At 72.3% G+C, this 54,716-nt stretch carries 58 protein-coding genes and 1 riboswitch (2 of these 59 only partly in view); of the genes, 35 read left to right on the top strand and 23 right to left on the bottom strand.

Features of this window, described 5'->3' with window-relative positions; genetic code table 11:
* Positions 1-532 carry the 5' portion of a helix-turn-helix domain-containing protein gene (locus OG776_RS34520; protein ID WP_148008044.1) on the bottom strand. The gene continues 41 nt to the left of window position 1, outside the view, so 532 of the gene's 573 nt are visible here — the first part of the coding sequence; the start codon lies at positions 530-532; its stop codon lies off the left edge, out of view.
* A 77-nt stretch (positions 533-609) separates the two neighbouring features.
* On the opposite strand from OG776_RS34520, the gene OG776_RS34515 reads away from it, so the two are divergent.
* The 5 genes from OG776_RS34515 to OG776_RS34495 all read left to right on the top strand — a co-directional run bounded on the left by OG776_RS34515 (position 610) and on the right by OG776_RS34495 (position 5,355).
* A complete protein-coding gene (locus OG776_RS34515; RefSeq protein WP_148008043.1) occupies positions 610-1,536 on the top strand; it encodes an NAD(P)/FAD-dependent oxidoreductase in 927 nt (308 codons plus the stop codon).
* A gap of 85 nt (positions 1,537-1,621) precedes the next feature.
* Positions 1,622-3,160: an ATP-dependent DNA ligase gene (locus tag OG776_RS34510; protein ID WP_148008042.1), complete on the top strand. Its 1,539-nt coding sequence runs from the start codon at positions 1,622-1,624 to the stop codon at positions 3,158-3,160.
* Entirely contained in the window at positions 3,157-3,621 is a 465-nt protein-coding gene (locus OG776_RS34505; protein ID WP_148008041.1) for an NUDIX domain-containing protein, read from the top strand. The genes OG776_RS34510 and OG776_RS34505 overlap by 4 nt, the downstream gene beginning before the upstream one ends.
* Before the next feature lie 74 nt (positions 3,622-3,695).
* The gene (locus OG776_RS34500) at positions 3,696-5,090 is read left to right on the top strand and encodes an NADP-dependent succinic semialdehyde dehydrogenase (RefSeq protein ID WP_148008040.1); all 1,395 of its coding nucleotides are present in this window, start codon (positions 3,696-3,698) and stop codon (positions 5,088-5,090) included.
* Positions 5,091-5,115: 25 nt separating this feature from the next.
* Positions 5,116-5,355 carry a DUF6213 family protein gene (locus tag OG776_RS34495; protein WP_148008039.1) on the top strand — a complete coding sequence of 80 codons (240 nt, stop codon included), beginning with the start codon at positions 5,116-5,118 and terminating at the stop codon, positions 5,353-5,355.
* Between the two features lie 79 nt (positions 5,356-5,434).
* Here OG776_RS34495 and OG776_RS34490 read toward each other — a convergent pair whose 3' ends face one another.
* Positions 5,435-6,112: a transcriptional regulator gene (locus tag OG776_RS34490; protein WP_329323073.1), complete on the bottom strand. Its 678-nt coding sequence runs from the start codon at positions 6,110-6,112 to the stop codon at positions 5,435-5,437.
* Between the two features lie 202 nt (positions 6,113-6,314).
* Between OG776_RS34490 and OG776_RS34485 the strand changes: the two genes are divergently transcribed.
* Genes OG776_RS34485 through OG776_RS34475 form a run of 3 tightly spaced genes read left to right on the top strand, consistent with a single transcriptional unit; the run spans position 6,315 to position 9,128 of the window.
* Complete coding sequence (locus tag OG776_RS34485; protein WP_148008037.1) at positions 6,315-7,379, top strand: type III polyketide synthase; 1,065 nt, start codon at positions 6,315-6,317, stop codon at positions 7,377-7,379.
* Complete coding sequence (locus OG776_RS34480; RefSeq protein WP_329323072.1) at positions 7,376-8,599, top strand: cytochrome P450; 1,224 nt, start codon at positions 7,376-7,378, stop codon at positions 8,597-8,599. Before OG776_RS34485 ends, OG776_RS34480 begins: the two co-directional genes overlap by 4 nt.
* A gap of 7 nt (positions 8,600-8,606) precedes the next feature.
* Positions 8,607-9,128 carry a cupin domain-containing protein gene (locus OG776_RS34475; RefSeq protein WP_148008035.1) on the top strand — a complete coding sequence of 174 codons (522 nt, stop codon included), beginning with the start codon at positions 8,607-8,609 and terminating at the stop codon, positions 9,126-9,128.
* Between the two features lie 74 nt (positions 9,129-9,202).
* On the opposite strand, the gene OG776_RS34470 is transcribed toward OG776_RS34475, so the two are convergent.
* A complete protein-coding gene (locus tag OG776_RS34470; RefSeq protein ID WP_148008034.1) occupies positions 9,203-10,432 on the bottom strand; it encodes an acyl-CoA dehydrogenase family protein in 1,230 nt (409 codons plus the stop codon).
* 169 nt (positions 10,433-10,601) lie between these two features.
* Here OG776_RS34470 and OG776_RS34465 point away from each other — a divergent pair, with 169 nt between their 5' ends.
* Positions 10,602-11,246, top strand: coding sequence for a TetR family transcriptional regulator (locus OG776_RS34465; RefSeq protein ID WP_148008033.1), 645 nt, complete (start codon positions 10,602-10,604; stop codon positions 11,244-11,246).
* A gap of 44 nt (positions 11,247-11,290) precedes the next feature.
* Here OG776_RS34465 and def read toward each other — a convergent pair whose 3' ends face one another.
* A complete protein-coding gene (gene def / locus OG776_RS34460) occupies positions 11,291-11,830 on the bottom strand; it encodes a peptide deformylase (RefSeq protein ID WP_148008032.1) in 540 nt (179 codons plus the stop codon).
* 154 nt (positions 11,831-11,984) lie between these two features.
* Here def and OG776_RS34455 point away from each other — a divergent pair, with 154 nt between their 5' ends.
* The 5 genes from OG776_RS34455 to OG776_RS34435 all read left to right on the top strand — a co-directional run bounded on the left by OG776_RS34455 (position 11,985) and on the right by OG776_RS34435 (position 16,630).
* On the top strand, positions 11,985-13,223 hold the full coding sequence (locus OG776_RS34455) for a MurT ligase domain-containing protein (protein ID WP_148008031.1): 1,239 nt from the start codon (positions 11,985-11,987) through the stop codon (positions 13,221-13,223).
* 19 nt (positions 13,224-13,242) lie between these two features.
* Positions 13,243-13,971 carry a type 1 glutamine amidotransferase gene (locus tag OG776_RS34450; protein ID WP_329323070.1) on the top strand — a complete coding sequence of 243 codons (729 nt, stop codon included), beginning with the start codon at positions 13,243-13,245 and terminating at the stop codon, positions 13,969-13,971.
* A gap of 301 nt (positions 13,972-14,272) precedes the next feature.
* Positions 14,273-15,298 (top strand): 6-phosphofructokinase, encoded by a 1,026-nt coding sequence (locus OG776_RS34445; protein ID WP_148008029.1) that lies wholly within the window; start codon positions 14,273-14,275, stop codon positions 15,296-15,298.
* 110 nt (positions 15,299-15,408) lie between these two features.
* The gene (locus tag OG776_RS34440) at positions 15,409-16,362 is read left to right on the top strand and encodes a cytochrome c oxidase assembly protein (RefSeq protein ID WP_148008028.1); all 954 of its coding nucleotides are present in this window, start codon (positions 15,409-15,411) and stop codon (positions 16,360-16,362) included.
* Positions 16,363-16,471: 109 nt separating this feature from the next.
* The gene (locus OG776_RS34435) at positions 16,472-16,630 is read left to right on the top strand and encodes a hypothetical protein (RefSeq protein WP_187285514.1); all 159 of its coding nucleotides are present in this window, start codon (positions 16,472-16,474) and stop codon (positions 16,628-16,630) included.
* 67 nt (positions 16,631-16,697) lie between these two features.
* On the opposite strand, the gene OG776_RS34430 is transcribed toward OG776_RS34435, so the two are convergent.
* The 4 genes from OG776_RS34430 to OG776_RS34415 form a co-directional block, all read right to left on the bottom strand.
* A complete protein-coding gene (locus OG776_RS34430) occupies positions 16,698-17,912 on the bottom strand; it encodes a sensor histidine kinase (RefSeq protein WP_148008027.1) in 1,215 nt (404 codons plus the stop codon).
* On the bottom strand, positions 17,909-19,651 hold the full coding sequence (locus OG776_RS34425) for a sodium/solute symporter (RefSeq protein WP_148008026.1): 1,743 nt from the start codon (positions 19,649-19,651) through the stop codon (positions 17,909-17,911). The genes OG776_RS34430 and OG776_RS34425 overlap by 4 nt, the downstream gene beginning before the upstream one ends.
* Before the next feature lie 96 nt (positions 19,652-19,747).
* A complete protein-coding gene (locus tag OG776_RS34420; RefSeq protein WP_148008025.1) occupies positions 19,748-20,107 on the bottom strand; it encodes a hypothetical protein in 360 nt (119 codons plus the stop codon).
* Between the two features lie 12 nt (positions 20,108-20,119).
* Positions 20,120-20,875 (bottom strand): LytR/AlgR family response regulator transcription factor, encoded by a 756-nt coding sequence (locus OG776_RS34415; protein ID WP_148008024.1) that lies wholly within the window; start codon positions 20,873-20,875, stop codon positions 20,120-20,122.
* Between the two features lie 77 nt (positions 20,876-20,952).
* On the opposite strand from OG776_RS34415, the gene OG776_RS34410 reads away from it, so the two are divergent.
* From OG776_RS34410 to OG776_RS34395, 4 genes are all read left to right on the top strand, one after another.
* Positions 20,953-21,465 (top strand): Lrp/AsnC family transcriptional regulator, encoded by a 513-nt coding sequence (locus OG776_RS34410; protein ID WP_148008023.1) that lies wholly within the window; start codon positions 20,953-20,955, stop codon positions 21,463-21,465.
* A gap of 122 nt (positions 21,466-21,587) precedes the next feature.
* Complete coding sequence (gene ddaH / locus OG776_RS34405) at positions 21,588-22,409, top strand: dimethylargininase (RefSeq protein ID WP_329323069.1); 822 nt, start codon at positions 21,588-21,590, stop codon at positions 22,407-22,409.
* Complete coding sequence (rocD, locus tag OG776_RS34400) at positions 22,406-23,632, top strand: ornithine--oxo-acid transaminase (RefSeq protein ID WP_148008021.1); 1,227 nt, start codon at positions 22,406-22,408, stop codon at positions 23,630-23,632. Before ddaH ends, rocD begins: the two co-directional genes overlap by 4 nt.
* A gap of 112 nt (positions 23,633-23,744) precedes the next feature.
* Positions 23,745-24,461 carry a lysophospholipid acyltransferase family protein gene (locus tag OG776_RS34395; RefSeq protein ID WP_148008020.1) on the top strand — a complete coding sequence of 239 codons (717 nt, stop codon included), beginning with the start codon at positions 23,745-23,747 and terminating at the stop codon, positions 24,459-24,461.
* Positions 24,462-24,599: 138 nt separating this feature from the next.
* Here OG776_RS34395 and OG776_RS34390 read toward each other — a convergent pair whose 3' ends face one another.
* From OG776_RS34390 to OG776_RS34355, 8 genes are all read right to left on the bottom strand, one after another.
* Entirely contained in the window at positions 24,600-26,210 is a 1,611-nt protein-coding gene (locus OG776_RS34390; RefSeq protein ID WP_329323068.1) for an alpha/beta hydrolase, read from the bottom strand.
* A gap of 130 nt (positions 26,211-26,340) precedes the next feature.
* Positions 26,341-27,099: an urease accessory protein UreD gene (locus OG776_RS34385; protein WP_443077299.1), complete on the bottom strand. Its 759-nt coding sequence runs from the start codon at positions 27,097-27,099 to the stop codon at positions 26,341-26,343.
* A complete protein-coding gene (gene ureG / locus OG776_RS34380; protein WP_148008017.1) occupies positions 27,096-27,779 on the bottom strand; it encodes an urease accessory protein UreG in 684 nt (227 codons plus the stop codon). Before ureG ends, OG776_RS34385 begins: the two co-directional genes overlap by 4 nt.
* A 357-nt stretch (positions 27,780-28,136) precedes the next feature.
* Positions 28,137-28,811, bottom strand: coding sequence for an urease accessory protein UreF (locus OG776_RS34375; protein WP_148008016.1), 675 nt, complete (start codon positions 28,809-28,811; stop codon positions 28,137-28,139).
* Positions 28,811-30,532, bottom strand: coding sequence for an urease subunit alpha (locus OG776_RS34370; RefSeq protein WP_148008015.1), 1,722 nt, complete (start codon positions 30,530-30,532; stop codon positions 28,811-28,813). Before OG776_RS34370 ends, OG776_RS34375 begins: the two co-directional genes overlap by 1 nt.
* Entirely contained in the window at positions 30,525-30,836 is a 312-nt protein-coding gene (locus OG776_RS34365; RefSeq protein ID WP_148008014.1) for an urease subunit beta, read from the bottom strand. Before OG776_RS34365 ends, OG776_RS34370 begins: the two co-directional genes overlap by 8 nt.
* Before the next feature lie 16 nt (positions 30,837-30,852).
* The gene (locus OG776_RS34360; protein WP_101408483.1) at positions 30,853-31,155 is read right to left on the bottom strand and encodes an urease subunit gamma; all 303 of its coding nucleotides are present in this window, start codon (positions 31,153-31,155) and stop codon (positions 30,853-30,855) included.
* A gap of 550 nt (positions 31,156-31,705) precedes the next feature.
* Complete coding sequence (locus tag OG776_RS34355) at positions 31,706-31,984, bottom strand: type II toxin-antitoxin system Phd/YefM family antitoxin (RefSeq protein WP_148008013.1); 279 nt, start codon at positions 31,982-31,984, stop codon at positions 31,706-31,708.
* Positions 31,985-32,306: 322 nt separating this feature from the next.
* Between OG776_RS34355 and OG776_RS34350 the strand changes: the two genes are divergently transcribed.
* The 3 genes from OG776_RS34350 (at position 32,307) to OG776_RS34340 (ending at position 34,294) form a co-directional block, all read left to right on the top strand.
* Entirely contained in the window at positions 32,307-32,963 is a 657-nt protein-coding gene (locus tag OG776_RS34350) for an ATP-dependent Clp protease proteolytic subunit (RefSeq protein WP_148008012.1), read from the top strand.
* A gap of 7 nt (positions 32,964-32,970) precedes the next feature.
* Positions 32,971-33,276 (top strand): hypothetical protein, encoded by a 306-nt coding sequence (locus tag OG776_RS34345; RefSeq protein ID WP_329323067.1) that lies wholly within the window; start codon positions 32,971-32,973, stop codon positions 33,274-33,276.
* A gap of 377 nt (positions 33,277-33,653) precedes the next feature.
* Positions 33,654-33,817, top strand: a riboswitch (cyclic di-AMP (ydaO/yuaA leader).
* A 3-nt stretch (positions 33,818-33,820) separates the two neighbouring features.
* Positions 33,821-34,294, top strand: a complete 474-nt coding sequence (locus tag OG776_RS34340) for a C40 family peptidase (RefSeq protein WP_148008010.1) — start codon at positions 33,821-33,823, stop codon at positions 34,292-34,294.
* Positions 34,295-34,401: 107 nt separating this feature from the next.
* On the opposite strand, the gene OG776_RS34335 is transcribed toward OG776_RS34340, so the two are convergent.
* A complete protein-coding gene (locus tag OG776_RS34335) occupies positions 34,402-35,118 on the bottom strand; it encodes a LysE family translocator (protein ID WP_148008009.1) in 717 nt (238 codons plus the stop codon).
* Between the two features lie 115 nt (positions 35,119-35,233).
* Between OG776_RS34335 and OG776_RS34330 the strand changes: the two genes are divergently transcribed.
* A complete protein-coding gene (locus tag OG776_RS34330; RefSeq protein WP_148008008.1) occupies positions 35,234-36,145 on the top strand; it encodes a LysR family transcriptional regulator in 912 nt (303 codons plus the stop codon).
* 34 nt (positions 36,146-36,179) lie between these two features.
* Here the strand turns inward: OG776_RS34330 and OG776_RS34325 are convergent, their stop codons facing one another.
* The gene (locus OG776_RS34325; RefSeq protein WP_329323066.1) at positions 36,180-36,638 is read right to left on the bottom strand and encodes an ATP-binding protein; all 459 of its coding nucleotides are present in this window, start codon (positions 36,636-36,638) and stop codon (positions 36,180-36,182) included.
* A 212-nt stretch (positions 36,639-36,850) separates the two neighbouring features.
* Here OG776_RS34325 and OG776_RS34320 point away from each other — a divergent pair, with 212 nt between their 5' ends.
* Positions 36,851-37,708 carry a helix-turn-helix domain-containing protein gene (locus OG776_RS34320; protein ID WP_148008006.1) on the top strand — a complete coding sequence of 286 codons (858 nt, stop codon included), beginning with the start codon at positions 36,851-36,853 and terminating at the stop codon, positions 37,706-37,708.
* Positions 37,709-37,720: 12 nt separating this feature from the next.
* Positions 37,721-37,945: a DUF397 domain-containing protein gene (locus OG776_RS34315; protein ID WP_148008005.1), complete on the top strand. Its 225-nt coding sequence runs from the start codon at positions 37,721-37,723 to the stop codon at positions 37,943-37,945.
* An 8-nt stretch (positions 37,946-37,953) separates the two neighbouring features.
* Here the strand turns inward: OG776_RS34315 and OG776_RS34310 are convergent, their stop codons facing one another.
* Positions 37,954-39,087 carry an 8-amino-7-oxononanoate synthase gene (locus OG776_RS34310; protein WP_329323064.1) on the bottom strand — a complete coding sequence of 378 codons (1,134 nt, stop codon included), beginning with the start codon at positions 39,085-39,087 and terminating at the stop codon, positions 37,954-37,956.
* A gap of 163 nt (positions 39,088-39,250) precedes the next feature.
* On the opposite strand from OG776_RS34310, the gene bioB reads away from it, so the two are divergent.
* The 3 genes from bioB to bioD are packed head-to-tail and all read left to right on the top strand — an operon-like array spanning position 39,251 to position 42,483.
* Positions 39,251-40,477, top strand: a complete 1,227-nt coding sequence (gene bioB, locus OG776_RS34305; RefSeq protein ID WP_148008003.1) for a biotin synthase BioB — start codon at positions 39,251-39,253, stop codon at positions 40,475-40,477.
* Positions 40,470-41,750 carry an adenosylmethionine--8-amino-7-oxononanoate transaminase gene (locus OG776_RS34300; protein ID WP_329323063.1) on the top strand — a complete coding sequence of 427 codons (1,281 nt, stop codon included), beginning with the start codon at positions 40,470-40,472 and terminating at the stop codon, positions 41,748-41,750. The genes bioB and OG776_RS34300 overlap by 8 nt, the downstream gene beginning before the upstream one ends.
* A gap of 1 nt (position 41,751) precedes the next feature.
* On the top strand, positions 41,752-42,483 hold the full coding sequence (bioD, locus tag OG776_RS34295; RefSeq protein ID WP_148008001.1) for a dethiobiotin synthase: 732 nt from the start codon (positions 41,752-41,754) through the stop codon (positions 42,481-42,483).
* A gap of 282 nt (positions 42,484-42,765) precedes the next feature.
* Here bioD and OG776_RS34290 read toward each other — a convergent pair whose 3' ends face one another.
* Together OG776_RS34290 and OG776_RS34285 are read right to left on the bottom strand one after the other, a co-directional pair.
* On the bottom strand, positions 42,766-43,140 hold the full coding sequence (locus OG776_RS34290; RefSeq protein ID WP_148008000.1) for a fic family toxin-antitoxin system, toxin component: 375 nt from the start codon (positions 43,138-43,140) through the stop codon (positions 42,766-42,768).
* A gap of 4 nt (positions 43,141-43,144) precedes the next feature.
* Positions 43,145-43,396 carry a toxin-antitoxin system HicB family antitoxin gene (locus OG776_RS34285; RefSeq protein ID WP_148007999.1) on the bottom strand — a complete coding sequence of 84 codons (252 nt, stop codon included), beginning with the start codon at positions 43,394-43,396 and terminating at the stop codon, positions 43,145-43,147.
* Positions 43,397-43,538: 142 nt separating this feature from the next.
* On the opposite strand from OG776_RS34285, the gene OG776_RS34280 reads away from it, so the two are divergent.
* The 8 genes from OG776_RS34280 to mug all read left to right on the top strand — a co-directional run bounded on the left by OG776_RS34280 (position 43,539) and on the right by mug (position 53,419).
* On the top strand, positions 43,539-44,549 hold the full coding sequence (locus OG776_RS34280) for an ABC transporter ATP-binding protein (RefSeq protein ID WP_261994420.1): 1,011 nt from the start codon (positions 43,539-43,541) through the stop codon (positions 44,547-44,549).
* A 7-nt stretch (positions 44,550-44,556) separates the two neighbouring features.
* Positions 44,557-47,124, top strand: coding sequence for an ABC transporter permease (locus OG776_RS34275; RefSeq protein ID WP_329323061.1), 2,568 nt, complete (start codon positions 44,557-44,559; stop codon positions 47,122-47,124).
* A gap of 116 nt (positions 47,125-47,240) precedes the next feature.
* Entirely contained in the window at positions 47,241-47,666 is a 426-nt protein-coding gene (locus OG776_RS34270) for a GNAT family N-acetyltransferase (protein ID WP_148007997.1), read from the top strand.
* Positions 47,667-47,882: 216 nt separating this feature from the next.
* The gene (locus OG776_RS34265; protein WP_148007996.1) at positions 47,883-49,211 is read left to right on the top strand and encodes a hemolysin family protein; all 1,329 of its coding nucleotides are present in this window, start codon (positions 47,883-47,885) and stop codon (positions 49,209-49,211) included.
* A complete protein-coding gene (locus tag OG776_RS34260; RefSeq protein WP_148007995.1) occupies positions 49,208-50,221 on the top strand; it encodes a hemolysin family protein in 1,014 nt (337 codons plus the stop codon). Before OG776_RS34265 ends, OG776_RS34260 begins: the two co-directional genes overlap by 4 nt.
* Before the next feature lie 146 nt (positions 50,222-50,367).
* Positions 50,368-51,150 (top strand): SGNH/GDSL hydrolase family protein, encoded by a 783-nt coding sequence (locus tag OG776_RS34255; RefSeq protein ID WP_148007994.1) that lies wholly within the window; start codon positions 50,368-50,370, stop codon positions 51,148-51,150.
* 239 nt (positions 51,151-51,389) lie between these two features.
* Positions 51,390-52,832 (top strand): adenylosuccinate lyase, encoded by a 1,443-nt coding sequence (gene purB, locus OG776_RS34250; protein ID WP_148007993.1) that lies wholly within the window; start codon positions 51,390-51,392, stop codon positions 52,830-52,832.
* Positions 52,829-53,419 (top strand): G/U mismatch-specific DNA glycosylase, encoded by a 591-nt coding sequence (gene mug / locus OG776_RS34245; protein WP_329323801.1) that lies wholly within the window; start codon positions 52,829-52,831, stop codon positions 53,417-53,419. The genes purB and mug overlap by 4 nt, the downstream gene beginning before the upstream one ends.
* Positions 53,420-53,621: 202 nt before the next feature.
* Here the strand turns inward: mug and OG776_RS34240 are convergent, their stop codons facing one another.
* Both OG776_RS34240 and OG776_RS34235 read right to left on the bottom strand, forming a co-directional pair.
* Positions 53,622-54,347 (bottom strand): ABC transporter permease, encoded by a 726-nt coding sequence (locus tag OG776_RS34240; RefSeq protein WP_148008168.1) that lies wholly within the window; start codon positions 54,345-54,347, stop codon positions 53,622-53,624.
* A gap of 1 nt (position 54,348) precedes the next feature.
* Positions 54,349-54,716, bottom strand: partial view of an ATP-binding cassette domain-containing protein gene (locus OG776_RS34235; protein ID WP_148007992.1) — the 3' portion only. The gene runs 568 nt beyond the window's last position; 368 of the gene's 936 nt are visible here — the last part of the coding sequence; the start codon falls outside the window, past its right edge; the stop codon is at positions 54,349-54,351.

Raw genomic sequence — 54,716 nt, 5'->3', positions numbered from 1 at the left:
CCTGCGGCCCGAACAGGCTCAGGAACTCCACCGGCCCCTCCCCCGTCGACCCGAACCAGTGCGGCACCCGGGTGTCGAACTCGGCCGCCTCCCCGGGCCCCAGCACCACATCGTGTTCGGCCAGCACGAGCCGCAGGCGCCCGGAGAGCACGTAGAGCCACTCGTAGCCCTCGTGGGTGCGCGGGTCCGGCACCTGTCTGCGCCGGGGTTCGAGCACCTTGTAGGCCTGCAGTCCGCCCGGCTGACGCGTCAGGGGCCAGTGTGTGCGGCCGTTGCGGACGATCGGTTCGGCGCGGACGCGGGGGTCGCCGACCGGCGGCGCGCCGACCAGTTCGTCGAGCGGGACCTGATGGGCGCGGGCGATCGGCAGCAGCAGCTCCAGGCTGGGCCTGCGCAGCCCGGACTCCAGGCGGGAGAGCGTGCTGACGGAGATCCCGGTCACCTCCGACAGCCCGGCGAGGGTGGCACCGCGCTCCTTCCTGATGCGGCGCAGCCGGGGGCCTACGTCGGCGAGAACTTCGTCCGTGGTCATACCGGTATTGCAGTTTCGGCAAAGCCGTTTGTCAATCCACGCGGGCTCGGGCGACGGTCTCCCCGGAGGTGGTCACCATGACCGACACGTACGAGGCCGTAGTGGTCGGAGGGGGCGCGGCCGGACTGTCCGCGGCCCTGGTCCTGGGGCGGGCACGGCGCCGGACGCTGCTCGTCGACGCGGGCGAGCCGCGCAACGCGCCCGCCACGCATCTGCAGGGCTATCTGACCCGGGACGGCATGCCGCCCGCCGAGTTCCTCGCCCTCGGGCGCGAGGAGGTCGCGCGCTACGGGGTCGAACAGGTCCGGGACCGGGCCGTCGACGTGACGCGCCACGGCGCCGGGGAGTTCCACGTGACGCTCGCGTCCGGTCGGACGGCGCACGCGCGCCGGCTGGTCCTGGCCACCGGGCTGGCCGACGAACTGCCGGCGGTGCCGGGGGTCGCCGAGCGCTTCGGCCGGGACGTCCTGCACTGCCCGTACTGCCACGGCTGGGAGGTGCGCGACGAGGCGTTCGGGGTGCTGGCGGCCACGCCCGCGAGTGTGCACCAGGCCCTGATGGTCTCCCAGTGGTCGAAGGACGTCACCCTGTTCCTGCACGAGGTCGCCGAGGCGGAGCTGTCGCGCGACGACCGGCGCCGGCTCGCCGCCGCCGGGGTGGCCGTGGTGCCGGGCGAGGTGGCCGCGCTCGTCGTCGAGGAGGACCGTCTCACCGGGGTCCGGCTCGGGGACGGCTCGGTCCACCGACGCTCGGTGGTGTTCGTCGCGCCGCGCGCCGTCCCGCGCAACGACCTCTTCGCACGCCTGGGCGCCGAGCTGCGCGAGACCCCGTTCGGCACCTACCCGGTGGTCGACGAGACCGGGCTGACGACCGTGCCGGGCGTCTGGGCGGCGGGCAACGCGGTCGGCTTCGCCGAACAGGTCGTGAACGCGGCGGGCGCCGGCTACCGGGCGGCCGCCACGCTCAACGGAGAACTGCTCCTCGCCGACCTCGACGCCCGCTGACGCCGGGGGCGCCCCGCGCCCCGGTGTCCCGGTCGGCACCGGACGCCGGGGCGCGGACCGCCCCCCGGCGTTGCACCATGGCTGCATGCTGCTGAGCCGGCTCGCCCGTGTGTCCCAGGAGGTCGCCGCCACCTCGGCGCGGTCCCGGAAGATCGCCCTGCTCGCCGAGCTGTTCCGGGACGCCGACGCCGACGACGTACCCCTCGTGATCCCGTACCTGGCGGGACGCCTGCCTCAGGGGCGGCTCGGCATCGGCTGGAAGATGCTGAGCCACCCGGTCCCCCCGGCCGCCGAGGCCACGCTCACCGTGCGGGACGTGGACGCCCGGCTGACGGAGATCGGCGCGGTCACGGGCATCGGCTCGCAGGCCGCCCGCGGACGCCTGATGGACGCGCTGCGGGCGGCGGCCACCGAGAGCGAACAGCGCTTCCTGACCGGTCTGCTCACCGGCGAGGTGCGGCAGGGCGCGCTGGACGCGGTCGCGGTGGAGGGGCTCGCCGGGGCGACCGGCGCGCCCGCCGCCGACGTACGCCGGGCGGTGATGCTCGCCGGGTCGCTGCAGACGGTGGCGCGGGCGCTGCTCGCCGAGGGTCCCGGGGCGCTGGACGGGTTCCGGCTCACCGTCGGCCGTCCGGTGCTGCCGATGCTCGCGCACAGCGCCGCGTCCGTGTCCGAAGCCGTCGACAAGCTGGGGGTGTGCGCCGTCGAGGAGAAGCTCGACGGCATCCGCGTCCAGCTCCACCGCGACGGCGACGACGTACGGGTCTACACCCGCACACTCGACGACATCACCGACCGTCTGCCCGAAGTCATCGCCCTCGCCCTGGAGTTGAAGGACAGCCGGTTCATCCTCGACGGCGAGGTCATCGCACTGGACGAGGACGGGCGGCCGCGGTCCTTCCAGGAGACCGCCGGGCGGGTGGGCTCGCGTCTGGACGTGGCCACGGCGGCGCTCAGCGTGCCGGTGTCCCCCGTCTTCTTCGACGTCCTCTCCGCGGACGGACGGGACCTGCTCGACCTGCCCTTCTCGGGACGGCACGCGGAGCTGGCGCGGCTGGTGCCCGAGCCGATGCGGGTGCGGCGGGCGCTCGTCGAGGGGCCCGCGGACCTCGCCGCGGCGGAGGGGTTCCTCGCCGACACGCTGCGCCGCGGCCACGAAGGAGTCGTGGTCAAAGCCCTGGACGCCGCCTACAGCGCGGGCCGCCGCGGCGCCTCCTGGCTGAAGGTCAAACCCGTGCACACCCTCGACCTGGTGGTGCTGGCCGCGGAGTGGGGCCACGGACGGCGCACCGGGAAGCTCTCCAACCTGCACCTCGGCGCGCGGGCCGGGGACGGGTCGTTCGTGATGCTCGGCAAGACCTTCAAGGGCATGACGGACACGATGCTGGCCTGGCAGACCGGACGGCTCCAGGAGCTGGCCGTGGCGGACGACGGCCACGTCGTGACCGTACGCCCCGAACTCGTGGTCGAGATCGCGTACGACGGCCTGCAGCGGTCGACCCGCTACCCGGCCGGGGTGACCCTCCGTTTCGCCCGCGTCGTGCGTTATCGCGAGGACAAGACGCCCGCCGACGCGGATACCGTCGCGACCCTGCTCGCCGCACATCCGGAGGTGGCCCCGTGACGGGGAGGCGCAGCGCGGGACTGCTGCTGTACCGGCGCACCGCGGAGGGTCTGGAGGTGCTGCTCGGCCATATGGGCGGCCCGTTCTACGCGCGGCGCGACGCGGGGGCGTGGACCGTGCCGAAGGGCGAGTACGGACCAGACGAGAGCGCCTGGGACGCCGCGCGCCGTGAGTTCCGCGAGGAGCTGGGGCTGCCCCCGCCCGACGGTGAGGCGGTGCCGCTCGGCGAGGTCCGGCAGGCCGGCGGCAAGGTCGTCACGGCCTGGGCCGTCGAGGCGGACCTCGACCCCGCGACCGTGGTCCCGGGCACCTTCACGATGGAGTGGCCGCCGAGGTCGGGACGCCGTCAGGAGTTCCCCGAGCTCGACCGGGTGGAGTGGTTCGGCCTGGACCGGGCGCGGGCGGTCGTGGTTCCGGCACAGGCGGCGTTTGTGGACCGGCTGGCGGAGCACCAGGACTGAGCAGCCCCCTCCGCGTTGCGCCGGGTCCCGGTGCGCGGGAGGGTCGAGGAACAGCCCGCTTCAGGAGGTCGGCCATGCCCATCGCGACGGTGAACCCGGCGAACGGCGAGACGCTCAGGACGTTCGACGCCCTCGGCGCCGAGGAGATCGAGAGCAAGCTCGCGACGGCCGAGGCCACGTTCCGCACGTATCGCACCACGTCCTTCGCCGAGCGGGCCCGGCTGATGCACCGGGCCGCCGACCTCCTCGACGCGGACCAGGACGCCATCGGCCGGATGATGACCACGGAGATGGGCAAGCCGGTCAAGCAGGCCCGCGCGGAGGCCGCCAAGTGCGCGAAGTCGATGCGCTGGTACGCCGACCACGCGGCCGGACTGCTCGCCGACGAGCTGCCCGCCGACTCCGACGTGAAGGACTCCGGCGCGGCCCGCGTCCTGGTGCGCTACCGTCCGCTGGGCCCGGTGCTGGCCGTGATGCCGTGGAACTTCCCGCTCTGGCAGGTGATCCGGTTCGCCGCGCCCGCGCTGATGGCGGGCAACGTCGGGCTGCTCAAGCACGCCTCCAACGTGCCGCAGACCGCGCTCTGTCTGGAGGACCTGTTCCGCCGGGCGGGCTTCCCCGAGGGCTGCTTCCAGACGCTGCTGATCGGTTCGGGCGCGGTCGAGGACGTCCTGCGCGACCCGCGGGTCAGGGCGGCGACGCTCACCGGGAGCGAACCGGCCGGGCGCGCGGTGGCGTCGGTGGCCGGGGACGAGATCAAGAAGACGGTCCTGGAGCTGGGCGGCAGTGACCCGTACGTCGTGATGCCCTCCGCCGACGTCGACCGGGCGGCACGGACCGCGGTGACCGCGCGGGTGCAGAACAACGGGCAGTCGTGCATCGCCGCCAAGCGGTTCATCGTCCACACCGACGTCTTCGACGCCTTCGCCGAGCGCTTCACGGCGGGCATGGCGGCCCTGCGGGTCGGCGACCCGCAGAGCGAGGACACGGAGGTCGGTCCGCTCTCCACCGAGCAGGGCCGCCGCGATCTCGAGGAACTCGTCGACGACGCGGTGGAGAACGGCGCGACCGTCCTGTGCGGCGGCGAACGCCCGGAGGGGTTCGGCGAGCACGGCTGGTACTACGCGCCGACCGTCCTCGCCGACATCACCCCCGAGATGCGCGTCCACCAGGAGGAGACCTTCGGCCCCGTCGCCACGCTGTACCGCGCCGCCGATCTGGACGAGGCGGTGGCCCTCGCCAACGACACGCCGTTCGGGCTGAGTTCGAACGTCTGGACGCGGGACGAGAGCGAGATCGACCGGTTCGTACGGGATCTGGAGGCCGGTGCCGTCTACGTCAACGGGATGACCGCCTCGCACCCGGCGTTCCCGTTCGGCGGGGTCAAACGGTCCGGCTACGGCCGTGAACTCGCGGAGCACGGGATCCGCGAGTTCTGCAACATCACCACGGTATGGCACGGAGCGTGAGCGTTCCGCGGCTACGATCCCCTGTGTGAACCGCGAAGTTACCCTGCCTCTGATCGTCGACGACCGCGGCACGTTGCAGGTGGCGGCCGCCGACGTCAGCAAACTGCTGCGCACGCTGGGCGGCCGGTGGCTGCATCTGGTGGAGGCGGGCGAGGGCGGCCTCGACGAGGACACGGTGGCGGCGCTCACCATCGAACTCGCCAAGCTCGCCGACCGGATCGATGTGGCGTGCATCGCGCACAGCAGTGGGGGTGCCTCCGGCTAGGGCCGGCCGGGGGGTGGGGGGAGCGGGGGCCGTGGTTCGGGTGCGGGCGCGCCGTTCCCCGCGCCCCTGAGGGAGCCCGTCACGGAACGCGCTGGTCCTCCTCCCACAGGGCGTGCCAGAAGGACGTCTCGCAGGTCTGGAGGAGCCGGCCCTGGCGGTGGGCGCGGTCCTCGTCGAGGCGGCCGGTGTCCAGCCCCTCCCGCACGGCGGCCAGCGCCCGCTGCCCCAGCTCCGGTCCGGGCTCGGCGAAGAGGTCGAAGAAGCCGCATGCCTCGTCGGCGAAGTCGTAGTGGTGGCGCAGGGCCTCCGCGATCGTCGTGCAGTAGCCGCCCCAGGCCGCGAAGTCGGCGGTCAGGGCGAGCGCCACCTCGGCGGGTGAGCCGTTCATGGCCAGCCAGGCGATGTACGCGGGGTAGCTCTGGCACCCGGCGAGCGGCTGGTACGCGGCGCGCGCCGCCTCCGCCCCGCACCCGCAGGCGTCCGCATAGGCGGCGAGCCGGTCCAGGGCCAGGGCCTCACTCTCCGCAAGCCCGGTGAAGAAGGCCGCGCACTCCGGTCCGGTGTCCGGCCGCTCGGCCAGATGCAGGAACGCCCGGCGGTCCGCCGGAATCACCTGCCCCTGCTCCAGGGCGAGGGCGGCGAGGGTGGAGCGCTGCGCCGCGCCCCGGGCGATCAGCGGCAGCAGCCGGTTGGCGTGGGGGTCCGGCGCGAGATTCCCCGCGGTGCGTTCCAGCAGCTCCCTGGCCGTGCGCGCCATGACGTACTCCTTCGATTCGCCTGTCCGGGGGATCTCCCCCCAGGATCCCACTTCCTCCCGGAATTCCCCGCAATGGAGTAGTCCGGCGCGATATCCCCACGCTTCCGGGTGATCGTGGGTGGACCACCCCTTCGCATCGTGGGTGATCCATCCTTCCGCCGGGGGACGCGAGTTCCCCGGATGGCGAAAGAAGGCGCGCTCAATGGCGACTTTGTGCAAACCCTCGGTCTCCGTCCCGGAATACGTGATCACGATGGAGGAGACGCTGGAACTGGCGAGCTCCCGCCACCAGGACCACCCCCAACTGCCGCTGGCACTGCGGCTGATCGAGAACACCGGAGTCAAGACCCGGCACATCGTGCAGCCCATCGAGGAGACGCTCAAGCACCCCGGTTTCGAGGACCGCAACAAGATCTACGAGAGCGAGGCCAAGGCCCGCGTCCCCGCGGTCGTGCAGCGGGCGCTGGACGACGCGGAACTCCTCACCACCGACATCGACATGATCATCTATGTGTCGTGCACCGGGTTCATGATGCCCTCGCTCACGGCCTGGCTGATCAACACGATGGACTTCAACAGCGACACCCGGCAGATGCCCATAGCCCAGCTGGGCTGTGCCGCCGGCGGCGCCGCCATCAACCGGGCGCACGACTTCTGCACCGCCTACCCCGAGGGCAACGCGCTCATCGTGGCCTGCGAGTTCTGCTCGCTCTGCTACCAGCCGACCGACCTCGGCGTCGGCTCCCTGCTGTCCAACGGACTGTTCGGCGACGGCATCGCCGCGGCGGTCGTCCGGGGCCGCGGCGGCACCGGCATCAAGCTCGAACGCAACGGCTCGTACCTGATCCCCAAGACCGAGGAGTGGATCATGTACGACGTCCGGGCCACCGGTTTCCACTTCCTGCTGGACAAGCGGGTGCCGGGCACCATGGAGCCGCTCGCGCCCGCTCTCCACTCGCTCGCGCGGCAGCACGGCTGGGACGCCTCCGACCTGGACTTCTACATCATCCACGCGGGCGGCCCGCGGATCCTCGACGACCTCAGCAAGTTCCTCGAAGTCCCGCCGGACGCCTTCCGGTTCAGCCGGGCCACGCTCACCGAGTACGGCAACATCGCGAGCGCCGTCGTCCTGGACGCCGCGCGCCGGATGTTCGACGAGGGCGGCGCCGAGCACGCCTCGCGCGGACTGCTCGCGGGCTTCGGTCCCGGCATCACGGCGGAGATGTCCCTCGGCCGCTGGCAGCACGACGACGGGGAGCGGGCATGAGCGGCACGACCGAGGAGACGATCGCCGAGCCGGTCCCGGCCGTCCGCCACTGGCCCGCCGTCGACCTGGCCGGCGTGGACTTCGACCCCGTCCTGGCCGAGCTGATGCGGGAGGGCCCGGTCACCCGGGTCACACTGCCCAACGGCGAGGGCTGGGCGTGGCTGGTGACCCGCCACGACGACGTGCGCATGGTCGCCAACGACCCCCGGTTCAGCCGCGAGGCGGTCATGGACCATCCGGTCACCCGGCTCGCTCCGCACTTCATCCCGGCCCGGGGCGCGGTCGGCTTCCTCGACCCGCCGGACCACACCCGGCTGCGCCGCTCGGTGGCCGCCGCCTTCACCGCGCGCGGGGTGGAACGGGTCCGCGACAAGTCCCGGCGGCTGCTCGACGAGCTGGTCGACGAGCTGCTCCAGGAGGGCCCGCCCACCGATCTCACCGAGACGGTCCTCGGCCCCTTCCCCATCGCGGTCATCTGCGAGCTGATGGGTGTGCCGGCCATGGACCGGCAGAGCATGCACACCTGGACCCAGTTCATCCTCTCCTCCTCGCACGGCGCCGACGTCAGCGAGAAGGCGAAGGACGAGATGGGGACCTACTTCGCGAAGCTCGTCGGCGACCGCCGCGGCAGCACCGGCGAGGACGTCACCTCGCTGCTCGGCGCGGCCGTGGGCCGCGACGAGATCACCCTGGAGGAGGCCGTCGGACTCGCCGTACTCCTCCAGATCGGCGGCGAGGCGGTCACCAACAACTGCGGGCAGCTGTTCTTCCTCCTGCTGACCCGCCCGGACCTGGCCGAACGGCTGCGGGCCGAACCCGAGATCCGTCCCCGGGCCATCGACGAACTGCTGCGGTACATCCCGCACCGCAACGCGGTCGGCCTCTCCCGCATCGCGACCGAGGACGTGGACGTCAAGGGCGTACGGATCCGGACGGGCGAGGCGGTCTACGTGTCGTACCTGGCCGCGAACCGCGACCCGGAGGTCTTCTCCGACCCGGACGGCATCGACTTCTCCCGCAGCCCCAACCCGCACGTGGCGTTCGGCTTCGGCCCGCACTACTGTCCGGGCGGGATGCTGGCGAGGCTGGAGTCGGAGCTCCTGGTCGACGCGCTCCTCGACCGGATGCCGGGGCTGCGGCTCGCCGTGGCGCCGGAGCAGGTCCCGTTCAGAAAGGGAGCGCTGATCCGCGGCCCCGAGGCACTGCCCGTCAGGTGGTGAGCGGACGATGACCGCGCCCGAAGGGCTCCTCGTACCGCCGGGTCACGGGCGCGTCGTGCGCACGCCCGCCCAGCACGTGACGTTCAAGGTGACCGGCTCGCACTCCCGCATGGCCTCCACCTTCGAGGTGCTGGTGCCGCCCGGGTTCGACGTGGGCGCCCATGTGCACACGCGCAGCGAGGAGCTGTTCTACGTGCTCGAGGGCGAGCTGGACGTGCTCGCCTTCGAGCCCCGGATCCGCACTCCCGACAACTGGCAGAAGTGGGAGTCGCGTTCGGGTACCCGGGTGGTCAGGGCGACCCCCGGCACGGTCATCGTCGTCCCGCCGGGCTGCCCGCACGCGTTCTCCAACCCGACCGAGACGCCGGCCAAGATGTTCTTCCAGGCGTCGCCGCCACCGGACCACGAGCGCTACTTCGAGGAGCTGCTGGAGATCCTGGGCAACGGGGGCCCGCCGGACCACGCGGCGATCGAGGAACTCCGCGCCCGCTACGACATCGAGCAGCTCACGCCCCTGAAGCACCGGTGAGGCCGGCGCGCCGTCCCCGGGGCGCGGGAAACCGCTCCCCGGCCGCACCGGACCCGCGCCCCCGCGTCGCACCCCTACCGGATCGGCATCCCGGAGAGCGTCCGGGCGATCACCAGCCGCTGGATCTCACTCGTGCCCTCGAAGATGGTGTAGATCGCCGCGTCCCGGTGCATCCGCTCCACCGGGTACTCGCGGGTGTAGCCGTTGCCGCCCAGGATCTGGATGGCCTGTCCGGTGACCTTCTTCGCGGTCTCGCTGGCGAACAGCTTGGACATCGACCCCTCGGCCGCCGTGAACGGCCTGCCGTTGACCGCCATCCACGAAGCGCGCCACACCAGCAGACGCGCCGCGTCGATGGAGGTACGCATATCGGCGAGCTGGAAGGCGACACCCTGGTTGTCGATGATCGGCCGCCCGAACTGCTCACGCGTCGTCGCATAGTCGAGCGCGACCTCGTACGCGGCGCGGGCGGTGCCCACCGCCATCGCGCCGACCGCCGGACGGGACGCCTCGAAGGTGGCCATCGCGGCGTTCTTCACGCGCTCGCCGCCGCCCGCCCTGGCCCGCTCGCGGGCGCGGGCGAGCCGCTCGTCCAGCTTCTCCTTGCCGCCGAGCAGGCACGAACCGGGGATCCGGACGTCCTCCAGGACGACCTCGGCGGTGTGCGAGGCGCGGATGCCGTGCTTCTTGAACTTCTGGCCCTGCGAGAGGCCGGGCGTGCCCGGCGGCACGATGAAGGAGGCGTGCCCCTTGGAACCGAGCTCCGCGTCGACGACCGCCACGACGACGTGGACGTTGGCGATGCCGCCGTTGGTCGCCCAGGTCTTGGTGCCGTTGAGGACCCATTCGTCCTTGGCCTCGTCGTACACGGCCCGGGTGCGCATGGAGGCCACGTCGGAGCCGGCGTCGGGCTCGGAGGAGCAGAAGGCCGCGACCTTGACATCGTTGGCATCCCCGTACATCTGGGGAATCCAGGTGCCGATCTGCTCCTCGGTGCCGTTGGCGAGCACGCCCACGGCGGCGAGGCCGGTGCCCACGATGGAAAGGGCGATGCCCGCGTCGCCCCAGAAGAGTTCCTCCATGGCCATCGGTATTCCGAGACCGGTGGCGTCGAAGTACTGCTGGGCGTAGAAGTCGAGGGAATAGATGCCGACCTTCGCGGCTTCCTGGATGACCGGCCAGGGAGTCTCCTCGCGCTCGTCCCACTCGGCCGCCGCGGGACGGATGACATCGGCGGCGAACCCGTGGAGCCAGTCGCGGACCTCCTTCTGTTCGTCGTTGAGCTCCATGGTGAACTCGGCCATGTCCCCTCCAGTGGTGCACTAAAATGTTACTTGCGGTAACTGGAGTCTGTTACTGACCAGTAGAGAAAGTCAACTCCCGAAACCCCCTCGGCAGCCCGTTCGATGAGCATGGGCCGATGAGTGTTAGTTTGCGCAGGCGTCACCGAATCACCATGGGTGGGGAGAGATCATGGACACCACACAGCGGACCGATCAGCAGAGGTCCGCCGACCGCCGCCGGCGAGAACTGCTGGAGGCCGCCGACAGAGTGGTGCTCCGCGACGGCCCCGGCGCCTCGATGAACGCCATCGCCGCCGAGGCGGGCATCACCAAGCCGATCCTGTACCGGCACTTCGGCGACAAGGGCGGTCTCTACGCGGCCCTGGCCAAGCGCCACACGGACGCCCTCCTCGGAGCACTGCGGGCCGCGCTGGACGCGCCCGCCGAGCGCCGGGAGCGGGTGGAGGCGACCCTCGACACCTACCTGGCGGCCATCGAGGCACGCCCCCAGGTCTACCGCTTCCTGATGCACCCCTCCGAGGGCGGACAGCCGGGCGACCCCGGTTTCGACGTCGGCAAGCACTCCGCGCCCCTGCTGCGGCGCATGGGCGAGGAACTCGCCGAGGTCATCGAGGAACGGGTGGACCTCGGTCCGGGCAGCCAGCAGCTCGCGCGGGTCTGGGGCCACGGGATCGTCGGCATGATGCATGCCGCCGGGGACTGGTGGCTGGGCGAACGGCCGTGCACCCGCGCCGAGTTGGTGCGGAGCCTGGCCGACCTGCTGTGGGGGCGGCTGGCCGCGGCCGGGGACCGCGTCGGGGGTCCCGGGTTCTGAGGTCCGGCCACGGCCGCCGGCCGGTCCCGGCCGGCCGGTCCTGATCACCGTCCCCAGGGCGCCCGCGCCGCCTGCCGCAGCACACGGTGCCGGCGCCATCCGCGCAACCGGTCCACGTACAGGCCGCCCTCCAGGTGGTCGTGCTCGTGCTGCAGGCACCGGGCGAACCACCCGGTGCCCGCCACCCGCACCGGCTCCCCGTCCACGGTGAAGCCCTCGACGACGGCGTGGTCGTACCGTTCGGTGCCCGCCTCCAGACCCGGCAGCGAGAGACAGCCCTCGGGACCCCGCAGGACCACACCGTCCGCCTCGACGAGACGTGGGTTCACCACATGTCCGAGATGACGGACCTCGTCGTCGTCCGGGCAGTCGTACACGAACACCCGCAGCGCCGCACCGATCTGGTTCGCGGCGAGCCCGACGCCCCGCGCCGCGTACATCGTCGCGAACATGTCCTCGACGAGCCGGGCCAGTTCGGGACCGAAGTCGGTGACCTCCTCGCAGGCCGCGTGCAGGACGGGGTCGCCGAGCAGGGTGACCGGGCGGACGCGCCCTCGGGAGCCGGGGATGGAGCCGTGTCGCATGGCGGCAAGGGTACGGTCCTCACTGGCGCGCGAACGTCGCGCGGGCACCGTCGTGGTGCCGCGATTCGGGCACGTGAGTGGATCTCGATAGGCTGAGACCCACACGGTGCCGGGGGCAGAGGCGCGGCGCGTACGCAAGGAGGATCGAGAAACGATGTCAGGCAACTCGGACCCGCTGACGCCGCGGGCCAAGCTGGCCGTGACGGCGGGCAAGGCGGCGGCGGCCGTCTCGCGGGCCGCCGGACGCGGCAGCGGATCGGTGATCGGCGGCCGGGTGGCACTCAAGCTCGACCCCGACCTGCTGGCCAGGCTCGCCAACCACCTGGACGTGATCCTGGTGTCGGCGACCAACGGCAAGACCACGACCACCCGGCTGATCGCGGAGGCGCTGCGCGCCGCGGGCCCGGTCGTGTCCAACGCGCTCGGCGCCAACATGCCCGCGGGCATCACCTCGGCGCTGGCCGGCGGTTCGGACGCCAAGTTCGCGGTCATCGAGGTCGACGAGAAGTACCTCTCCGGTGTGGCGCGCGACACCGACCCGAAGTGCATCGCGCTGCTCAACCTCTCCCGCGACCAGCTCGACCGGGCCGCCGAGACCCGGATGATGGCCGAGCACTGGCGCGAGGGTCTGGCCGGTTCCAAGGCCGTCGTGGTGGCCAACGCCGACGACCCCCTCGTCGTGTGGGCCGCGTCCTCGTCGCCGAACGTCATGTGGGTGGCGGCCGGCCAGATGTGGAAGGACGACGCCTGGTCCTGCCCGTCCTGCGGCGGTGTGATGCAGCGCCCCGGCGACGACTGGTTCTGCGGCGACTGCGGGTTCCGCCGTCCGACGCCGACCTGGGCGCTCTCCGGCGACCACGTCCTCGACCCGCACGGCTCGGCCTGGCCGATCCACCTCCAGCTGCCCGGCCGCGCCAACAAGGCGAACGCCGCCTCGTCGGCCGCCGTCGCCGCCGTCTTCGGAGTGCCCCCGCAGGTCGCCCTGGAGCGCATGTACCAGGTGCAGGCGGTGGCCGGACGCTACGACGTGGTGCAGTTCATGCAGCGCGACCTGCGTCTGCTGCTCGCCAAGAACCCGGCGGGCTGGCTGGAGACGTTCTCCCTGATCGACCCGCCGCCCACCCCCGTCATCCTGTCCGTGAACGCGCGGGGCGCCGACGGCACCGACACCTCCTGGCTGTGGGACGTCGACTACACCCGGCTCACCGGGCACCCGATCTTCGTGCTCGGGGACCGAAAGCTCGACCTCGCGGTACGCCTCGAGGTCGCGAACCAGTCCTTCCAGGTATGCGACACCCTCGACCAGGCCGTGCAGCTCGCACCGCCCGGCCGCATCGAGGTCATCGCGAACTACACCGCGTTCCAGGATTTGAGGCGTCGTGTCGGCAACTGAGCCACGGAGGACGAAGAGAATGAGTGACAACAGCCTGCGTCTGGTGTGGATCTACCCTGACCTGCTGAGCACCTACGGCGACCAGGGCAACGCGCTCGTCGTGGAGCGCCGGGCCCGCCAGCGCGGACTCGACGTCGCCCGTCTCGACGTGCGCAGCGACCAGCCCATCCCCACCTCCGGCGACATCTACCTGATCGGCGGCGGCGAGGACCGGCCGCAGCGGCTGGCGGCGGAGCGGCTGCGGCGCGACGGCGGCCTGCACCGCGCGGTCGGCAACGGCGCGATCGTCTTCTCGGTGTGCGCCGGGTACCAGATCCTCGGCCACGAGTTCATCAACGACCTCGGGCAGCGCGAGCCGGGCCTCGGCCTGCTCGACGTGGTCTCCACGCGCGGCGAGGGAGAGCGGTGCGTCGGTGACGTGCTCGGCGACATCGACCCCCGCCTGGGCCTGCCGCAGCTGACCGGCTTCGAGAACCACCAGGGCGTCACCCACCTCGGCCCCACCGCGCGCCCGTTCGCGCAGGTGCGGCTCGGCAAGGGCAACGGCACGGGGGACGGCACCGAGGGCGCGTACAACGACACGGTCTTCGGTACGTACATGCACGGTCCCGTGCTCGCCCGCAACCCGCAGATCGCGGACCTGCTGCTGAAGCTGGCGCTCGACGTGAACGCGCTGCCGCCGATCGACGACCGCTGGTACGAGGCGCTCCGGGGCGAGCGCATCACCGCCGCCCAGCAGCCGGCCTGAGCCGGCCCGCCACTCCGGGACCGGCCACGGCGACACCCCGTGGCCGGCGCCCCGGGAGTCCGGCGGTCCGGGCGCCACGTCCGCCCCAGGGCGCGCTTGAGGGATACCTCAAGCGCGCCCAAGGTGTGCGGCACGGTATACGGAAGAGCCCGCCTGACGGCTTCTCCGCTCACCTGTGCGGACGAGTCCACCAGGCGGACGCCCGCTACGGCACAACCCCGTCCCGCCGGTAGGGTGACCGGGATTCCAGCCGGACAACGTGGTCCGGTCCCCGGCCCACGTTGAGAAGGTATTTCGGGCTATGCGCATTGGTGTCCTCACGTCCGGCGGCGACTGCCCCGGCCTGAACGCCGTCATCCGGTCCGTCGTGCACCGCGCCGTCGTCGACCACGGCGACGAGGTCATCGGCTTCCGGGACGGCTGGAAGGGGCTTCTGGAGTGCGACTACCTGAAGCTCGACCTCGACGCGGTGAGCGGCATCCTGGCCCGCGGCGGCACGATGCTCGGTTCCTCCCGGGTCCAGCCCGCGCATCTGCGTGACGGTGTCGAGCGGGCCCGGGGGCACGTCGAGGAACTCGGCCTCGACGCGATCATCCCGATCGGCGGCGAGGGCACCCTGAAGGCGGCCCGGCTGCTGTCGGACGGCGGCCTGCCGATCGTGGGTGTGCCGAAGACCATCGACAACGACATCGCCGTCACGGACGTGACCTTCGGCTTCGACACGGCCGTGGGCGTCGCGACGGAGGCCCTGGACCGGCTGAAGACGACCGCCGAATCGCACCAGCGGGTGCTGATCGTGGAGGTCATGGGCCGCCACACCGGCTGGATCGCGCTGCACTCGGGCATGGCCGCCGGGGCCCACGCCATCGTCGTGCCGGAGCGCCCCTTCGACATCGAGGAGCTGGCCGCCAAGGTGGGCGAGCGCTTCGAGGCGGGCAAGCGGTTCGCGATCGTCGTGGCCGCCGAGGGCGCCAAGCCGCGCGAGGGCACCATGGCGTTCGACGAGGGCGTGAAGGACGTCTACGGCCACGAGCGGTTCGCCGGCATCGCCCGGCAGCTCTCCCTGGAACTGGAGGAGCGCCTCGGCAAGGAGGCCCGTCCGGTGATCCTCGGGCACGTGCAGCGCGGCGGCACGCCGACCGCGTACGACCGGGTGCTCGCGACCCGCTTCGGGTGGCACGCCGTGGAGGCCGCGCACCGGGGCGAGTTCGGGATGATGACGGCGCTGCGCGGGACCGACATCGTGATGGTGTCCCTCGCGGAGGCGGTGGAGACGCTGAAGACGGTGCCGGACGAGCGGTACGCCGAGGCGGAGTGCGTGCTCTGAGGCTCTGAGCCCGGGCACGGATGCGCACCCCGGCCGGAACGGCGACCGGGGACGGTTCTACTCTGGTGCGGACAGACAGCGCACAACCCGTACTAATCAGGAGCCGGCGGATGGAACACAGCGGGCACGGCATGACCATGGATCTGCCGCCGTTCACGCTGGGGAGGGGGCTCGACTGGTCCGCGGACCCGTTCTTCCTCGCCGCCTGCCTGCTGGGCCTCGGCCTGTACGGCTGGGGGGTCGTACGGCTCGTCCGCCGCGGTGACGCGTGGTCGCCGGGACGGACCGTCTCGTTCGTCGTCGGTGTGCTGACCGTGCTGCTGATGATGTGCACGCGGCTGAACGACTACGGCATGGTCATGTTCAGCGTGCACATGGTGCAGCACATGGTGATCAGCATGCTGTCGCCCATCCTGATCCTGCTCGGGGCACCGGTCACGCTCGCACTGCGGGCTCTTCCGGTCGCGGCCAGACGGGGCACCAAGGGGCCGCGTGAACTGCTGCTGATGTTCCTGCACAGCCGGTATCTGCGGGTCATCACGCACCCCGCGTTCACGATCCCGCTGTTCATCGCGAGTCTGTACGCCCTGTACTTCTCTCCCCTCTTCGACTTCCTGATGGGCTCGAGGACCGGGCACACCGTGATGATGTGCCACTTCCTCGCCGTCGGCCTGGTCTTCTTCTGGCCGATCATGGGAGTGGACCCCGGCCCGCACCGGCCGGGTTATCTGATGCGCATGCTGGAGCTCTTCGCGGGCATGCCGTTCCACGCGTTCTTCGGCATCGCGCTGATGATGGCGTCCACGCCGATGGTCGACACGTACAAGAACCCGCCCGCCTCGCTCGCCATCGACGCGCTCAGCGACCAGAACGCGGCGGGCGGCATCGCCTGGGCGTTCAGCGAGATCCCGTCCGTCCTGGTGCTGCTCGCGCTGCTCTTCCAGTGGTACGGCTCCGAGCAGCGCCAGGCCCGCCGTACGGACCGCGCGGCCGACCGCGACGGCGACAAGGAGCTCGAGGCGTACAACGCCTATCTGGCCTCGCTGAACGCCCGCGGCAACTGAACCGCCTTCCGGCCCTCGCACCAGCCCTGGCGAACCGTCTCCCGCCGGGTGAAAATGGCCGCACGCCGCGGCCCGCGCCGCGGACCCGTCGGGAGAAGGGTGTGGTGCGATGCCCGGTTCGACGAAGACCATGGGGGTGCTCACCGTCGGTGGGCTGGTGGTCGTGACGGCCTACACGGTCGCGCTCGGCAGCAACGGCTGGCTGTGGTTCGGCTGGGTGGTGCTCGGCCTGATCACGGTCGCGATGGTCGCCGCGCGCGGCGCGTGACGGCCCGCGGCGGACGGGCGGCGCGTGACGGCCCGCGGCGGACGGGCGGCCGGTCGCCGTGGCGCGCTCACGGCCGGGGCAGCCGGCCCGCCGAGTGCACGCCCGGCTGGTACTTGGGCAGCCGGGCGGTGATCCTCATCCCCGCTCCGACGGCCGTCTCGATGACGAGGCCGTGGTCGTCGCCGTAGACCTGACGCAGCCGGTCGTCGACGTTGGACAGCCCGATGCCCCCGGAGGGGCTGACCTCCCCGGCCAGGATGCGGCGCAGCCGGTCGGGGTCCATTCCGGTGCCGTTGTCCTCGATGACGACCAGTGCCTCGGCGCCCGCGTCCTGCGCGGTGATGCTGATGTGGCTCTTGTTCGACTTGTCCGCCTTGCCCTCCAGACCGTGTTTGACGGCGTTCTCCACCAGGGGCTGAAGACAGAGGAAGGGGAGCGCGACCGGCAGCACCTCGGGCGCGATCTGCAGCGTGACCGAGAGCCGGTCGCCGAAACGGGCGCGCACGAGCGCCAGATAGTGGTCGATGGCGTGCAGTTCGTCGGCGAGGGTGGTGAAGTCGCCGTGCCTGCGGAACGAGTAGCGGGTGAAGTCCGCGAACTCCAGCAGCAGTTCGCGGGCGCGCTCCGGGTCGGTGCGGACGAACGAGGCGATCACCGCGAGCGAGTTGAAGATGAAGTGCGGGGAGATCTGCGCGCGCAGGGCCTTGATCTCGGCCTCGATCAGACGGGTACGGGAGCGGTCGAGATCGGCGAGTTCCAGTTGCACCGAGACCCAGCGGGCGACCTCGCCCGCGGCCCGCACGAGCACCGCGGATTCGCGGGGCGCGCAGGCCACGAGCGCTCCGTGCACCCGGTCGTCGACGGTGAGCGGCGCGACCACGGCCCAGCGCAGCACGCAGTCCGGCTCGTCGCAGTGGAGCCGGAAGGCCTCGCCCCGGCCGGTCTCCAGCGGGCCGCCGAGCCGTCCCATGATCTCGGTGCGGTGGTGCTCGCCGATGCCGTCCCAGGCCAGGACGGCGTCCTGGTCGGTGAGGCAGAGCGCGTCGGTGCCGAGCAGGGTGCGCAGGCGGCGCGCGGATCTGCGGGCGGTCTCGTCGGTGAGGCCGGCGCGCAGCGGGGGCGCGGCGAGCGAGGCGGTGTGCAGGGTCTCGAAGGTGGCGTGCTCGACGGGGGTGCCGAGCCCGCCGAGGTTCTCGGGTCGCGCGGTCCGTCGGCCGAGCCAGAACCCGGCGGCGAGCAGCGGGAGCACGGCGACGCACAGTCCGGCCAGGAATCCGCTCATACCTGGGCCTCCTTCGTGTGCCCGGCCGCGTGGACCTGGCCGTCGGCGAGTTCCTCGGGGAGGTGGAACCGGGCGAGGATCGCCGCGGTGCCCTGCGGCACCCGGCCCGGCGTCGCCAGGGACACCAGGATCATGGTGAGGAATCCGAGGGGAACCGACCAGAGGGCCGGCCAGGCGAGCAGGGCGTGCAGGGCGCCGGAGCCCGGGTAGCCGGCCATGGTGGCGGCGACCGCCACGAAGGCCGCGCCGCCGCCGGTCAGCATGCCGGCGGCGGCGCCGGGGGGTGTCAGCCGCCGCCACCAGATGCCGAGGACGAGCAGCGGGCAGAAGGACGAGGCGGAGACGGCGAAGGCGAGTCCCACGGCGTCCGCGACGGGCAGCCCGCCCACCATCACGCTCGCGGCGAGCGGCACCACCATGGAGAGGACCGTGCCGAGCCGGAAGTGGCGTACACCGCGCGAGGGCAGCACGTCCTGGGTGAGGACCCCGGCCACCGCCATGGTCAGTCCGGACGCGGTGGACAGGAAGGCCGCGAAGGCGCCGCCCGCCACGAGCGCGCCGAGGAGGTCGGCGCCGAGTCCCCCGATGACCCGGTCCGGGAGCAGCAGGACGGCGGCGTCGGCGTTGCCGGTGAGGCTGAGTTCGGGAGCGTACAGCCGGCCGAGCGCCCCGTAGACGGGCGGCAGGAGGTAGAAGGCGCCGATCAGGCCGAGGACGGCGACGGTGGTGCGGCGCGCGGCGACCCCGTGCGGGCTGGTGTAGAAGCGGACGACCACGTGCGGCAGTCCCATGGTGCCGAGGAAGGTGGCGAGGATCAGTCCGTACGTGGCGTACAGCGGGCGTTCCTCGCGGCCGGCCGCGAGCGAGGTCGACATGCCGCCGTTGCCGGCGCGGTCGGCGGCCGGTACGGGGTCGCCCTGCCGGAACGTCAGCCGGGTGCCGCGGGCGACGCGGTGGACGCCGGCCGGGAGGGCGACCCGCTGGTTCCCGTAGCGGCGGCCGTCGACGGTGCCCGTCGCCGTGACGGTCAGGGGCCGCGACAGTCTCAGGTCGAGGGTGTCGTCGATGCGGACGACCCGCTGTGCGCGGAAGGTGGCCGGTTCGTCGAAGGCGTCGCGCGGGGCGCCGTCGCCCTGCCAGGCGAGGACGAGGAAGAGCGCGGGGACCAGCAGGGCGGTGAGCTTCAGCCAGTACTGGAAGGCCTGGACGAAGGTGATGCTGCGCATGCCGCCGGCGGCGACCGTGGCCACCACGACGGCCGCGACGAGCACGCCGCCGAACCAGTCGGGTGCGTCGGTCAGCACCGCCAGGGTGAGTCCCGCGCCCTGGAGCTGGGGCAGCAGATAGAGCCAGCCGACGCCGACGACGAAGGCGCCGGCGAGCCGCCGGACCGCCTGTGAGCCGAGCCGGGCCTCGGCGAAGTCGGGCAGGGTGTAGGCGCCGGAGCGGCGCAGCGGGGCCGCGACGAACAGCAGCAGCACGAGATAGCCGGCCGTGTATCCGACGGGGTACCAGAGCATGTCGGGGCCCTGGACGAGCACCAGGCCCGCGATGCCGAGGAAGGAGGCGGCGGAGAGGTACTCGCCGCTGATGGCGGCCGCGTTGAGGCGGGGGCCCACGGTGCGCGAGGCGACGTAGAAGTCGGAGGTGGTCCGGGATATGCGCAGGCCGAACGCCCCGACCAGGACGGTCGCGACGACGACGAGGGCGACGGCGGGCACGGCGTAGTTCTGGTTCACCGGAGGGGGCCCTTCGTGTCACGGCCGCCGGGGGCCGTCGTCCCGCGTCCCGCGCGTCCCCTCATGCCTCGCCCCTCGACGGTCCTCGGCGGCCGCTCAACGGTCCTCGACCAGTCGCACGAAGTCCCTCTCGTTGCGCTCCGCGCGGCGGACGTACCAGCGGGCCAGCAGGACCAGGGGCGGGTAGACGCAGAATCCGAGCACGGCCCATTCCAGGCCCGCTCCGTCCGGTATCGCGGCGAACACCAGGGGCAGCGGGCCGACCAGGAGCACCAGGACGGCGAACACCACGAGCGCGACTCGGAGTTGACTGCGCATCAGCGAGCGGACATAGGCGTGTCCGAGGGTGGTCTGTTCCTCGATCTCGGTCCGGGGCCGGTAGTAGCCGGACGTCCTGCGGGTGCGCCGGGGCGCTCCGGTGACGACCACACGCCGTTCGGTCGGGTCCTGCGGCACGCCGTTCCCCCCTCAGCCGATGGTCCGGCGCATCAGCAGGTCCCGCAGTTCACGCGTGTGCCGGCGGCTGACCTGGAGTTCGACGGAGTCCACGAGAACGCTCACCGTACCCGCGTCCAGGCGGAGTTCGCCTATGTGGCGCAGGGCGACGAGGTGACGGCGGTGGATGCGGACGAACCCGCGCGACCGCCAGCGCTCCTCCAGGGTGGAGAGCGGGATGCGCACCAGATGGCTGCCCTGCGCGGTGTGCAGCCGGGCGTAGTCGCCGTGTGCCTCGACGTGGGTGATGTCCTCCACGGCCACGAAGCGGGTGACTCCGCCGAGTTCGACGGAGATGTGGTCGGGGTCGGGTTCGTGCACGGGGATCAGCGGTGCGGTGCGCCGGAGTTGGTCCGCCCGGCGGACGGCCTCGGCGAGCCGCTCCCTGCGCACCGGCTTGAGCACGTAGTCGACGGCCTTGAGGTCGAAGGCCTGGACGGCGAAGCCCTCGTGCGCCGTGACGAAGACGACGAGCGGCGGGTGGGCGAATCCGGTCAGCAGCCGGGCCAGGTCCAGTCCGTCGAGCCCGGGCATGTGGATGTCGAGGAAGACGACGTCGACCGCCTCGGGCCCGTCGGGTCCGGAGGCGAGGGCCCGGTTCATCCGGCGCAGCGCCTCGGTCGCGTCGCTCGCGCCCTCGGCGGCGGCGACCCGGGGATCGGCGTTGAGGAGATAGAGCAGCTCCTCCAGGGAGGGTTGTTCGTCGTCGACGGCGAGCACGCGCAGCATGGAAGTGGAGTGTAAGAGTGATTCGTACGCCTGGACATGTGCGGGGTGTGGGCGTTCTCGCTGGATACAGTGCCGCCATGAACAGCAAGTCCGGGATGTTCGACGAACTCGACCGCAAGATCATCACGGCTCTGATGGCCAATGCCCGGACGAGCTTCGCCGAGATCGGCGCGGCGATCGGGCTGTCGGCGACCGCCGTCAAACGGCGGGTGGACCGGCTCCGCGAGACCGGCGTGATCACGGGGTTCACGGCGACGGTGCAGCCGGCGGCGCTCGGCTGGCGCACGGAGGCGTACGTCGAGGTGTACTGCGAGGGCGCGGCGCCGCCCCGGCGGCTCGCGGAGGTGGTCCGCAACCATCCGGAGATCACCGCGGCCATGACCGTGACCGGGGGTGCGGACGCGCTGCTGCATGTACGCGCCACGGATGTGGACCACTTCGAGGAGGTCCTGGAGCGGATCCGTACCGAGCCGTTCATCCGGAAGACGATCAGCTACATGGTGCTGTCCCATCTGCTGCCGGAGGCTCCTGAGGCGGGCGCGACCCATGCCGCCCCGCAGGAGACCCAGGACGCATCGAACGTGCGCTGACCACCGTGTTTGCGCAGCGATGCTGCGCACACACGCAGCTCTCGTCGCTTGTCGCCCGTATCCCCCGTTTCCTACCTTTGAGGCACCCCCGTCAACACCGCAGGAAGCGGAGGAACCTCTCTGTGCCTGACAGCCGTGTGCCGCGCCCCCGGCGCTTTCTCGTCTGCGAACCCAGACACTTCGCCGTGCAGTACGCGATCAACCCGTGGATGCATCCCGACACCCGGGTGGACGTCGATCTGGCCCACGGCCAGTGGAGGGCGCTGATCAGCGCCTACCGTGCCCATGGGCACACCGTGGACACCGTGGAGCCGGTGGCGGATCTCCCGGACATGGTGTTCGCGGCGAACTCCGCGCTCGTCCTCGCGGGCCGTGTCTTCGGTTCGCTCTTCCACGCGCCCCAGCGCCGTCCCGAGTCCGGCGCCTACGAGTCCTGGTTCAAGAACGCCGGCTTCGACGTCTACCGTCCCGAATCCGTCTGCGAGGGCGAGGGCGACCTCGTCCCGGTCGGCCGCTACCTCCTGGCGGGCACCGGTTTCCGTACGACGCGGGAGGCGCACCGCGAGGTCCAGGAGTTCTTCGGCGTCCCGGTGATCAGCCTCCAGCTGGTGGACGCGCGCTTCTACCACCTGGACACGGCCCTCTTCGTCCTGGAGGACGGGCCCGCGGCGAACATCGCCTACTACCCGGAGGCGTTCTCGCCCGGCAGCCGCGAGGTACTGGCCCGGCTCTTCCCGGACGCGGTCGTCGCGACCCGCGAGGACGCGATGACCTTCGGCCTGAACTCCGTCTCCGACGGCCGTCACGTCTTCATCTCGCCGTGTGCCGAGGCCCTGGCCGACCAGCTCGTCCGGCACGGTTACGTCCCCGTCCCCGTCGACCTCTCCGAGTTCCACAAGGCCGGCGGCGGCATCAAGTGCTGCACCCAGGAGATCCGCTCATGACCGCTCCCGCCCGTACGCACACGTCCGCCGAGCTGATCCGCGCCGAGGCGCCGGTCCTCGCGCACAACTACCACCCGCTGCCCGTCGTCGTCGCCCGTGCCGAGGGCACCTGGGTCGAGGACGTCGAGGGCCGCCGCTACCTCGACATGCTGGCGGGTTACTCGGCCCTCAACTTCGGCCACCGCAACCCCGTGCTGATCGAGGCGGCGCACCGCCAGCTCGACCGGCTCACCCTGACCTCCCGCGCCTTCCACAACGACCGGCTGGCCGATTTCGCCGCGTCCCTGGCCCGGCTGACGGGCCTGGACATGGTCCTGCCGATGAACACCGGCGCCGAGGCGGTGGAGAGCGCCGTCAAGGTGGCCCGCAAGTGGGCCTACGAGGTGAAGGGTGTCGCCCCGGACCGGGCGACCATCGTCGTGGCCGCGGACAACTTCCACGGCCGGACGACCACGATCGTGAGCTTCTCCACCGACGAGACCGCCCGCAGCGGCTTCGGCCCCTTCACCCCGGGGTTCCGGATCGTCCCGTACAACGATCTCGCGGCGCTGGAGGCGGCGGTCGACGAGACGACCGCGGCCGTGTTGATCGAGCCCATCCAGGGCGAGGCGGGCGTGGTGATCCCCGACGACGGCTACCTGACCGGTGTGCGCGAGCTGACCCGCCGGGCGGGCTGCCTGTTCGTCGCGGACGAGATCCAGTCGGGCCTGGGGCGGACGGGCAGCACCCTCGCCGTCGACCACGAGAACGTCGTCCCGGACCTGCTGCTGCTCGGCAAGGCGCTCGGCGGCGGCATCGTGCCGGTCTCGGCGGTGGTGGGGCGCCGCGACGTCCTGGAGGTGCTGCGCCCCGGCGAGCACGGCTCGACGTTCGGCGGCAACCCGCTCGCCGCGACGGTCGGGTCGGCGGTCGTCGGACTGCTGGAGACGGGCGAGTACCAGCGCCGGGCGGCCGAGCTCGGCGTGGTCCTGCGGGACGGTCTCACCGCCCTCGTGGGCAAGGGCGTGGAGGCCTTCCGCGCACGCGGGCTGTGGGCGGGCGTCGACATCGACCCGGCCATCGGCACCGGCCGCGAGATCAGCGAGGGCCTCCTGCGCGAGGGAATCCTCGTCAAGGACACCCACGGCTCGACCGTGCGGCTGGCCCCGCCGCTGACCATCACCGCCGACGAGCTCCGGTCCGCTCTCGCCGCCCTGGAGAAGGTTCTGGCACAAGGGGTCTGATACCGGCCACGGCGCCACGGAGAGTGACGCCCGGACGGTTACCCCCGGCGACGGGCACGCCTACACTGATCGCTCCCCGGGGAGGGCCCGGAGGAACAGAGGAGCGCTCCAAGTGTTCTACAACGTGCTCAAACATGTGCTTCTGGGTCCGCTGTTGAGGCTCGCCTTCCGGCCTCGGATCGAGGGCCTGGAGCACATACCGTCGTCGGGGGCCGCCATCGTGGCGGGCAACCACCTGTCCTTCTCCGACCACTTCCTGCTGCCCGCGGTCCTGAAGCGCCGGATCACCTTCCTGGCGAAGGCGGAGTACTTCACCGGACCGGGGATCAAGGGCAGACTGACGGCCGCCTTCTTCCGCAGCGCCGGGCAGATCCCGGTGGACCGCTCCGGCAAGGAGGCGGGCCAGGCCGCGATCCGGGAGGGCCTCGGCGTACTGCGCCGCGGCGAACTGCTGGGCATCTACCCGGAGGGGACCCGCTCGCACGACGGGCGCCTCTACAAGGGCAAGGTCGGCGTCGCCGTCATGGCGCTCAAGGCCGGGGTGCCGGTCGTCCCCTGCGCGATGATCGGTACGTTCGAGGCGCAGCCGCCGGGCCAGAAGATCCCCGACTTCCGTCCCGTGGTGATCCGGTTCGGGGAGCCCCTCGACTTCTCCCGCTATGCGGGCCTGGAGAACGAGAAGGTCGTCCTGCGGGCGGTCACCGACGAGATCATGTACGCCGTTCTCACCCTCTCCGGGCAGGAGTACGTCGACCGGTACGCGGCCGACGTCAAGGCCGAGGTGGCGGCCGAGAACGCGCGCAGGTTCCCCCGGATGCCGTTGAGCTGACGGTCCGCCGGGACCTCGCGTGGACCGGTGAAGCCGTCGGGGTCGGTGGCGGGGACCGGTGCGGAGGGTCGGGGCCGCGGAGACGGTGACACGAAAAGGGGCGGCCGGAGGACCGGCCGCCCCTTCGTGTGCGGGGTGTTACGGCGCGGGCGTGGCGTGCGGGGTGCACGTCACGTCGGACCTGTCGGTCGCGCCGGTGAGCAGGTAGGTGTCCACCCGCGAGTTGATGCACGGGTTGACCAGGCCGGTCACACCGTGCGAGCCCGCGCCGTTCTCGGTGATGAGACGCGAACCCTTGAAGCGCTTGTGCAGTTCGACCGCGCCCGGGTACGGGGTCGCGGCGTCACGCGTGGACTGCACGATCAGGACGCTCGGCAGTCCCTTGCCGGTCCTGACGTCGACCGGGGTCTGCTGCTTGACCGGCCACGTGGCGCACGGCAGGTTCATCCACGCGTTGGCCCACGTCATGAACGGGTAGTCCTTGTTCAGCCGCGTGTTGTCCCGGTCCCACTTGTTCCAGCTCGTGGGCCACTTGGCGTCGGTGCACTCGACGGCCGTGTAGACGGCGTTGCCGTTCTCCGCGGTGATGTTGCCGGCGGTGTCCGACAGGTCCGGAGCGGCGGCGTCCACCATCGCCTGGGTGTCACCGGCGACGTACTTGCTGAACACCGTCGCGACCGGCACCCACGAGGAGTCGTAGTACGGGGCGCTCTGGAAGAAGGAGATCAGCTCGGCGGGTCCGACGACTCCGCCCAGCGGGCTCTTCTTCGCCGCGGCACGCAGCTTCAGCCACTGGTTCTGCACCTTGGCGCGGGTGTCGCCGAGGTGGAAGGCCGCGTCGTTCTTGGCGACCCAGTCCTCCCAGTCCTTCCAGCGGCCCTCGAAGGCCACGTCCTGGCCCAGGTTCGCCTCGTACCAGATGTTCTCCTGGGCCGGGTTGACCACGCTGTCCACGATCATGCGGCGGACGTGCCCCGGGAAGAGCGTGCCGTAGACGGCGCCGAGGTAGGTGCCGTACGAGACGCCCAGGTAGTTGAGCTTCTTCTCACCGAGCGCGGCGCGGATGACGTCCAGGTCGCGGGCGGTGTTGGGCGTGGTCATCTGCTGCAGGACGGCCTTGCCGCTGCGCTCGGCACAGCCGTCGGCGTACTCGGCGGCCAGCTTCCGCTGGGCGCGCTTGTCCGCCTCGCTGTCCGGGACCGGGTCCGCCTTGGGCGCCTTCACGAACTCCTGCGGGTCGATGCAGGAGATGGGCGCGGAGTGGCCGACACCACGCGGGTCGAAGCCCACGAAGTCGTAGGCCTTCGAGGTGTTCACCCAGAGCGGGTTCTTGCCGGTGACCCGGGTCGGGAAGCGCATGCCGGAGCCGCCGGGGCCGCCCGGGTTGTAGACGAGGGCGCCCTGGCGCTCCGCCTTCGTCCCGGTGGACCCGATGCGGTCGACGGCGAGCTTGAGCTGCTTGCCGTTCGGGTGGGCGTAGTCCAGCGGGACGCTGACCCAGCCGCACTGGATGGGCTTCACGAAGCCCCAGTCTGCCGGGCAGTCCTGCCAGTCGATCCCCGCCTTGGCGGCCCGGTCCGCGGCGACGGCGGCACCGCGCTGCTCGCGGCTCTGCCCGTGGCTGGAGCTCTGACGTGAGTCGGCGGTGGCCGACGGGGCCGCCACGGCTCCGGCTATCAGGGTCGCCGTGATGAGCACGCCGGCCGAACCGAGCGCCGTCACCCGCTTCGTCGGTCTCTTGGACCTCAAGTGGGACCTCCCCGTACATCGTTGCGAATGGTACGGGGATCCTTTCTGCTGTGAGGTCCCTGAGAACAGGGGTGACCGGGCTTCTTTACTAATCCGATAAGCGGTGTGCGAGGGCCCGTTGAGCGGACTCTCAGTCGAACGACCTCAACGCCTCGTCCAGAATCCGCCGCAGCAGCAGCGCGTCCGGTGCGAGCGCGCTCACCAGAACAGCCGGTCCGGCGAGCGGATTGACGGCCGCGTACTCCCCCAGCAGTCGCGCCGGCGGCGGCCTCTCCTCGAACTCCGGCCTGACGACGAGAAGTTGCCCGAGGGCGCGATGTCCCCCGAGGACGGCGGGGCCGTCCCATCCGCCAGGGGCTCCGGGGCCGCACGACACCTCCTGGTCGAGCAGCGTCCGCCCGCCGAGCCGCACGGTGAGCCGGCTGGTGAGCCGACCGGGTCGCTCACCGACGCGGCCGAGCACCTGCTCCTCACGGAACACGAGCCGCGCGCCGGGTTCGAGTGCGACGTCCGAGGCGACACGCAGATCGCTCCCGGCCGCGGAGATCAACTGTTCCGGAAGCCAGCGCAGTTCACCCCCGTCGGCGACGCGGAGCCGTACGTCGTAACGGGCCTCCCCCTTCGCCTGTCCCGGCAGGGCGATGGTCGCGGCCGCCGAGCCGACGTGCAGCCGCGCTCCCTCGGCGACGGTCGCCTCCACGGCGAGACGGTCGTTGCCGAGCGGTCCGCTCATCGCGCCGACGAGCATCACCCGCGCCTCGTCGCCGTGTCCCCGGGTGCGGCGCAGGGCGAGCGGGCCCTCGCCGTCCAGGACGGGCAGCGCGGTGGAGCCCCGGCCGTCGGCGCGTGCGGCGATCCGCGCCGTGGCCCGCACGCCGGCGGTCGTCACGCCGTCCACGCGGCGAGCCGTTCCCGCACCCACCCCGCGACCTCGGCGACACCCTGCTCCGACCTCAACGACTGGAGCACGACCGGGAGTTCGGCGCGCTGCGCCTTGGCGTCCGCCGCCATCCGGGCCAGATCGGAGCCCACGTGGGGCGCGAGGTCCGTCTTGTTGACGACGAGCAGATCGGCGGTGGTGACGCCCGGGCCGCCCTTGCGCGGGATGTCGTCACCGCCCGCCACGTCGATCACGAAGATCTGCGCGTCGACGAGCCCCCGGGAGAAGGTGGCCGTGAGGTTGTCCCCCCCGGACTCCACCAGGATCAGATCCAGCGGTCCGGCCTCGTCCTCCAGGTCCTCCACCGCTTCGAGGTTGGCCGAGATGTCGTCCCGGATCGCGGTGTGCGGGCAGGCCCCCGTCTCGACGGCGGTGATCCGCTCGGGCGGCAGCACCGCCTCCCGGAGCAGGAACTCGGCGTCCTCACGCGTGTAGATGTCGTTCGTCACGACCGCGAGCGACAGCTCGTCGCGCAGTGCCCGGCAGAGCGCGGCGACGGTCGCGGTCTTGCCGGACCCCACGGGCCCGCCGAGCCCGATCCGCAGAGCCCTGCGCGAACCGTCGGGACGCCGCGCGTCGGCACTCACCGCGGACGCCCCTTCGTGGCCGTGAGGATGGTCGAGATGCATGATTGCGGCTCCGTTCCCCGGCCGAGACCGGTTCTCCGACGTTTTCCGACTTTCCCACCCGCGGACTCCCCGGGATCTCCCCGTCCCCGGCTTCTCCTGCCCCGGGCACCTTCCGTCCCCGGGCACCTCCCGTCCCCGGGCTACTCCCGTCCCGGGGCTTCTTTCGCCCTTGGGCATTTCCTGCCCCGGGGCTTCTCCTGTCCCCGGGCGCCTCCTGCCCCGGGCTCCCCCGGGCCTTCCCGCTCCGGCCGACGCGTCCGGCCCGTCCGCCGTTCGAGGACGGGCCCTGCGGGCGAACGGGGGTCCGGGGGCGGGGGCCCCGGTGGCCGAGGGACGGCAACCCCCGCCCCGGACCTCCTACGACGCGAACAACCGCACAGCCCAAGCGGCATGCGCCTCCGCACCGATCTCCAGCAGCGGAGCGCTTGCCGCCGGCAGCGCGTCGACCCCGTCGGCCGCGACGCGCCGCGCCGCCTCGGCCGCCTGGTGGGCCACCCGGTCCACCTCCGGCGCCAGCCGCGCCAGCACCGCCGTGGCGTCGAAGGGATCCAGGCTCAGCAGCCGTACGGTGGCCGTCGCCGGCCCGCTGACGCTCTCGTACGCGGCGCAGTGGGCCGCGTCCTCCGCTCCGAGCCCGGCGCCTCGCGCGGCCACGCCGAGCACCACGGGCTGGTGCGCTCCCTTGGGGAACTCCCGTGCCAGCGCGTCCAGTTCGTCGGACGGCCAGGCAGCCCGCGCCGCCCGCATCAGCTGCCGTCCCAGCCGCCGCGCGGCCCCGCGCAGCGCGGGCGACGGCGTCCGGGCGTCCGCGGCCGAGTCCAGTGCCACCGGGTCGACGCCGAGCGCGGCCGCCGCGGCGAGGGCCGCCGACACCAGCCCCGCCGCGTGCAACCGCCCCCGGCAGAAGTCCTCCAGGCTCGTCGCCCCGCTGATCCGTCCGGCCCTGACGGCCGCCTCGGCGCCCCCGGAGTGGGCGTGCCCACCGGCGGGGAAGCGGCCGTCCGCCAGGACGAGCAGTGCCGCGCGGGACATCAGAAGAGGAAGTAACGCTGGGCCATGGGCAGTTCGGCGGCCGGTGCCGCCTCGACCAGCTCGCCGTCGATGTGCACGGCGAAGCTGTCGGGATCGACCCTCACGTGCGGCCGGGCGTCGTTCTCCCGCATGTCCGCCTTGGTCACCGCCCGGGTGGAGTCGATGGCCAGGAACCTCTTGCCGAGCGAGAGCCGTTCCGGCAGCCCGTCCTCGATGGCCAGCGGTGCCACGAAGTTGAACGAGTTCACGGCGGGCGCCCGCCCGATCGCCCCGAACATCGGCCGGGGCAGGATCGGCTGCGGCGTCGGGATGGACGCGTTGGCGTCGCCCATCTGTGCGTAGGCGATCTGTCCGCCCTTGATGACCAGGTGCGGTTTGACGCCGAAGAACGCCGGCTCCCACAGCACGAGGTCGGCGAGTTTGCCGGTCTCGACGGAGCCGATCTCCCGGGCGAGCCCCTGCGCGAGCGCCGGGTTGATCGTGTATTTGGCGACATAGCGACGTACCCGGTGGTTGTCCGCGCGTCCGTCGCCCGGCAGCGCGCCGCGCCGCCGCTTCATCACATGGGCCGTCTGCCAGGTCCGCATGATGACCTCGCCGACCCGGCCCATCGCCTGGGAGTCGGAGGAGATGATCGAGATCGCGCCGAGGTCGTGCAGGACGTCCTCGGCACCGATGGTGGACGGCCGGATGCGCGACTCGGCGAAGGCCAGGTCCTCGGGAACGGCCGCGTTGAGGTGGTGGCAGACCATCAGCATGTCGAGGTGTTCCTCGGCGGTGTTGACGGTGTAGGGCCGGGTCGGGTTGGTGGAGCTGGGCAGCACGTGCGGCTCGGACACCACCGTCATGATGTCCGGCGCGTGCCCGCCGCCGGCGCCCTCGGTGTGGTAGGCGTGGATGCCGCGTCCGCCGATCGCGGCCAGCGTGTCACCGACGAACCCGGCCTCGTTCAGCGTGTCCGTGTGGATGGCTACCTGGATGCCGGTGCGGTCGGCGACGGTCAGCGCGGCGTCGATGACGGCCGGCGTGGACCCCCAGTCCTCGTGCAGCTTCAGTCCGAGCGCGCCGCCGCGGATCTGCGACAGCATCGCGTCGTGCGAGACCGTGTTGCCCTTGCCCAGCAGGCCGAAGTTGAGCGGATACCCCTCCATCGACTCCAGCATCCGGGCCAGATGCCAGGGGCCGGGCGTCACGGTGGTGGCCTTGGAGCCCTCGGCGGGACCGGTGCCGCCGCCCACCAGCGTGGTGATGCCGGAGGCCAGCGCCTCGTCGGCGATCTGGGGGCAGATCAGGTGGACGTGCGCGTCGATGGCGCCCGCGGTGACGATCCGTCCGTTGCCCGCGATGATCTCGGTCTCCGGGCCGATGACGAGGTCGGGGTGGACACCGTCCATGGTGTCGGGGTTGCCGGCCTTGCCGATGCCGGTGATCCGGCCGTCGCGGATGCCGAGGTCGGCCTTGACGATCCCCCAGTGATCGATGATCACGACGCCCGTGACGACGGTGTCGGGAGTGCCCTCCGCGCGGGTGGCGCGCGACTGGCCCATGGACTCCCGGATGACCTTGCCGCCGCCGAACACGGCCTCGTCACCGGCGCGTCCGGGGCCGCCGGAGCGGTCCTCCTCGATCTCGACGAGCAGGTCGGTGTCGGCGAGCCGGATCCGGTCGCCGGTGGTGGGACCGAACAGATCGGCGTACGCCCGGCGCGAGAGCTCAGGCATCGAGGGCACCTCCGGTCTCGCCGCGCAGACCGGGCACGACCCGGGCACCCGCGAGCGGTACGAGTTCGACGTCGACGGGGATCCCGGGCTCGAAGCGCACGGCGGTGCCGGCGGCGACGTTCAGCCGCTTGCCGCGCGCGCCGGCGCGGTCGAACTCCAGGCCCGGGTTCGCCTCGGCGAAGTGGTAGTGGGAGCCGACCTGGACGGGACGGTCGGCGGCGTTGAGTACGGTCAGCCGGGTGACCTCGCGGCCTTCGTTGAAGGCGACGGGTCCGTCGGCGAAGAGGATCTCTCCGGGAATCACGGCGGGCGCTCCCCCGTCAGACGATCGGGTCGTGGACGGTGACGAGCTTGGTGCCGTCCGGGAAGGTCGCCTCCACCTGGACGTCGTGGATCATCTCGGGGATGCCCTCCATGACGTCGTCACGGGTGAGGATCTTGCGCCCGGAGGACATCAGTTCGGCGACGGTACGGCCGTCCCTGGCGCCTTCGAGGATGTGCGACGTGATGAGGGCGACGGCCTCGGGGTGGTTCAGTCTCAGTCCGCGGGCCCGGCGCTTCTCGGCCACGTCGGCGGCCACGTGGATCAGCAGTCTCTCCTGCTCGTGCGGGGTCAGTTGCACGGCGTCCCACCTCACAGTCCTCGCTCCGGACCGTGCGGGGTCCGGTGGCCGCAGCCACCGAAACCACTGGTGGCATGGATGCGCACGCTAGTTGGCCGTCGTTTCGTGGACGTTAACCGGCCTGTGGCCCACTCCGGCCGGGGCGACGGGCTCCCCCGGAACCGCCGGGGGTCCGGTGGCGGGTGAACCCCGACGATCTTCACTCGGACCGCCCGCACCTCGGCGGAGCGGCGCGCCGGGTCACGACGGGCGGGGAACCGCGCGGGGTTCCGGTCCGTCGCACGCCGGCCTCCGGTCCGCCGCGGGGCCGGACCGGCCCGCGCCCGGCGACCTTCCGGAATCCGGCCGTATACGGCACGCTCCGTATACGGCACGCCTCCGGACGCGGCACGCGCCCGGACACGGGGTCCGCCCGGAATCGACGTCCGCCCGGAAAGGGCGTGCGCCCGGACAGGGCGTGCGCCCCGATGCCTCACGCCTCCGGCCCGTGCGGACCGGCGCCGGGCGCGGTGTCCGGCCGGCGGCCCGTACGCGCCCGATCGCCCTCCCGTTACGAGACGTTGGGCCCCTGGTGCTCCGCGGCGATACCGAAGCGCTGACGCTCCCGGGGCGCGGCGGCGGCCTCGCGGACGCTGGAGAGGGAACTGACGACCTGGTTCCCGGCGGGCTCCCTGAGCTCTTCGAGACGCTCCAGGTCGGCCGCGGAGACGAGGGCGACGAGGGGCTTCCCGTGCCGGGTCACGACGACGCGCTCGCCTCCGTACACCACCCGGTTGATCAGATCGGCGAGCTCAGCCCTGGCTTGCGTCACCGGAATCTCGTAGGCCATGGCCCCCAGTTTAGACCGGGCCACCGACGCTCCCCCGGAACGGCGGACGCCCCGGGCCGCACCGGGAACGAGGACACCCCTCCCCTGGCCCCCACCCCGCACGACCACCGCACGACCCCGGCATCCGCCCCGCGCCGCGCCCCTCACCGCCGGACCTGGGGCGCACGGCCGGCCGTGCGCCCCAGGCGTGCCACGCCTCCGCGCCTCCCCTGGACCCCCTTTTTTTTCGCTGTCGGCCGATTCCCTCGACAAGATCTGTACGTCCTGTACGTTTTTCACAGGGAGCGGCTCGCCGGAGAGTCGCCCGGAGGAGGCGCCAGTCATGCACGAACCGTCCGCCCGCCATGTCCTGCCCGAGTTCACCGAGCGCACGGCCACGGGACACCGGTCCCTCGACCCGTACTCCAAGCTGCTCGACGAGCGCATCGTGTTCCTCGGGACACCCGTCGACGACGCGTCGGCGAACGACGTGATGGCCCAGTTCATGCACCTCGAACACCAAGCGCCGGAGCGGGACATCTCGCTCTACCTCAACTCCCCCGGCGGCTCGTTCAGCGCGATGACGGCCGTCTACGACACGATGCGCTACGTCACCTGCGACGTGGAGACCGTGTGCCTGGGGCAGGCCGTGTCGGTCGCCGCCGTCCTGCTGGCGGCCGGCACACCGGGCAAGCGATTCGCCCTGCCGGGCGCCCGGGTGCTGCTCCGCCAGCCCTCGCTCGCCGGGCCGGTCGAGGGGCAGGCGAGTGATCTCGCCCTCCAGGCCGAGGAGTTGACCCGCACTCGGAAGCTGCTGGAGGACATGCTCGTACGGCACACGGGGAAAAATCCCGAACGAGTCGCCGCCGACATCGAGCGGGACACGATTCTGGACGCGCAGGCCGCGCTGGCGTACGGGCTGGTGGACGGGATCATCCCGAGCCGCAAGAACCCGCCCAGCGCGCCCGGTGCGGGAAACGCCACACCCGACGCGAGGTGATCCGCCGATGGTGCCCGAACTGCCTCCGCTGCCCGCTCTGACCCACGCCGAGGCCGAGCTGATAGACCGCTGGCTCGACGTGGTCGACCTGGTCGGCCGGATCAACCCGGCCCGCCCGGGAGACACCTATCGCGGGCTGCGTGCCGCCCAGGCGCTCGTCGGCAAGGCGACCGCCCTGCGGGACGCCCTGGCCCTGATGCACCAGCGGGGCGAGAGCGAGGTGCACGCGCCGACCCTGGCGCAGGCCCTGCGGGTCCTCGACGGCGAGCGGCGGGCCGCCCGCGTCACCCTGCCTCCCGGCTCCGGCAGTTGACGTCCGGACCCGGGCCGTCGCGCGAACCGCTCCGCGGAGCGGTCTGCGAAGCGTCCGGCCCGGGTTTCAAACGGACCAGTCGGCGTACCCCCCGACGGCGTAGCCGCACGTCCTTTCGGGTGGCCCCGGAAGTTGCGCAACACGCTTGCCCAAAAGGCCGAACGGGACGCTCCGTTGCTGGTAAGAGCGTTGCCGACATCCCCAACACCCCTCGAACAGAGGAGTGTCCACCCGAACGGGTGAGTGGTGAGTAACCCCACAAATCATCGGTTCCGCTCGGATTTTCCGACATCCATGCGTGAAGATCCCTTCCGACGACAAGCCCCCGCCACACCGGCGGGGCGGTCCGGGCGGACGCCGAGTCCTGCCGCCGCCCGGATGACCGGTCGACAGATGTGCATCGGCAGGAGTGGAGGACCCAGCAAGACGGGCCGCCGGAGAGATCCGGGCGGCCCTTGGGGTGAAGCCGCGTAAGCGGCCGGGCTACTTCGCCAGCCCGAATCCGACAGGTCATCCTTCACAGGCGGTTGACGAAGGGTTGCGCATGACTGCGCTGAATCGTGTCCCGTCGCTGCTGTCCCGGGCCGGTACGGCCTCGGCTCTGACCATCGCCGCCGTGGGCGGCAGTCTCGTGGTCCCGGGCGTCGCGGCCGACGCCGAGGCCGCCACACCGGCGACGAGGGCGCTCCAGGTCGCGGCATCCAAGAAGGGCGCCCCGTACAAGTACGGCGCCACCGGGCCGCGCCGCTTCGACTGCTCCGGGCTCACGCTGTACTCGTACAAGAAGGCGGGCAAGAAGCTGCCCCGTACGGCCGCGGGGCAGTACAACAAGAGCCACCACATCTCCGCGTCGCACCGCAAGGCCGGTGACCTCGTGTTCTTCCACTCGGGCCGGAGCGTGTACCACGTCGGCATCTACGCCGGGAAGGGAAAGATCTGGCACTCCCCGAAGAGCGGGGAGGTCGTGAAGCTCCAGAAGATCTGGACGAAGAGCGTCTGGTACGGCCGGATCAGCTGACCCGGGCCGAGGGGCGGCGGCGCCGGACCGCCGCCCCTCGGCGCACCGGCCCGGCGGGCTCTCAAGCCCTCTGCGGCCCGGCGGGCCTTCAGCGGCCCGGCGGGCTCTCAGGCCGTCAGCGGCTCCAGGAGGAGCACCAGGCCGAGCACGGTGAGCGCGGTCCCGGTGACCGCCTCCACGGCGCGGGCGGCACGCGGCCGGCGCAGCCACCGGCCGAGCCGGTCGACCAGCAGGGCGACCGCCGGGAACCACACCAGGGCGAGGGCCACCACGATCAGGGCCAGCACCAGGGTGCGGGGCATCGCCGGGCTGCCCGCGGGCACGAACTGCGGAAGCAGGCTCAGGAAGGTGATCGGCGCCTTCGGGTTCAGCGCATTGGTGACGAAGCCCTGCCGCAACGGACGGCTCCCGTCCCCGGGGTCGCCGGACCCGGGACCACCGGACCCGGGATCGCCGGAGGCCGGCCCGCCGGGCGGCTTCCCGCCCGGCGCCGCCGGACAACGCTCCGGGCCCGGTTCCCGCTCCCGGTCCCGCCGCCGGCGCGGGCGCAGACCGGCCAGCGTCCGTGTCCCGAGGTACAGCACGTAGCCCCCGCCGAGGACCTGCAGCGTCCGGAACAGCGCCGGCACCGCCGTGAGGACGGCGGCGACACCGGCGACGGCCAGCGCCGTGTGCAGCAGCAGCCCGCCCGCGACTCCGAGCGCGCACGCCACCCCCGCCCGGCGGGAGGTCAGGGCGTTGCGTACGACAACCGTGAAGTCCGCGCCGGGCATGGCGACCATTCCCGCGGCGACCCCGGTGAAGGCGATGAGCTGTCCGTCCATGGCCACCAGGCTGCCTCGGCCGGGCCTTCAGCAGGTATGTCGAATATCCTGGACCGGTCTTAAGCATTCGTTGGGACCCGGGCCGGCGCCGGGCCCGGACCCGGGGAGCCGTGCGATGTACGACCCGACACGGCTGGCGGCCCTGGTGGCGGTGGCCGGGGCCGGGTCCATCACCCGGGCGGCCGAACGCCTCGGCTACAGCCCGCCCGCCCTCTCCCAGCAGCTCGCGAAGCTGGAACGGGAGGCGGGCGCGCCGTTGCTGGTGCGCTCCCCTCGGGGAACGCGGCTCACGGAGGCGGGCGAGCTGCTCGCGGCCCGGGCCCGCCGCGTCCTCGACGAGCTGGAGCAGGCGCGCCATGAACTGGCCCGGCTGACCGGTCTGTCCGGAGGCACCCTGCGGCTCGGCACGTTCCAGACGGCGGGCATCCATCTGCTGCCGCCGGTGCTCAGCGCCTTTCGCCGGGCCCACCCGGACGTGGAGCTGACGGTCGCGAACTACGAGCCGCCGGACGGTGTCACGGCGGTCGCGGCGGGCGAGGTGGACCTCGCGCTGACCCACACCTACGAGCCCGCGGACCCGGCGCCGCTTCCCTCGTCGGTGTGCGCGGAGCCGGTGCTGGTCGAGGAACTGGTGCTCGTCACCGCTCCGGGTCACGTCCTCGCGGAGGGCGCGGCCCGGCTGCCGCTCTCCGGACTCGCCGGGCAGCCGCTGATCAGCATGGCCCCGGACCATCCGCCGCGGCAGGGAGTGGAGGCCGCGCTGGCCCGGGTCGGGGCCACCCCGGCCGTCCGGGTCGAGAGCCCCGGGTACGCGCTGGTGTGCGCGCTGGTCAGTGCCGGACTGGGGGTCGCGGTGGTGCCGGAGATGGTGGCCAGGACGGCGGCCACCCCGGTGGGGCTGCGGCTGCTGGAACCGGGAGATCTGCGCCGTACGATCTCCGTCGTCCACCGGACCGACCGGCGGGCACCCGCGGCGGAGGCGTTCCGGGCCCTGTTGCGGGGCGCGTTCGGGAGGGCGGCGCGGTAGGGACGCCGACGGGCCGGACCAACTGATCGTTTCCTCAGGGCTCTTGTGGACCGCCGGCCACCACCGGCTGGGCCCGCACCGTCCACGGCAACTCGATGGAGACCGTCTTGCCGCCCTCCCGGGTGGGACGCACGAGGACTCTGCCGCCGCATTCCGCGGTCAGCCAACGGATGATCACCATCCCGCGTCCGTTGTCCTGTTGGACCGCGGCGGGCAGTCGCTTCGGGAAGCGCGGATGGCTGTCGGTGACACCGATGCGCAGTTGTTCGTCCCGTTTCAGCAGGACGTCCACCGTGAAGGTGGGCGACTGGCCGAACGTGTGCTGGACGGCGTTGGTGGCGAGTTCGGACACGATCAGGCGTACGGTGTCGGCGGCTTCGGCGTCCTCCGGCAGGCCCCATTCGGCCAGCACGTCGATGACGAATTTCCGGGCCGCGGAGACCGAGGCGGGATCGCTCGGCAGAGTGACGGATGCTTCCTGGTGGTCTGCCATGACGACGTCGTCCCTTTCCCACGGGACCGGAGTCCGACACGGAGCGGATGGTTCGAGTACGGTCCCGGACTGGTGCTTCGCGCCAGACTGCCATCACCGGGCCGGTCACGGGCGCGATCCACCGAGATATGCATATATCTGTCGCTCGAAGCGGTGAACTCTGCGACGGCAGACCGTATTTGGGCGGCTCGGAAGGAGTAAGGAGTACGGCCATGCAGCACGGTCCCGCGGTACGACGCCGCAAACTCGGTGCCGAACTGCGCGCGCTGCGCGCCGGTGCTGGCCTCACCAGCGGTGAGGCGGCCGGCCTCGTCGGCTGGCACCAGTCGAAGGTGAGCCGGATCGAGACGGGCACCAGCGGGGTGAAACCGGCCGATGTGGAGCGTCTTCTGGACGCGTACGGCGTCCGGGAGAGCGGATTACGGGAGCTCCTGCTCGGACTGGCCGGATCCGAGGGCAACGGGCGGCACCACTGGTGGCACGCCTACCGGGGAGTCCTGCCGCCCGCCTACCGGGACTTCATCAGCCTGGAGTCCCAGGCCAGCGGGATGCGCACGCTGGAGACGTCCGTGGTACCGGGGCTGCTCCAGACCCCCGAGTACGCCCGGGCGGTGACCCGGGCGGCGGTGGGCGGGCTGGCCGACGACAAACTGGACGCGCTCGTCGAGGTGCGCCTCGCCCGGCAGGACGTGCTGCGGTCGCAGCCGCCGCTGGAGCTGGCCGCGGTCCTGGACGAGGCCGTACTGCGCCGCGAGGTCGGCGGGCCCGAGGTCATGGCACGTCAGCTGGCCCGGCTGCGGGAGGCCGCGGCCCTTCCCCAAGTCCGGCTCCAGGTACTGCCCTTCGCCGCCGGGGCGCACGCCGGAGTGACCGGCCCTTTCGTTATTTTCTCATTTCCGAACACAACTGATCTCGACGTGGTTGTTCTCGACCACTTGACGAGTAGCCTCTACCTCGAACGGAAAGAAGACCTTCAGGCCTACACCGAAGCCTTCAACACCCTTCGGTCCCACGCCCTTTCACCCGAGGACTCGTTGGACTACATCGCCGGGATAGGTGACGGCGCGTAAGGAGGCACCCCCATGACCGCAATGCCTCGGTACGTACCCCTCAGTACCTCACTCCGTGACGTGCGCTGGCGGCGCAGCAGCCGCAGCACGGGAATGAACAACTGCGTCGAGACCGCGCGACCGGGCCCAGGGCCCTGGGCCGGACTCGTCGCCGTGCGCGACTCCAAGAACACGGCGGGCCCCGCCCTGCTGTTCACCCCCGCCAGTTGGGAGGGGTTCATCGCCGGACTGAACTGACCGCCGCCTCACCGGTTCTCCGAGATCACCCGTACGGCCCGCTCGATCTGGGCGTCGGTGAGATCCGCCCGGGCGGTCAGCCGCAGCCGGGAGATGCCGTCGGGCACGGACGGGGGGCGGAAGCACCCGACGGCGAGCCCCGCCTCGCGGCAGTCCGCGGCCCACCGCACGGCCCGTTCCGGGGACGGCGCGCGCACCGAGACCACGGCGGCGTCCGGCCGTACGGCCTCCAGTCCCTCGGCGGTCAGCCGGGTGTGCAGCGCCGTCGCCACCGCGCGGGCCCGGTCGGCCCGCGCCGGCTCACGGCGCAGCAGCCTGAGCGCCGCGAGGGCCGCGCCCGCGGCCGCCGGTGCGAGACCCGTGTCGAAGATGAAGGTGCGCGCCGCGTTGACCAGGTGGTCGATGACCGGTGCGGGCCCGAGGACGGCGCCGCCCTGGCTGCCGAACGACTTGGAGAGCGTGACGGTCACGACGACGTCCGGAGCGCCGGCGAGGCCCGCGGCGTGCGCGGCGCCCCGGCCTCCGCTGCCCAGTACGCCGAGTCCGTGCGCGTCGTCGACGACCAGCGCCGCCCCGTGCGCCCGGCAGGCGGCGGCCAGACCGGCCAGCGGTGCCGCGTCGCCGTCCACCGAGAAGACCGTGTCGGAGACGACGAGGGCGGGACCCTCGTGCGTCCCGAGCGCCTTGCGCACGGCGTCGGGGTCGGCGTGCGCGACGACCTGGGTGGTGCCGCGGGCCAGCCGGCAGCCGTCGATCAGCGAGGCGTGGTTGCCCGCGTCGGAGACGACGAGCGAGCCGTGCGGCGCGAGCGCGGTGACCGCGGCGAGATTGGCCGCGTATCCGGAGGAGAAGACCAGCGCGGCCTCGAAGCCGCAGAACTCGGCGAGCTCGCGTTCGAGTTCGGCGTGAAGTCCGGTAGTGCCGGAGACGAGCCGCGATCCGGTCGCGCCCCCTCCCCAGCGGTGCGCGGCGGCCGCGGCCGCGGCCGTGATCTCGGGGTGGCGGGCGAGGCCGAGATAGTCGTTGCTCGCCAGATCGAGCAGGGCCGAGTCGGCGGGGCGCGGGCGCAGGGTGCGGACGAGTCCGGCCCGTCGGCGCTGGTGCGCCTGCTCGTCGATCCATGCGAACGGCGATCCGGCCATGCTGGTGCCTCCGGGCCCTCGGGGTGGTGGTTTTGTAGGCAGTGCACAGACCCTAGCGGGACGGTCCGGCGCCCAGGATGTGGCAATACCCACACGTCGAACCGTGTCTGTTGTGCGATCTCTCCTTGGCCGCACCCGCTCGGATACGTCAGGATCGGATCTCATGGACCTGCTGAACACGCTGGTGGACAAGGGGCTTCGGCGCGAGCTGCCGACCCGTGACGAGGCGCTGGCCGTGCTGGCCACGTCCGACGACGACGTGCTCGACGTGGTGGCCGCGGCCGGGAAGGTCCGCCGCCACTGGTTCGGCCGTCGAGTGAAACTCAACTATCTGGTCAACCTGAAGTCCGGGCTCTGCCCCGAGGACTGCTCGTACTGCTCGCAGCGGCTCGGCTCCAAGGCCGACATCCTCAAGTACACCTGGCTCAAGCCCGACCAGGCCTCGCAGGCCGCGGCGGCGGGCCTGGCCGGGGGCGCCAAGCGGGTCTGCCTGGTGGCCAGCGGACGCGGTCCGACCGACCGCGACGTGGACCGGGTCTCCGACACCATCAAGGCGATCAAGGACCAGCACGAGAACGTCGAGGTGTGCGCCTGCCTCGGTCTGCTCTCCGACGGTCAGGCCGAGCGGCTGCGCGAGGCGGGCGCGGACGCCTACAACCACAACCTCAACACGTCCGAGGCGACGTACGGGGACATCACGACCACGCACACGTACGCCGACCGGGTGGACACGGTCCAGAAGGCGCACGCGGCGGGCCTGTCCGCCTGCTCCGGTCTGATCGCCGGCATGGGCGAGAGCGACGAGGACCTCGTGGACGTGGTGTACGCGCTGCGCGACCTCGACCCCGACTCCGTTCCGGTGAACTTCCTGATCCCGTTCGAGGGAACCCCGCTCGCCCAGGAGTGGAACCTGACACCGCAGCGGTGTCTGCGCATCCTGGCGATGGTCCGTTTCGTCTGCCCGGACGCCGAGGTCCGCATCGCGGGCGGCCGTGAGGTCCATCTGCGCACGATGCAGCCGCTCGCCCTCCACCTCGCCAACTCGATCTTCCTCGGCGACTATCTGACGAGCGAGGGCCAGGCGGGCAAGGCCGACCTGGAGATGATCGCGGACGCCGGGTTCGAGGTGGAGGGCGCCGGCGAGGTGACCCTGCCGGAGCACCGTGCGGCGGCGGGCGGCGGGTGCGGCGCGCACGCGGACGCCGACGCGGCGGGCTGCGGGTCGCACGCGGAGTCCGGGTGCGGGTCGCACGAGGCCGGTGGGTGCGGGTCGCACGCGGGGGGCGGTGTGTGCGGCTCGGCTCCGGTCGAGGTGCCCGCCGAGGCGCGTACGGATCTGGTCGCCGTGCGCCGCCGGGGTGCCGGAACGGATCTCGCGCCCAATGCCTGACCTGTCCCTGCGGGAGCTGCTCGAACTCGACCGGCGCCATGTCTGGCACCCGTACGGGCCGATGCCGGGACGCCAGGAGCCGCTCGTCGTGGAGTCGGCGAGCGGGGTGCGGCTGCGGATGGCGGACGGCTCGGGCGATCTCGTCGACGGGATGTCGTCGTGGTGGTCGGCCATCCACGGCTACAACCACCCGGTGCTGAACGACGCGGTGCGCGCCCAGTTGGAGCGGATGAGCCATGTGATGTTCGGCGGGCTCACCCATGAGCCCGCCGTGCGGCTGGCCAAGCGACTGGTCGACATATCTCCCGAGGGGCTGGAGCACGTCTTCCTCGCCGACTCCGGTTCGGTCTCGGTCGAGGTCGCCGTCAAGATGTGTCTCCAGCACTGGCGTTCGCTCGGCCGCCCGGCCAAGCAGCGGCTGCTGACCTGGCGGGGCGGGTACCACGGCGACACCTGGCAGCCGATGTCGGTGTGCGACCCCGAGGGCGGGATGCACGAGCTGTGGCAGGGCGTGCTGCAGCGCCAGGTGTTCGCCGACGCCCCGCCGGCCGGGTACGAGGAGTCGTACGCCGCACACCTGCGCGAGCTGATGGGGCGTCACGCGCACGAGCTCGCCGCGGTGATCGTGGAACCGGTGGTGCAGGGCGCGGGCGGGATGCGCTTCCACTCCCCCGCGTATCTGCGGGTGCTGCGGGAGGCGTGCGACGCGCACGACGTGCTGCTGGTGTTCGACGAGATCGCCACCGGTTTCGGCCGTACGGGAACGCTCTTCGCGGCGGAGCACGCGGGCGTGACGCCGGACGTGATGTGTGTGGGCAAGGCGCTGACCGGCGGGTACCTGACCATGGCGGCGACGCTGTGCACGGCCCGGGTGGCCGAGGGCATCTCGCACGGCGAGGTCCCGGTGCTCGCGCACGGCCCGACCTTCATGGGCAATCCGCTCGCCGCCGCGGTGGCGTGCGCCTCCGTCGACCTGCTGCTCGGGCAGGACTGGCAGACCGAGGTCAAGCGGATCGAGGCGGGACTGCGGGAAGGACTGGCGGAGGCCTCCTCGATGCCGGGGGTCCGGGACGTGCGGGTGCTGGGCGCGATCGGTGTCGTCCAGCTCGACCACGAGGTCGACATGGCGGCGGCGACGGCCGCCGCCGTGCGCGAGGGTGTGTGGCTGCGCCCGTTCCGCGACCTCGTCTACACGATGCCGCCGTATGTGACGAGTGACGAGGACGTGGCCCGGATCGCCCGCGCGGTCCGGGCGGCGGCACGGGAGGGATGACATGACGGTCCTGGTGATCACCGGAACGGGTACCGAGGTGGGGAAGACGGTCACGACGGCCGCCGTCGCCGCCGCGGCCGTCGCCGCCGGACAGTCCGTGGCCGTCCTCAAGCCCGCGCAGACAGGCGTGGGCCCACGGGAACACGGTGACGCGGACGAGGCGGCCCGGCTCGCGGGAGCCGTGACCACGCTCGAACTCGGGCGCTACCCCGCGCCGTTGGCGCCCGCGACGGCCGCGCGGCGGGCCGGTCTGGCTCCGGTGCGGCCCGGTGCGGTGGCGGAGGCGGCGGGCAAGCTGGCCGTCGAGCACGATCTCGTACTGGTCGAGGGGGCGGGCGGTCTGCTCGTCCGTCTCGACGACGAGGGCGGGACGCTGGCGGACGTGGCGACGCTGCTGGACGCGCCGGTGCTGCTCGTCGTGGCGGCGGGACTCGGCACGCTCAACACGACCGAGCTGACCGCGCGCGAGCTGCGGCGCCGGGGCCTGGACCTGACCGGGCTCGTCATCGGCAGCTGGCCCGGCTCCGCCGACCTCGCGTCCCGCTGCAACCTCGCGGACCTGCCGGTGGTGGCCGGGGCCCCGCTGCTGGGCGCGCTGCCCGCGGGGGCGGGTGCCCGTCCGCCCGCCCTGTTCCGCTCCGAAGCGCCCGGGTGGCTGGCACCGGAACTGGGCGGCACCTGGGACGCGGACGCTTTCGCCCTGTCCTGGCCGGAGTCCGGCGCGTCCGCGTGAGGGAGCGCCGGGGGAAGCGACGGACCCGCACGGGGGACGGTGACCTCAGGTCCCGTCCTGCCGGTACCGGCGGCCGCTGAGGCCCGAGAAGCCGGAAGGGCGCCCGCGTCCGCCCGTCCCGTACCGCCTGCCGGGTTCCGCACGACGGCACGGCGTCCCGGAGACCGGAGCGCCGTAGCGGCCGTGGAGGTGGTTCGGGCACGTGGCCGAGGCCGGCCCGTCCGGGAGCCGCGGCCCTCGCCGCCCTCGCGTCACGGCCGACGTGTCACGCGGGTCCGCACCTCACAGGCACCACTGGCGCAGTTCCCGCGCGATGTCGTGCACGGTCGCCTCGCCGCCCTTCACCAGGCGGGCGAGTTCGCGCACCTGCTCGGGCGAGGTGACGACCTTGAGGCCGCTGGCCACCAGGTAGGCGTACGCGACGGCGGAGGCGAACATCGCGTTGGAGCGTTCGAGCGCCGGGACGTGCAGCAGCAGCTGGAGCAGTGCGGCGGCGCGGGCGTGCGGGCTGTCGTAGACGGGAATGCCGAATATCTCCGCCTCGTGCCGGCTGACGGCGGCGACGAGGGCTCCCCAGTCGGTGACCTGGGGGTCTCCGGGCGTCTTCTGTTCGGCGATCATGAGGAGCCAGGCAAGGTCGACTCTGAGACTGCTCAAGGGATCAACGACGACCTTCGCGGGAGCTTCGGCGGGTGCCTTCGCGGTCCGCGCCGAATTCCTCGGCGAAGACGGACTCGTACTGCTTCATGAAGTCGGAGGCCGCGTCGACGAACGTGTGGCCCATCTCGCCGGTGTCCTGTCTGACCAATTCCTCGATGTAGCGGTTCACGCTCATGCCCCGCGCCAGGGCCCGCTCGCGGGCGGCCCGGGCGGTGCCCTCGTCCACCCGCACGTTCAGTTGCGTCTTCGCCATACCTCGAAGCTAGCGCCGAAGTGCTAGCACCCGCAAGGCCCGGATGACGCCAATAACCCGGAGGCACACCCCCTGTGGGCGGGATCACATTACGCTCGGGCGGAACACGGATGCCGGGATGTCGATGACCCAGGAGGCGGCCTTGCCCACACCAGCTGCGGAGCACGTCGTCGGCCACGGGGGCGCGGACGGGATCGCGGCCCGCGCCCGCGGGCTGACGAAGGCGTACGGCTCGGGCGAGACCGCCGTCCTCGCCCTCGACTCCGTCGACGTGGCCATCGCGCGCGGCCGCTTCACGGCGGTCATGGGGCCCTCCGGCTCCGGGAAGTCGACGCTGATGCACTGCCTGGCGGGACTGGACACCGTCTCCGCCGGACAGGTGTGGCTCGGCGACACCGAGATCACGGGACTCAAGGACCGCGAACTGACCCGGTTGCGCCGGGACCGGATCGGGTTCATGTTCCAGTCGTTCAACCTGATCCCGACGCTCACCGCGGCCGAGAACATCACGCTGCCGATGGACATCGCGGGTCAGCGGCCCGACCGGGAGTGGCTGGACCAGGTGATCGACACCCTGGGTCTGCGCGGGCGGCTCAAGCACCGTCCGGCCCAGCTCTCCGGTGGCCAGCAGCAGCGGGTCGCCTGTGCGCGGGCGCTCGCCTCCCGACCCGAACTGATCTTCGCCGACGAGCCGACCGGCAACCTCGACTCCCGCGCGGGCCTGGAGGTCCTCGGCTTCCTGCGGGAGGCGGTCGACGAGCTCGGCCAGACCGTCGTCATGGTCACGCACGACCCCGGCGCGGCCGCCCACTCCGACCTGGTGCTCTTCCTCGGGGACGGGCGGATCGTGGACGAGATGGAGCGGCCGACGGCGGAGGCGGTGCTGGAACGGATGAAACGCTTCGACACCGTCCGGGCGAGCGCCGAGGGCCCCTCCTCCCGCGAGGAGGCCTCCCGCCCGCCGCGGGCGGACACCGGTGCGGAGGCCCTACCGCCACGGGGCGAAAAAGCCGCCGTGTCTCCCGGCGGAGACACCCCCGCGGTACCTCCGCAGGCGACCGCCGGCCACGACGTGCCCGCCGCGACGGACCCCGGCGGCGTGAGCGCCGACGGCGACGCCGGCCGCGTGCCTCTCGACGAGGACAGGGGCTGAGGCGGCCGTGCTCAAGGCGACCCTGCGCAGCTTCCTCGCCCACAAGGGACGGCTGCTCCTCTCCGCACTGGCCGTCGTGCTGTCCGTGGCGTTCGTCGCGGGCAGCCTGATCTTCTCGGACACGGTCACCCGTACCTTCGACCGGCTCTTCGCCTCCACCTCGGCGGACGTGGCCGTGTCGCCGAGGAACGACCTCGACTCGCAGATCCCGACCGGCGCCACCCCGACCCTGCCCGCCTCGCTCGCGGGCCGGCTGGCGAAGGTCGAGGGCGTCGCGGCCGCCCATGTCGACGCGGCGGTCGAGAACCTCACCATCGTCGACCGGAAGAACGAGTCGGTCGGGCCGACCTCGGGCGCGCCGACCATCGCCACCAACTGGCAGCCCAGCGAACGCAGTCCGGTCAAGCTGACTTCCGGTCACGCTCCGCACGGCGCCTCCGAGGCGCTGCTCGACGCGGACACCGCCGAGCGCCGGCACGTCCGCGTCGGTGACACCCTGACGGTGCAGGCGCAGCCCGGCACCTTCGAGGTGCGGATCGTCGGCATCGCCACCTTCACCACCACCAACCCCGGTGCCGCGCTGCTGTTCCTCGACACCCCGACCGCGCAGACGAAGCTGCTGGGCGGCACCGCCGCCGCCACGAGCATCTCGCTGGACGCGGCACCCGGGGTCCGGGACGCCGTGCTCAAGCAGCGGGTCGCGGCCGAACTGGGCGCGAAGACGTACGACTTGAAGACGGCCGAGGAGCAGGCCAAGGACGCCGCCGCACAGCTCGGCGGCTTCCTGGACGTCATCAAGTACGTGATGCTCGGCTTCGCCGGGATCGCCGTGCTCGTCGGTGTCTTCCTCATCGTCAACACCTTCTCGATGCTCATCGCCCAACGCACTCGTGAACTGGGCCTGTTGCGGGCGCTGGGCGCCGACCGGCGGCAGGTACGGCGGTCGGTGCTGACCGAGGCGCTGCTGCTCGGCCTGGTCGGCTCGACGCTGGGGCTGGCCGCGGGGATCGGCCTCGCCCTCGGACTGATCCAGCTGATGACCGCGTTCGGGATGAATCTGAAGTCGACCGAGATGGTGATCGGCTGGGGAACTCCCGTCGCGTCGTACGTCGTCGGGGTCGGCGTCACCTTCGTGGCGGCGTACCTCCCCGCCCGGCGTGCGGCCGGGGTCTCCCCGATGGCGGCTCTCGCGGACGCCGAAGTCGCGGGCCTGGGGCGGCCGTTGCGGGTGAGGGGCGTCGCGGGCGCGGTCGTGGGACTGGCGGGTGCCGCCGCACTCGGCGGCTGCGTCGCGGCGACGAAGACCTCGACGGCCGGTTCGCTGCTGGGCCTCGGGGTCGTCCTGACCCTCGTGGCGACGGTGATCGCGGGCCCGCTCCTGGTCCGGCCGGTGATCAGGGTCCTGGGCGGGGCCTTCCCGGCCCTGTTCGGGTCGGTCGGCCGGATGAGCCAGCGCAACGCGCTGCGCAATCCCCGGCGCACCGGCGCCACCGCCTCCGCCCTGATGGTGGGCCTGGCCCTGGTCGGCGGGATGTCCGTGGCGAGCGCCTCCATGAGCAAATCCTTCGACGAGCAGATCGACAAGACGCTGGGCGCCGACTTCGTCATCCAGAACAGCAACTTCGTGCCGTTCTCCGGCGAGGTCACCGACAAGGTGCGGGGCACGGACGGGGTCGCTCTCGTCGTCCGCCAGCGGTTCACCCCGGTCGCGGTGCGGCTGCCGGACGGCAGGCGGATCAAGACGACCGCGACGGGCTACGACCCGCGGCTCGACGACGTCGCCCACCTCACGTACGCCCAGGGGGACACCGCGGCGGCGCTGGGCGCGGGGCATCTCGCCATGGACGCGGAGTTCGCCCGCGAGCACGACGTACGGCTGGGCAGCACGGTTCCCGTCGAGTTCCCCGCCGGGCGGCACGGCGAACTGACGGTGGCCGCGCTCACCGACCAGGAGTCCGCCGAGGGCTTCGGCATGCAGGGCGGCCTGTTCCTCGGATTCGGCACGATCGAGAAGTACGTGCCCGGCGGGCAGGACTCCTCGCTGTACGTGAACGCCGCCCCGGGCACCGGCGCGGACGAGCTGCGCCTGCGGCTGGAGAAGACGCTCGACCCCTATCCGCAGGTGCAGGTGCGTGACCAGGCCGACTACAAGAAGCTGGTCCACGACCAGATCGCGGTGCTGCTCTACCTCGTGTACGCCCTGCTCGGACTCGCGATCGTCATCGCGGTGCTCGGTGTGGTCAACACCCTCGCCCTGTCGGTCGTCGAGCGCACCCGGGAGATCGGACTGCTGCGCGCCATCGGTCTCGGCCGCCGCCAGCTGCGCCGGATGATCCGGCTGGAGTCGGTGGTGATCGCGGTGTTCGGCGCGATCCTCGGTCTCGTGCTGGGGCTGGTCTGGGGCGTCTGTGTGCAGCAGGTGCTCGCGCTCCAGGGGCTGACGGGGTTCGCCGTCCCCTGGGCCACCATCGTCGCGGTGGTGGTGGGGTCGGCGGTGGTGGGCATCGTCGCGGCACTGCTGCCGGCCCTGCGGGCGTCGCGCATGAACGTACTGGCGGCGATCGCGCACGAGTGACGTGCGCGGTACGTCCCGTGCCCCCGGGGACCGGTCCCCGGGGGCACGGGTCGAACGGGGCGTCCCGGATGGTGGAATTCCCGGTCGCCCCACGCGGCGCGTGATGGGATCGGCGCATGACCGACCTGCTGATCCGGGCCGCGACGCCCGAGGACCTCGACACCGTGCTGGCGTTCTGGAAGACCGCCGCCGAGGGCACGAGCATCAGTGACGACCGGGACGGCGTGGACCGGCTCGTGGCCCGCGACCCCGAGGCGCTGATCCTGGCCGAGCGGGAGGGCGAGCTGGTGGGGACGGTGATCGCGGGTTTCGACGGCTGGCGCTGCCACCTCTACCGGCTGGCGGTCCATCCCGGACGGCGCCGTCTCGGCGTCGGCTCGGCCCTGCTCGCCGCCGCGGAGGAGCGCTTCGTGCGGCTCGGGGGCCGGCGCGGGGACGCGATGGTGCTGCGGCGCAACGAGACCGCCCAGCATGCCTGGCGGGCGGCCGGGTACGAGCCCGAGGAGACATGGCGCCGCTGGGTGAAGCCGCTCACCGGCTGACCTCCGGCCCCGCGCCTCCGGCCCACCGAGCACCCCACTTTGCTCATCCTTTACCATAGGAGGACCGTCAGATCATCGCGTCCTCCCCCGGCTCCGCCGGTCCAGTGAAAGGTGTGAGCCTCCGCCCATGGGCGAGCCTCCCCGTACCCGACAGCGCGGTAGCCGACATCGCGCGATCCTCCCGTCCCTGGCCGATCATGGGACGGAGGTGACCCGATGACCGAAGTGCTCCTCCTCCTGGTGGCGGTCCTGCTCTCGCTGGCCTGCGGTGCCTTCGTCGCCGCGGAGTTCTCGCTGACCACGGTCGAGCGCAGCGAGCTGGAGCGCGCCGTCGAACGCGGCGAGCGCGGCGCCTCCGGTGCGCTCAAGGCCGTACGCAACCTCACCTTCCAGCTCTCCGGCGCCCAGCTCGGCATCACCGTCACCAATCTGGTCGTCGGCATGCTCTCCGAGTCGTCGATCGCCAAGCTCCTCGCCGGCCCCTTGAAGTCCGCCGGGGTCTCCGCCTCCGCGTCGATGTCGGTGGCCCTGGTGATCGGCACGGCCCTGTCCACCCTCTTCCTGATGGTCGTCGGCGAGCTGGTGCCCAAGAACTGGGCGATCTCCGCGCCGCTCGCCATGGCGAAACGGGTGGCGACACCACAGCGCTGGTTCAGTGCCGCGTTCCGCCCGTTCATCACCCATCTCAACAACACCGCGAACCGGGTCGTGCGCCGTTTCGGTCTCGAACCCGCCGAGGAACTGGCCTCCGCGCGCGGACCCCAGGAGCTGGTGGCGCTCGCCCGGCACTCCGCCGAACAGGGCGCGCTGGAGGCGGACACCGCGGAGCTGTTCGTCCGCACGCTGAACCTCGCCGACCTGTCCGCGGAGAACGTGATGACCCCGCGGGTCCAGGTCATCGCGCTCGACATCCAGGCGACCTGCGCGGACGTGGCGAACGCGACGCGGGCGACCGGCCTGTCCCGCTTCCCGGTCCACCGCGGCAGTCTCGACGCCGTCGTCGGCGTCGCGCACATCAAGGACGTCCTGGCGCTGCCCGCCGAGAGCCGGGCCCACACCCCCGTCTCCCAGATCATGCGCGAGCCCCTGTTCGTACCGGAGTCGCTGACCGTGGACCGGCTGCTCGACCGGCTCTCCGGCAAGCGCACCATGGCCGTGGTCATCGACGAGTACGGCGGCACGGCCGGGGTCGCCACCCTGGAGGACATCGTCGAGGAGGTCGTCGGCGAGGTCCGCGACGAGCACGACCCGCACGAGACCCCCGATCTGGCCCCGGCCGACGCCGACAGCGAGGGGCGCAGCCTCTACTCGGCCGACGGCGCGGCCCGCACGGACCAGCTGGCCCGCCTCGGGCTGCGGGTCCCGGACGGACCGTACGAGACGCTGGCCGGCTACCTCGCCACCGAACTCGGCCGCATTCCGGCCGTCGGGGACAGCGTCGACGTGGCGGGCTGGCAGCTGCAGGTGGTCGACGCCTCGGGGCGGCGGGCCGCACGGGTCCTGCTGCACGCACCGCTGGACGAGCACGGGGAAGGGACGCGATGACCGCCGTACAACTGCTGATCGGCCTGGCCACGCTGGTCGTGAACGCCTTCTTCGTGGGCGCCGAGTTCGCGCTGATCTCGGTGCGCCGCAGCCAGATCGAGCCGCACGCCGAGCGGGGTGACCGCAGGGCTCGCGGCGTCCTGTGGGGGCTGGAGCACGTCTCCGTGCTGCTGGCGGCCGCGCAGCTGGGCATCACCCTGTGCACGCTGGTCCTCGGCATCGTGGCCGAGCCCGCGATCGCACACCTGCTGGAGCCGGTCTTCCACGCCGTGGGGGTGTCGCAGGGCGTGGGGCACGCGGTCTCGTTCGTCATCGCGCTCACCCTGGCCACGTACCTGCACATGCTGTTCGGCGAGATGGTCCCGAAGAACATCGCGCTCGCGGAGCCGGTGCGCACCGCACTGCTGCTCGGTCCGCCGCTGGTCGGGCTCTCCCGTGCGCTGCGCCCGGTGATCTTCAGCGTCAACGCCTTCGCCAACGGCCTGCTGAAGTTGCTGCGGGTCGAGACGAAGGACGAGGTCACCGCGGCTTTCTCCGACGACGAACTGGCCCGTCTGGTCAAGGACTCGGGGGCGGCCGGGCTGATCGACGGCCGCGCCCAGGAGCGGTTGCACGACGTCCTGGAGCTCGGACGCCGGCCCGTCCGCGATGTCGTCCTCCCGCTGGAGGGGGTGGTGTACGCGAGCGTGGGCGTCACCCCCGAGGGGCTGGAGCGGCTGTCGGCGGAATCCGGGTTCTCGCGCTTCCCGGTGGTGGACGAGGGGCGCCGCATCGTCGGCTATCTCCACGTCAAGGACGCGCTGGACGCGGTGCCGCGCGACGTGCCGTTCCGGGTGCAGGACATGCGGCCCATCGCGCGGGTCCGGGAGAGCACCCCGCTGGACGACGTGCTCACCGCGATGCGGCGCAGCCGGACGCATCTCGCGGGGGTCATGGGCGGCGACGGACGTCTCGCCGGGCTGGTGACGATGGAGGACGTGCTGCGGGAGCTGTTCGGCCAGGTGGTGTGACGCCCGGCCCGGCCCCCCGGGATCGGGCGGGAGCGGGGCCGGGGCGGGCGGACGAGACCTCGCGCGCCGGGCGCCGGCGAGGGCGTACGGGCGGGGAGGGCCCGACCGACCGGCGAGTATGCGAGCGGGTTACCATCTTTCCCGCCATGCAGACGAATGCCACCTACACCAGTCTTGTCGCGGTCGGCGACTCCTTCACCGAGGGCATGTCGGACCTGTTGCCCGACGGCTCGTACCGCGGCTGGGCCGACCTCCTGGCCGGCCGGATGGCCGCACTGACCCCCGGTTTCCGCTACGCGAACCTCGCGGTGCGCGGCAAGCTCATCGGACAGATCGTGGCCGAGCAGGTCGACGTGGCGGCCGCGATGCGTCCCGACGTGATCACCCTGGTCGGCGGTCTCAACGACACCCTGCGTCCCAAGGTCGACATGGGACGGGTCCGCGGGCTCCTGGAGGAGGCCGTGGAGCGTCTCGCCCCCGCCTGCGAGCAGCTCGTCCTGATGCGCAGCCCGGGCCGTAACGGTCCGGTGCTCGAACGGTTCAGGCCGCGCATGGAGGAGCTCTTCGGCGTCGTCGACGACCTCGCGAAGCGGCACGGCGCGCTGGTGGTCGACCTGTACGGGGCACCGTCCCTCTCCGATCCCCGGATGTGGGACGTGGACCGGCTGCACCTGACGCCCGACGGGCACCGCCGGGTCGCGGAGGCCGTGTGGCAGACGCTCGGTCTCCCGCCGGAGGACCCCGACTGGCACGCGCCGGTGCCGCCCACCCCACCGCCGGGCTGGACGGCCCGCCGCACCGCCGACGTCCGCTTCGCCAGGCAGCACCTGCTCCCGTGGATAGGCCGACGGCTCACCGGCCGCTCGTCCGGAGACGGACGCCCGGCCAAACGCCCCGAGCTGCTCCCCTACGAGAGCCCGCGGGGCTAGGATCTTTCTTCCGGATCATGCCGGAGTCGGTCCGGCAGCTCGACCGGGTGACCGCCCCGCGTGGCACGACCCTGGCCCGCCGGTGCGTGCCCGAACTGTGCCGCGGCCACGGCCTTCCTCGCGGAGCCGGCCGATGCCCGGTGGCGGCGCACGGCCGCGACGGCCCGGCCCCGTTCGTAGGTTCCGCCGACAAACCCCCCGGCGCTGGCCTGCAGGAATCGCCAGTAGAATCCGTACACGTGACTGCCGCGCCCGCAAAGCCCCGTATCCCCAACGTCCTCGCCGGACGCTACGCCTCCGCCGAGCTCGCCACGCTCTGGTCCCCCGAGCACAAGGTGAGGCTGGAGCGTCAGCTCTGGCTCGCCGTGCTGCGGGCGCAGAAGGACCTCGGGATCGAGGTGCCGGACGCCGCCCTCGCCGACTACGAGCGCGTGCTCGACCAGGTGGACCTGGCCTCGATCGCCGAGCGCGAGAAGGTCACCCGACACGACGTGAAGGCGCGGATCGAGGAGTTCAACGACCTCGCCGGGCACGAGCACGTGCACAAGGGCATGACCTCCCGGGACCTCACCGAGAACGTCGAGCAGCTGCAGATCAGGCTCTCGCTGGAGCTGATGCGCGACCGCACGGTGGCCGTCCTCGCCCGGCTCGGCAGGCTCGCGGGCGAGTACGCGGAGCTGGTCATGGCGGGCCGCTCGCACAACGTCGCGGCGCAGGCGACCACCCTCGGCAAGCGTTTCGCGACCGCCGCCGACGAACTGCTCGTCGCGTACGGGCGGGTCGAGGAGCTGCTCGGCCGCTACCCGCTGCGGGGCGTCAAGGGTCCCGTCGGCACGGCGCAGGACATGCTGGACCTGCTCGGCGGCGACGCGGCCAAGCTCGCCGAGCTGGAGCAGCGGATCGCCGGGCACCTCGGCTTCTCGCAGGCCTTCACCTCGGTCGGTCAGGTCTACCCGCGCTCGCTGGACTACGAGGTCGTGACCGCGCTGGTGCAGCTGGCCGCCGCGCCGTCCTCGACCGCCAAGACGATCCGGCTGATGGCCGGGCACGAGCTGGTCACGGAGGGCTTCAAGCCCGGCCAGGTCGGCTCGTCCGCCATGCCCCACAAGATGAACACCCGCTCCTGCGAGCGCGTCAACGGTCTGATGGTCATCCTGCGCGGCTACGCCTCGATGACCGGCGAGCTGGCCGGCGACCAGTGGAACGAGGGCGACGTCTCCTGCTCGGTGGTGCGCCGGGTCGCGCTGCCCGACGCGTTCTTCGCGCTCGACGGTCTGCTGGAGACCTTCCTCACCGTGCTGGACGAGTTCGGCGCGTTCCCGGCCGTGGTCGCCCGCGAGCTCGACCGCTACCTGCCGTTCCTCGCCACCACCAAGGTCCTGATGGGCGCGGTGCGGGCCGGGGTCGGCCGCGAGGTCGCCCACGAGGCGATCAAGGAGAACGCGGTCGCCTCCGCCCTCGCGATGCGCGAGCAGGGCACCGAGCGCAACGAGCTGCTGGACAAGCTGGCCGCGGACGAGCGCATCCCGCTCGACCGCGCGCAGCTCGACGCGCTGATGGCCGACAAGCTGTCCTTCACGGGCGCCGCCGCCGATCAGGTCGCCGTCGTCGTCGCCCGCGTCGAGGAGATCGTGAAGCAGCACCCGCGGGCCGCGGGCTACACGCCGGGGGCGATCCTCTGACGCGGCCGACCCCCGCGGACCTGGAGGCCGCCCGCGGCCGGCTCGTGCCGGACGTCGTCGCGGACGGCCTCCACGTCCTGTTCTGCGGTATCAACCCCGGGCTGATGACGGCCGCCACCGGACATCACTTCGCGCGCCCCGGCAACCGTTTCTGGCCGGTGCTCCATCTGTCGGGCTTCACCCCCCGCCTCCTGAAGCCCTCGGAACAGGACGAACTGGTGTCGTACGGGCTCGGCATCACGAACGTGGTGGCGCGGGCGACCGCACGGGCCGACGAGCTGGCCCCGGACGAGTACCGGGAGGGCGGCCGGCTGCTCGGCGCGAAGGTGGAGCGGCTGCGCCCGCGCTGGCTCGCGGTGGTGGGGGTGACCGCGTACCGCTCGGCTTTCGGTGAGCGCCGTGCGGTGATCGGCCCCCAGGAGCGGACGATCGGGACCAGCCGGGTGTGGGTGCTGCCGAATCCGAGTGGGCTCAACGCGCACTGGACGGCGGCGACGATGGCGGAGGAGTTCGGGCGCCTGCGGTCGGCCGCCGCCGAGGACGCTCCGGGCGGGCTTCCGGAGCCCTCCGCTCCCGCGACTCCCTGAGCCGCGTCCGCTCGCAGCTTCCGGGAACTCCCGACACCCCGGCGGCCACCGGAGCCATGCGCCCCGGTCCTGCCGGAGGACACGTCCACGGCCCGCGTGACCGGCGGCTTCGCGGGGACGTCCCGGCGACCACCGGAGCCACGGCTCACGACGTCGCGGCCTCCCCCGCCTCCCGGCGTCACCCGCCCCGCCGGCTCCCCCCTCACGCGTCCCGGCGGCGTACGCTCCACGCGCCCGCCAGCAGTGCGCCGCCGGCCCAGAGCGCGGTGACCGCGAGGCCGGTCCAGGGGCCAGGACCGCCGTCCGGCGTCGCGTGCAGCACCGCCTGTCCCGCCCGGTCCGGCAGGAAGTCCGCGACGCCGCCCGACGCGCCGCCGACGACGAAGGACACGATCAGCAGGAACGGCACCAGGATGCTCAACGTCGCGACTCCACTGCGCAGTACGGCCGCGAGCCCCGCCGCGAAGAGGGCCATCAGCGTCAGGTAGACGGCGCAGCCGACGACACCGCGCAGCTCCTCCGCACGGCTGAGGCCGCTCGCCCTGGTGCCCAGCACCGACGTGCCCACGACCGCGCTCACGACTCCGGTGAGCAGGCCCGTCACCAGCGCCGGGACCGCGACGGCCACGGCTTTGGCGAGGAACCACCGGCCACGGTGCGGGACCGCGGCGAGCGACACGCGCAGCGCGCCGCCCTGGAACTCCGCCGAGACCGCCTGCGCGCCGAAGGTGATCGCCGCGATCTGCCCGAAGGAGACGCCGAAGAACACCGAGAACAGCGGGTCGAAGTCCGCACCGGCCGAGTCGTCGAGGCCCGCGAGCGCGGAGAAGGCCGCCGTCGCGACGAGGACGGCGGCCAGACCGCCGACCAGCGGGCGCAGCGTACGGATCTTGATCCACTCGGCACGGAGCGCGGGGACGAACGTCATGTCAGGCCTCCTGGGGCCGGATCGGGGCCGGCGTGCCGGCGAACTCGGTCTCGTCGCGCGTCAGATCCAGGTACGCCTGCTCCAACGTCGCCTCCTCCGCGGCCAGTTCGAGGATCGGCAGCCGGGCGCCCGCCGCGAGACGCCCGATGTCCTCCACGCGGGCGCCGAGCACGGTCCAGCCTCCGTCCGCGCCCCGGGCGGCCTCGATGCCGTGCCGGGTGAACAGGTCGCCCAGGGCGTCGCCCCGCGTGGTGCGCACCCGCACCCTCGGCCGCACCCGCGCGTCGACGAACGCCCGCAGGGGCATGTCGGCGAGGAGCCGGCCGCGGCCGAGGACGACGAGGTGGTCGGCGAAGGACGCGGTCTCGT

The organism is Streptomyces sp. NBC_01689, assembly GCF_036250675.1.
In the GTDB taxonomy this organism is placed as follows: domain Bacteria; phylum Actinomycetota; class Actinomycetes; order Streptomycetales; family Streptomycetaceae; genus Streptomyces.
The sequence above is the reverse complement of the archived record's forward strand: the minus strand, read 5'-3'. Positions and strand labels throughout refer to the sequence as shown.

What these genes read in the sequence shown, in the direction of transcription:
- OG776_RS34325 (WP_329323066.1), bottom strand. Translation starts at nt 36,638, where the DNA reads ATGGCAGACCACCAGGAAGCATCCGTCACTCTGCCGAGCGATCCCGCC.
- OG776_RS34335 (WP_148008009.1), bottom strand. Translation starts at nt 35,118, where the DNA reads ATGGACGGACAGCTCATCGCCTTCACCGGGGTCGCCGCGGGAATGGTC.
- OG776_RS34355 (WP_148008013.1), bottom strand. Translation starts at nt 31,984, where the DNA reads ATGGCCTACGAGATTCCGGTGACGCAAGCCAGGGCTGAGCTCGCCGAT.
- OG776_RS34455 (WP_148008031.1), top strand. Translation starts at nt 11,985, where the DNA reads ATGTCAGGCAACTCGGACCCGCTGACGCCGCGGGCCAAGCTGGCCGTG.
- OG776_RS34320 (WP_148008006.1), top strand. Translation starts at nt 36,851, where the DNA reads ATGCAGCACGGTCCCGCGGTACGACGCCGCAAACTCGGTGCCGAACTG.
- OG776_RS34475 (WP_148008035.1), top strand. Translation starts at nt 8,607, where the DNA reads ATGACCGCGCCCGAAGGGCTCCTCGTACCGCCGGGTCACGGGCGCGTC.
- OG776_RS34410 (WP_148008023.1), top strand. Translation starts at nt 20,953, where the DNA reads ATGAACAGCAAGTCCGGGATGTTCGACGAACTCGACCGCAAGATCATC.
- OG776_RS34430 (WP_148008027.1), bottom strand. Translation starts at nt 17,912, where the DNA reads ATGAGCGGATTCCTGGCCGGACTGTGCGTCGCCGTGCTCCCGCTGCTC.
- OG776_RS34300 (WP_329323063.1), top strand. Translation starts at nt 40,470, where the DNA reads ATGCCTGACCTGTCCCTGCGGGAGCTGCTCGAACTCGACCGGCGCCAT.
- OG776_RS34315 (WP_148008005.1), top strand. Translation starts at nt 37,721, where the DNA reads ATGACCGCAATGCCTCGGTACGTACCCCTCAGTACCTCACTCCGTGAC.
- OG776_RS34415 (WP_148008024.1), bottom strand. Translation starts at nt 20,875, where the DNA reads ATGCTGCGCGTGCTCGCCGTCGACGACGAACAACCCTCCCTGGAGGAG.
- OG776_RS34375 (WP_148008016.1), bottom strand. Translation starts at nt 28,811, where the DNA reads ATGTCCCGCGCGGCACTGCTCGTCCTGGCGGACGGCCGCTTCCCCGCC.
- def (WP_148008032.1), bottom strand. Translation starts at nt 11,830, where the DNA reads ATGCGACACGGCTCCATCCCCGGCTCCCGAGGGCGCGTCCGCCCGGTC.
- OG776_RS34330 (WP_148008008.1), top strand. Translation starts at nt 35,234, where the DNA reads ATGTACGACCCGACACGGCTGGCGGCCCTGGTGGCGGTGGCCGGGGCC.
- OG776_RS34350 (WP_148008012.1), top strand. Translation starts at nt 32,307, where the DNA reads ATGCACGAACCGTCCGCCCGCCATGTCCTGCCCGAGTTCACCGAGCGC.
- OG776_RS34470 (WP_148008034.1), bottom strand. Translation starts at nt 10,432, where the DNA reads ATGGCCGAGTTCACCATGGAGCTCAACGACGAACAGAAGGAGGTCCGC.
- OG776_RS34485 (WP_148008037.1), top strand. Translation starts at nt 6,315, where the DNA reads ATGGCGACTTTGTGCAAACCCTCGGTCTCCGTCCCGGAATACGTGATC.
- OG776_RS34260 (WP_148007995.1), top strand. Translation starts at nt 49,208, where the DNA reads ATGACCGCCGTACAACTGCTGATCGGCCTGGCCACGCTGGTCGTGAAC.
- OG776_RS34255 (WP_148007994.1), top strand. Translation starts at nt 50,368, where the DNA reads ATGCAGACGAATGCCACCTACACCAGTCTTGTCGCGGTCGGCGACTCC.
- OG776_RS34370 (WP_148008015.1), bottom strand. Translation starts at nt 30,532, where the DNA reads ATGCCTGAGCTCTCGCGCCGGGCGTACGCCGATCTGTTCGGTCCCACC.
- rocD (WP_148008021.1), top strand. Translation starts at nt 22,406, where the DNA reads ATGACCGCTCCCGCCCGTACGCACACGTCCGCCGAGCTGATCCGCGCC.
- bioB (WP_148008003.1), top strand. Translation starts at nt 39,251, where the DNA reads ATGGACCTGCTGAACACGCTGGTGGACAAGGGGCTTCGGCGCGAGCTG.
- OG776_RS34310 (WP_329323064.1), bottom strand. Translation starts at nt 39,087, where the DNA reads ATGGCCGGATCGCCGTTCGCATGGATCGACGAGCAGGCGCACCAGCGC.
- OG776_RS34285 (WP_148007999.1), bottom strand. Translation starts at nt 43,396, where the DNA reads ATGGCGAAGACGCAACTGAACGTGCGGGTGGACGAGGGCACCGCCCGG.
- OG776_RS34265 (WP_148007996.1), top strand. Translation starts at nt 47,883, where the DNA reads ATGACCGAAGTGCTCCTCCTCCTGGTGGCGGTCCTGCTCTCGCTGGCC.
- OG776_RS34490 (WP_329323073.1), bottom strand. Translation starts at nt 6,112, where the DNA reads ATGGCGCGCACGGCCAGGGAGCTGCTGGAACGCACCGCGGGGAATCTC.
- OG776_RS34450 (WP_329323070.1), top strand. Translation starts at nt 13,243, where the DNA reads ATGAGTGACAACAGCCTGCGTCTGGTGTGGATCTACCCTGACCTGCTG.
- OG776_RS34465 (WP_148008033.1), top strand. Translation starts at nt 10,602, where the DNA reads ATGGACACCACACAGCGGACCGATCAGCAGAGGTCCGCCGACCGCCGC.
- OG776_RS34445 (WP_148008029.1), top strand. Translation starts at nt 14,273, where the DNA reads ATGCGCATTGGTGTCCTCACGTCCGGCGGCGACTGCCCCGGCCTGAAC.
- OG776_RS34515 (WP_148008043.1), top strand. Translation starts at nt 610, where the DNA reads ATGACCGACACGTACGAGGCCGTAGTGGTCGGAGGGGGCGCGGCCGGA.
- OG776_RS34345 (WP_329323067.1), top strand. Translation starts at nt 32,971, where the DNA reads ATGGTGCCCGAACTGCCTCCGCTGCCCGCTCTGACCCACGCCGAGGCC.
- OG776_RS34440 (WP_148008028.1), top strand. Translation starts at nt 15,409, where the DNA reads ATGGAACACAGCGGGCACGGCATGACCATGGATCTGCCGCCGTTCACG.
- OG776_RS34480 (WP_329323072.1), top strand. Translation starts at nt 7,376, where the DNA reads ATGAGCGGCACGACCGAGGAGACGATCGCCGAGCCGGTCCCGGCCGTC.
- OG776_RS34435 (WP_187285514.1), top strand. Translation starts at nt 16,472, where the DNA reads ATGCCCGGTTCGACGAAGACCATGGGGGTGCTCACCGTCGGTGGGCTG.
- OG776_RS34240 (WP_148008168.1), bottom strand. Translation starts at nt 54,347, where the DNA reads ATGACGTTCGTCCCCGCGCTCCGTGCCGAGTGGATCAAGATCCGTACG.
- OG776_RS34500 (WP_148008040.1), top strand. Translation starts at nt 3,696, where the DNA reads ATGCCCATCGCGACGGTGAACCCGGCGAACGGCGAGACGCTCAGGACG.
- OG776_RS34510 (WP_148008042.1), top strand. Translation starts at nt 1,622, where the DNA reads ATGCTGCTGAGCCGGCTCGCCCGTGTGTCCCAGGAGGTCGCCGCCACC.
- ureG (WP_148008017.1), bottom strand. Translation starts at nt 27,779, where the DNA reads ATGCATCTCGACCATCCTCACGGCCACGAAGGGGCGTCCGCGGTGAGT.
- OG776_RS34340 (WP_148008010.1), top strand. Translation starts at nt 33,821, where the DNA reads ATGACTGCGCTGAATCGTGTCCCGTCGCTGCTGTCCCGGGCCGGTACG.
- bioD (WP_148008001.1), top strand. Translation starts at nt 41,752, where the DNA reads ATGACGGTCCTGGTGATCACCGGAACGGGTACCGAGGTGGGGAAGACG.
- OG776_RS34270 (WP_148007997.1), top strand. Translation starts at nt 47,241, where the DNA reads ATGACCGACCTGCTGATCCGGGCCGCGACGCCCGAGGACCTCGACACC.